At 39.8% G+C, this 57,671-nt stretch carries 50 protein-coding genes (2 of these 50 cut by a window edge); 20 read left to right on the forward strand and 30 right to left on the reverse strand.

Annotation, left to right across the window (positions count from 1 at the left end; genetic code table 11):
• The 3 genes from B3139_RS00905 to holA form a co-directional block, all read right to left on the reverse strand.
• A protein-coding gene (locus B3139_RS00905) for a TolC family protein (RefSeq protein ID WP_293879318.1) crosses the window boundary here: on the reverse strand, window positions 1-1,140 show its 5' portion. It extends 171 nt beyond the left edge of the window; the window shows 1,140 of its 1,311 coding nt (coding positions 1-1,140); it begins with the start codon at window positions 1,138-1,140; its stop codon lies beyond the left edge, outside the window.
• The gene (locus B3139_RS00910; RefSeq protein ID WP_209574476.1) at window positions 1,130-1,747 is read right to left on the reverse strand and encodes a TetR/AcrR family transcriptional regulator; all 618 of its coding nucleotides are present in this window, start codon (window positions 1,745-1,747) and stop codon (window positions 1,130-1,132) included. The genes B3139_RS00905 and B3139_RS00910 overlap by 11 nt, the downstream gene beginning before the upstream one ends.
• A gap of 203 nt (window positions 1,748-1,950) precedes the next feature.
• The gene (gene holA, locus B3139_RS00915; RefSeq protein WP_293879321.1) at window positions 1,951-2,958 is read right to left on the reverse strand and encodes a DNA polymerase III subunit delta; all 1,008 of its coding nucleotides are present in this window, start codon (window positions 2,956-2,958) and stop codon (window positions 1,951-1,953) included.
• Window positions 2,959-3,355: 397 nt separating this feature from the next.
• On the opposite strand from holA, the gene B3139_RS00920 reads away from it, so the two are divergent.
• From B3139_RS00920 to B3139_RS00955, 8 genes are all read left to right on the forward strand, one after another.
• Window positions 3,356-3,817: a type I restriction enzyme HsdR N-terminal domain-containing protein gene (locus tag B3139_RS00920; RefSeq protein WP_293879323.1), complete on the forward strand. Its 462-nt coding sequence runs from the start codon at window positions 3,356-3,358 to the stop codon at window positions 3,815-3,817.
• A gap of 169 nt (window positions 3,818-3,986) precedes the next feature.
• Complete coding sequence (gene clpP / locus B3139_RS00925; protein ID WP_293879324.1) at window positions 3,987-4,688, forward strand: ATP-dependent Clp endopeptidase proteolytic subunit ClpP; 702 nt, start codon at window positions 3,987-3,989, stop codon at window positions 4,686-4,688.
• 2 nt (window positions 4,689-4,690) lie between these two features.
• On the forward strand, window positions 4,691-5,941 hold the full coding sequence (clpX, locus tag B3139_RS00930) for an ATP-dependent Clp protease ATP-binding subunit ClpX (RefSeq protein ID WP_209574484.1): 1,251 nt from the start codon (window positions 4,691-4,693) through the stop codon (window positions 5,939-5,941).
• A gap of 121 nt (window positions 5,942-6,062) precedes the next feature.
• On the forward strand, window positions 6,063-6,896 hold the full coding sequence (locus B3139_RS00935; RefSeq protein ID WP_293879326.1) for an AMP nucleosidase: 834 nt from the start codon (window positions 6,063-6,065) through the stop codon (window positions 6,894-6,896).
• A gap of 243 nt (window positions 6,897-7,139) precedes the next feature.
• Window positions 7,140-8,303 carry an efflux RND transporter periplasmic adaptor subunit gene (locus B3139_RS00940; RefSeq protein WP_293879328.1) on the forward strand — a complete coding sequence of 388 codons (1,164 nt, stop codon included), beginning with the start codon at window positions 7,140-7,142 and terminating at the stop codon, window positions 8,301-8,303.
• 76 nt (window positions 8,304-8,379) lie between these two features.
• On the forward strand, window positions 8,380-11,532 hold the full coding sequence (locus B3139_RS00945; RefSeq protein ID WP_293879330.1) for an efflux RND transporter permease subunit: 3,153 nt from the start codon (window positions 8,380-8,382) through the stop codon (window positions 11,530-11,532).
• Complete coding sequence (locus tag B3139_RS00950) at window positions 11,532-12,998, forward strand: efflux transporter outer membrane subunit (protein WP_293879332.1); 1,467 nt, start codon at window positions 11,532-11,534, stop codon at window positions 12,996-12,998. The genes B3139_RS00945 and B3139_RS00950 overlap by 1 nt, the downstream gene beginning before the upstream one ends.
• A gap of 25 nt (window positions 12,999-13,023) precedes the next feature.
• Entirely contained in the window at window positions 13,024-13,236 is a 213-nt protein-coding gene (locus tag B3139_RS00955; protein WP_293879334.1) for a DUF6965 family protein, read from the forward strand.
• Between the two features lie 36 nt (window positions 13,237-13,272).
• Here the strand turns inward: B3139_RS00955 and B3139_RS00960 are convergent, their stop codons facing one another.
• From B3139_RS00960 to dinB, 7 genes are all read right to left on the reverse strand, one after another.
• Window positions 13,273-13,644, reverse strand: coding sequence for a response regulator (locus tag B3139_RS00960; protein ID WP_209574494.1), 372 nt, complete (start codon window positions 13,642-13,644; stop codon window positions 13,273-13,275).
• Window positions 13,645-13,893: 249 nt separating this feature from the next.
• Window positions 13,894-14,097 carry a YwbE family protein gene (locus B3139_RS00965; protein WP_293879337.1) on the reverse strand — a complete coding sequence of 68 codons (204 nt, stop codon included), beginning with the start codon at window positions 14,095-14,097 and terminating at the stop codon, window positions 13,894-13,896.
• A 253-nt stretch (window positions 14,098-14,350) separates the two neighbouring features.
• Entirely contained in the window at window positions 14,351-15,676 is a 1,326-nt protein-coding gene (gene rseP, locus B3139_RS00970; protein ID WP_293879339.1) for an RIP metalloprotease RseP, read from the reverse strand.
• Between the two features lie 15 nt (window positions 15,677-15,691).
• Complete coding sequence (locus B3139_RS00975) at window positions 15,692-16,849, reverse strand: 1-deoxy-D-xylulose-5-phosphate reductoisomerase (protein WP_293879341.1); 1,158 nt, start codon at window positions 16,847-16,849, stop codon at window positions 15,692-15,694.
• A gap of 15 nt (window positions 16,850-16,864) precedes the next feature.
• Complete coding sequence (locus B3139_RS00980; protein ID WP_209574502.1) at window positions 16,865-17,671, reverse strand: beta-carotene 15,15'-monooxygenase; 807 nt, start codon at window positions 17,669-17,671, stop codon at window positions 16,865-16,867.
• A gap of 209 nt (window positions 17,672-17,880) precedes the next feature.
• Complete coding sequence (locus B3139_RS00985) at window positions 17,881-20,007, reverse strand: S9 family peptidase (protein WP_293879344.1); 2,127 nt, start codon at window positions 20,005-20,007, stop codon at window positions 17,881-17,883.
• A 142-nt stretch (window positions 20,008-20,149) separates the two neighbouring features.
• Window positions 20,150-21,247 carry a DNA polymerase IV gene (gene dinB / locus B3139_RS00990; RefSeq protein ID WP_293879346.1) on the reverse strand — a complete coding sequence of 366 codons (1,098 nt, stop codon included), beginning with the start codon at window positions 21,245-21,247 and terminating at the stop codon, window positions 20,150-20,152.
• A gap of 224 nt (window positions 21,248-21,471) precedes the next feature.
• On the opposite strand from dinB, the gene B3139_RS00995 reads away from it, so the two are divergent.
• The gene (locus B3139_RS00995) at window positions 21,472-21,876 is read left to right on the forward strand and encodes a hypothetical protein (protein WP_209574508.1); all 405 of its coding nucleotides are present in this window, start codon (window positions 21,472-21,474) and stop codon (window positions 21,874-21,876) included.
• A 143-nt stretch (window positions 21,877-22,019) separates the two neighbouring features.
• Here B3139_RS00995 and B3139_RS01000 read toward each other — a convergent pair whose 3' ends face one another.
• The 7 genes from B3139_RS01000 to B3139_RS01030 form a co-directional block, all read right to left on the reverse strand.
• Complete coding sequence (locus B3139_RS01000; protein ID WP_293879348.1) at window positions 22,020-22,979, reverse strand: exonuclease; 960 nt, start codon at window positions 22,977-22,979, stop codon at window positions 22,020-22,022.
• Between the two features lie 4 nt (window positions 22,980-22,983).
• Entirely contained in the window at window positions 22,984-23,559 is a 576-nt protein-coding gene (gene coaE, locus B3139_RS01005) for a dephospho-CoA kinase (RefSeq protein ID WP_293879350.1), read from the reverse strand.
• A 10-nt stretch (window positions 23,560-23,569) separates the two neighbouring features.
• The gene (locus tag B3139_RS01010; RefSeq protein ID WP_293879352.1) at window positions 23,570-24,520 is read right to left on the reverse strand and encodes a CdaR family protein; all 951 of its coding nucleotides are present in this window, start codon (window positions 24,518-24,520) and stop codon (window positions 23,570-23,572) included.
• A 194-nt stretch (window positions 24,521-24,714) separates the two neighbouring features.
• Window positions 24,715-25,032: a preprotein translocase subunit YajC gene (yajC, locus tag B3139_RS01015; RefSeq protein WP_209574516.1), complete on the reverse strand. Its 318-nt coding sequence runs from the start codon at window positions 25,030-25,032 to the stop codon at window positions 24,715-24,717.
• 26 nt (window positions 25,033-25,058) lie between these two features.
• Window positions 25,059-25,520, reverse strand: a complete 462-nt coding sequence (locus B3139_RS01020) for a DUF1573 domain-containing protein (RefSeq protein WP_293879355.1) — start codon at window positions 25,518-25,520, stop codon at window positions 25,059-25,061.
• Window positions 25,521-25,548: 28 nt separating this feature from the next.
• Window positions 25,549-26,496 carry a transcription antitermination factor NusB gene (gene nusB / locus B3139_RS01025; RefSeq protein WP_293879357.1) on the reverse strand — a complete coding sequence of 316 codons (948 nt, stop codon included), beginning with the start codon at window positions 26,494-26,496 and terminating at the stop codon, window positions 25,549-25,551.
• Window positions 26,497-26,558: 62 nt separating this feature from the next.
• On the reverse strand, window positions 26,559-27,638 hold the full coding sequence (locus tag B3139_RS01030) for a Glu/Leu/Phe/Val family dehydrogenase (RefSeq protein ID WP_209574521.1): 1,080 nt from the start codon (window positions 27,636-27,638) through the stop codon (window positions 26,559-26,561).
• 181 nt (window positions 27,639-27,819) lie between these two features.
• Between B3139_RS01030 and B3139_RS01035 the strand changes: the two genes are divergently transcribed.
• Window positions 27,820-29,601, forward strand: a complete 1,782-nt coding sequence (locus B3139_RS01035) for an ABC transporter ATP-binding protein (protein ID WP_293879359.1) — start codon at window positions 27,820-27,822, stop codon at window positions 29,599-29,601.
• 68 nt (window positions 29,602-29,669) lie between these two features.
• Here the strand turns inward: B3139_RS01035 and B3139_RS01040 are convergent, their stop codons facing one another.
• The 6 genes from B3139_RS01040 to B3139_RS01065 form a co-directional block, all read right to left on the reverse strand.
• Window positions 29,670-30,911, reverse strand: coding sequence for an MFS transporter (locus B3139_RS01040; protein ID WP_293879361.1), 1,242 nt, complete (start codon window positions 30,909-30,911; stop codon window positions 29,670-29,672).
• Window positions 30,912-31,088: 177 nt separating this feature from the next.
• Entirely contained in the window at window positions 31,089-32,183 is a 1,095-nt protein-coding gene (locus B3139_RS01045; RefSeq protein ID WP_293879363.1) for a dipeptidase, read from the reverse strand.
• Window position 32,184: 1 nt separating this feature from the next.
• Entirely contained in the window at window positions 32,185-33,291 is a 1,107-nt protein-coding gene (locus B3139_RS01050) for a D-TA family PLP-dependent enzyme (RefSeq protein WP_293879365.1), read from the reverse strand.
• 10 nt (window positions 33,292-33,301) lie between these two features.
• On the reverse strand, window positions 33,302-33,766 hold the full coding sequence (locus B3139_RS01055; protein WP_046674510.1) for a RidA family protein: 465 nt from the start codon (window positions 33,764-33,766) through the stop codon (window positions 33,302-33,304).
• Between the two features lie 30 nt (window positions 33,767-33,796).
• Entirely contained in the window at window positions 33,797-35,125 is a 1,329-nt protein-coding gene (locus B3139_RS01060) for a GntP family permease (RefSeq protein WP_293879373.1), read from the reverse strand.
• Between the two features lie 221 nt (window positions 35,126-35,346).
• Window positions 35,347-36,819 (reverse strand): aminoacyl-histidine dipeptidase, encoded by a 1,473-nt coding sequence (locus B3139_RS01065; RefSeq protein WP_293879375.1) that lies wholly within the window; start codon window positions 36,817-36,819, stop codon window positions 35,347-35,349.
• A 127-nt stretch (window positions 36,820-36,946) separates the two neighbouring features.
• On the opposite strand from B3139_RS01065, the gene B3139_RS01070 reads away from it, so the two are divergent.
• Window positions 36,947-38,431, forward strand: coding sequence for a glycoside hydrolase family 130 protein (locus B3139_RS01070; protein WP_293879377.1), 1,485 nt, complete (start codon window positions 36,947-36,949; stop codon window positions 38,429-38,431).
• On the opposite strand, the gene B3139_RS01075 is transcribed toward B3139_RS01070, so the two are convergent.
• Complete coding sequence (locus B3139_RS01075) at window positions 38,403-40,616, reverse strand: glycosyltransferase family 4 protein (protein WP_293879379.1); 2,214 nt, start codon at window positions 40,614-40,616, stop codon at window positions 38,403-38,405. The genes B3139_RS01070 and B3139_RS01075 overlap by 29 nt on opposite strands.
• A 216-nt stretch (window positions 40,617-40,832) precedes the next feature.
• Between B3139_RS01075 and B3139_RS01080 the strand changes: the two genes are divergently transcribed.
• Window positions 40,833-41,420, forward strand: coding sequence for a sugar O-acetyltransferase (locus B3139_RS01080; RefSeq protein WP_293879381.1), 588 nt, complete (start codon window positions 40,833-40,835; stop codon window positions 41,418-41,420).
• 68 nt (window positions 41,421-41,488) lie between these two features.
• Here the strand turns inward: B3139_RS01080 and B3139_RS01085 are convergent, their stop codons facing one another.
• The 3 genes from B3139_RS01085 to B3139_RS01095 all read right to left on the reverse strand — a co-directional run bounded on the left by B3139_RS01085 (window position 41,489) and on the right by B3139_RS01095 (window position 46,952).
• Complete coding sequence (locus B3139_RS01085) at window positions 41,489-41,890, reverse strand: GNAT family N-acetyltransferase (RefSeq protein WP_293879383.1); 402 nt, start codon at window positions 41,888-41,890, stop codon at window positions 41,489-41,491.
• Window positions 41,871-43,394 carry an NAD(P)H-hydrate dehydratase gene (locus tag B3139_RS01090; protein WP_293879385.1) on the reverse strand — a complete coding sequence of 508 codons (1,524 nt, stop codon included), beginning with the start codon at window positions 43,392-43,394 and terminating at the stop codon, window positions 41,871-41,873. Before B3139_RS01090 ends, B3139_RS01085 begins: the two co-directional genes overlap by 20 nt.
• A gap of 135 nt (window positions 43,395-43,529) precedes the next feature.
• Window positions 43,530-46,952 (reverse strand): glycosyltransferase, encoded by a 3,423-nt coding sequence (locus B3139_RS01095; protein ID WP_293879387.1) that lies wholly within the window; start codon window positions 46,950-46,952, stop codon window positions 43,530-43,532.
• Window positions 46,953-47,110: 158 nt separating this feature from the next.
• Here B3139_RS01095 and B3139_RS01100 point away from each other — a divergent pair, with 158 nt between their 5' ends.
• From B3139_RS01100 to B3139_RS01110, 3 genes are all read left to right on the forward strand, one after another.
• Window positions 47,111-47,950: a DUF4846 domain-containing protein gene (locus tag B3139_RS01100; RefSeq protein WP_293879389.1), complete on the forward strand. Its 840-nt coding sequence runs from the start codon at window positions 47,111-47,113 to the stop codon at window positions 47,948-47,950.
• A 224-nt stretch (window positions 47,951-48,174) separates the two neighbouring features.
• A complete protein-coding gene (locus B3139_RS01105; protein ID WP_293879391.1) occupies window positions 48,175-48,375 on the forward strand; it encodes a globin domain-containing protein in 201 nt (66 codons plus the stop codon).
• 1,830 nt (window positions 48,376-50,205) lie between these two features.
• Window positions 50,206-50,826 carry a hypothetical protein gene (locus B3139_RS01110; RefSeq protein WP_293879393.1) on the forward strand — a complete coding sequence of 207 codons (621 nt, stop codon included), beginning with the start codon at window positions 50,206-50,208 and terminating at the stop codon, window positions 50,824-50,826.
• Between the two features lie 130 nt (window positions 50,827-50,956).
• Here B3139_RS01110 and B3139_RS01115 read toward each other — a convergent pair whose 3' ends face one another.
• Window positions 50,957-51,436, reverse strand: coding sequence for an SRPBCC family protein (locus tag B3139_RS01115; RefSeq protein ID WP_293879395.1), 480 nt, complete (start codon window positions 51,434-51,436; stop codon window positions 50,957-50,959).
• Between the two features lie 119 nt (window positions 51,437-51,555).
• Here B3139_RS01115 and B3139_RS01120 point away from each other — a divergent pair, with 119 nt between their 5' ends.
• Window positions 51,556-52,062, forward strand: coding sequence for a GNAT family N-acetyltransferase (locus B3139_RS01120; RefSeq protein ID WP_293879397.1), 507 nt, complete (start codon window positions 51,556-51,558; stop codon window positions 52,060-52,062).
• Window positions 52,063-52,251: 189 nt separating this feature from the next.
• Here B3139_RS01120 and B3139_RS01125 read toward each other — a convergent pair whose 3' ends face one another.
• Window positions 52,252-52,677: a cold-shock protein gene (locus B3139_RS01125; RefSeq protein ID WP_209574556.1), complete on the reverse strand. Its 426-nt coding sequence runs from the start codon at window positions 52,675-52,677 to the stop codon at window positions 52,252-52,254.
• 294 nt (window positions 52,678-52,971) lie between these two features.
• On the opposite strand from B3139_RS01125, the gene B3139_RS01130 reads away from it, so the two are divergent.
• On the forward strand, window positions 52,972-53,253 hold the full coding sequence (locus tag B3139_RS01130) for a GNAT family N-acetyltransferase (RefSeq protein ID WP_209574557.1): 282 nt from the start codon (window positions 52,972-52,974) through the stop codon (window positions 53,251-53,253).
• A gap of 54 nt (window positions 53,254-53,307) precedes the next feature.
• Here the strand turns inward: B3139_RS01130 and leuS are convergent, their stop codons facing one another.
• Window positions 53,308-56,091, reverse strand: coding sequence for a leucine--tRNA ligase (gene leuS / locus B3139_RS01135; protein ID WP_293879402.1), 2,784 nt, complete (start codon window positions 56,089-56,091; stop codon window positions 53,308-53,310).
• A gap of 217 nt (window positions 56,092-56,308) precedes the next feature.
• Between leuS and B3139_RS01140 the strand changes: the two genes are divergently transcribed.
• The 3 genes in view from B3139_RS01140 to B3139_RS01150 are tightly spaced (at most 22 nt apart) and all read left to right on the forward strand, a layout consistent with a single transcriptional unit that may run on beyond the window.
• Window positions 56,309-57,187, forward strand: a complete 879-nt coding sequence (locus tag B3139_RS01140) for a cell division protein FtsX (protein ID WP_209574560.1) — start codon at window positions 56,309-56,311, stop codon at window positions 57,185-57,187.
• A gap of 4 nt (window positions 57,188-57,191) precedes the next feature.
• Window positions 57,192-57,431 (forward strand): DUF3098 domain-containing protein, encoded by a 240-nt coding sequence (locus tag B3139_RS01145; protein ID WP_209574562.1) that lies wholly within the window; start codon window positions 57,192-57,194, stop codon window positions 57,429-57,431.
• 22 nt (window positions 57,432-57,453) lie between these two features.
• Window positions 57,454-57,671, forward strand: the beginning of a protein-coding gene (locus B3139_RS01150) for an undecaprenyl-diphosphate phosphatase (protein WP_209574564.1). The gene runs 577 nt beyond the window's last position; 218 of the gene's 795 nt are visible here — the first part of the coding sequence; it begins with the start codon at window positions 57,454-57,456; the stop codon falls past the right edge of the window.

A 57,671-nucleotide genomic window follows, 5' to 3' on the forward strand; every position in this document is an offset into this window, starting at 1 on the left:
ATTTTCAACTGCCTGATCCAGCGCCTGATGATACACTACATCCTGCTTTTGTGCCAACATGTAGTTTTCGTTCGCCTGCTGTACCTGAACTTTCACCTTGTCGTTTAATAGTTCAATATGTTCATCGATTTCTTTAATGCGATTTTTGGCGACATTAACCTCCCTTTTGTTCTTATAGAGCGAACCTATATCATACGATACCCCCACGCCTATCATCGCTGCATTAGTTACAGTAACCACCTTTTGAAGGCCAAAAGCATTGTAACCTGCCGTTGCAGAGACAGTTGGCATGGCAGCAGCTTTGGTTACTTTCAACTGATCTTCAGCAACCAGACGTTGTGATTCCATGGACTTCACATCCGAACGGGTGCTTCTCGCAGCATCAAATGATGCTTTTAAGCCCAAATCAACACCCCTCACATCCGCTAGATTAATCTGATCCAATTGTGTATCTTCATCAATCTTCAGGAAATTAGCCAATTGATAATTCAGTACCTTGATATTTTTCTGCGCTTCCTGAAGCGATACCTGATAGTTAGATAACTGCAACTCAGCTTTCAATAAGTCATTACGAGCGATCAATCCATTGTCTAACATCGCTTTAAAATCCGAAACCCGCTGCTCAGACTGCTTAATATTTTCTGCAATCAACAAATTGGTTTGCTGAGCCTTATAAAGGCTTAGATAAAGATTCACTGCGCGTATAGCCAATTGTTCCTTACTCGCTACAGCGTTGTATTCATCGGCTTTCAATATATCTTTTGCAATGTCAATACCTCCCTTAATCCTTCCGCCGGTATAGATTGGCAGGCTTACCGAAGCCTGTCCTAACCACAATTGATTCGCGGCAATATCCGGCGCAGCCCCTCCCTCACCCAATGCCAACTTTAAATTCACATTTGGAGTAGTCATGGCCATGTATTGTCCCCCCAATTTTGCGTCTGGAAGTTGCTTTGATTTGGCGGTTTCGACTTCGAGCTGCCTTCCAAATATCTTGGTATCAGCAGACTTCGCTTCCACGCTTTGATTTGCGGCCAAGTGAATTATCTCTTCCAAAGTCATGTGTTTATTGTCTTGTGCGAATAAACCTATAGGACTTAAAAGCAATAAAGCACTTAAATTGGCCAACTTATTTTTCATATGTCAATAAAGCTTTAATTGTTTTCTGTATAAATTCTGTCAACGTTGTTTCTATATAATGTGCATAGTCTTTATCATTATCGATATGCAACTGATCCTGTAAAAAGCTATGGTTCATCTGGAAATTCATAAAAGTTCCCATCATCATCGAATGAATCAAGATCGGATCATACCCCGCCTTAAATACCCCCTGTGCAACCCCATCATTGATGACGGCAGAGATCACTTCTAAATTGTGTAATTTGAGCTTCCTAAAAGCCTCCGATATAAGCATCCGCTGCTTTAGTGAACTTTCGATGGTAATAATGTGATATAGCTTTCGGTGTGAGTTCATCGATTTAATTGATCGATCCACCATCGCATCAATTTTATCCAACGCATGATCAATACCTGCAAGTTCATCCACGTTGATCATGAAATCAGGAACACGCCATTCAAAGAAAGTATCCAATAGCTTGTCTTTAGAACCAAAATAATAGTTGATCATCGCCACATTGACATTAGCTTCATTAGCGATATCACGTACGGAAGTTCCATCAAACCCTTTTGTTGCAAAAAGACGCTCTGCTGCAAGGAGAATATCAATCTGTTTTTCGTTAAATTCCATTATAAACACCTATCTTTTTAAAGATACATTCGCATCTTAAGCAACGAAACCAAACTCATTGTTATTAAATGCGGGACAAAGTTAAACAAACGTTTAATTTAAACAAATGTTTAATTATTAAATTTATGTAAAAAAAAGACACCTTGTGGGGTGTCTTATAGCTGAGCAAGTTTGTCTGTTTGTTTAAAACTCCGTTTGGCTAGTTAATTGAGTATCCGATAGATCATCTCTTTGAGAATCTCTGCGCTATTAAAATTACTGGGAACATGAACACCTTTCGATTTTAAATCAGTCTCTTTTAGAACATTGAGCACGTCGAAAGTTTTTCTACGATTGTAATTTCTCGCCGCAAGTTCATATTCTTTCAAAAAGAATGGATGTACACCTAATTCTTTTGCAGCAGCGGTCTTATCAATAAGATAATGATATTTTAGAATTTTAGTAAAGTAAGTCGCCACTTGACCAATGACCATAACCAAAGGATTATTTTTGGGATTTGCCACAAAATAGTCGACAATCTGATACGCTTTTAAGACATTCCGTTTTGCTAATGCAGTATTTAATTCAAATACATTATAATCTTTGGAAATACCAATATTACGTTCGACGTCATCCATACTTACTTCCTGATTTTTGGGAACATTGAGCATAAGCTTATCCAGTTCATTGGATATTTTGGACAAATCATTACCGAGATAATCAGCAATCAATACACTAGCCTGGGGATGAATACGCCAACCTGCCTCTTTCATGTAGAATCCGATCCACGGCGCTACCTTATCATCATACAGTTTAGCAGCATCAATCACTAATCCTGCTTTCTCGAACACTTTGTAAATTTTTTTACGCTTATCAAATTTGCCATGTTTATAGCAAAAAACAAGAATAGTCGTTGGTGTAAGATGCTCAAGGTACTTGGTCAACAACTCTTCGGTATCGGACTTCCATTTTAACTCTTGAGCCTCTTTAATAATGATAACCTGATTATCGCTCATCATTGGATATCGTTTAGCCGAATTGACTATTGTAGACATATCAACATCCTTTCCATAAAAAATGGATTGGTCAAACCCCTTTTGTGCGTCGGTCAATACCGTCGCTTCAAGCGCATCAGCAATGGTATCGATAAAATAGCTTTCCTCCCCCTGCAATAGATATACGGGTTTAAAAACTCTGTTTTTGATATCGGATAAGATCGGATGTATGTTCATATGTAAAAACTATCGATATTTTTTGTTTTCTTCGGCCCCAATAAACACTTTTCGTACTGCCCCATGCAAATTTGAGATATATTTTCGACAACTCTTAACGTGCGCTTATGCATCTTCAATAAAGTCTTCAAAATATTCAACCACGGGCATATATGAGAAGCAAAATTACAATTTTAATGGCAAATCAACCCGGAACTTCAAAAAGTTATGCTTTTATATCGTTGTTCACTCCTTAGCGTAGCGGTAAACGACTGGTTTAAAACCGGGAAGATGCAGCGACCGAACTATCGTGGTACATTTATTTCTTTCCCCTAGAGACAGCAAGTTCATAAAGAAAACAGCATATTTCCGACCGAGGCAATTTATAAGTATTGCCGAAATTTTAGTATATTTGTTCATGTTTTCACCTACTCCACTGAACTTGCCTCCGTTTAAAGCTAAAATATCCAAAAAGAACAATGCGATTTATATCTTTGATGAGCTCAGAAAAAAGGATCTGGTGTTAACTCCCGAAGAGTGGGTTAGACAGCATTGGATAAACTATTTGTCCATCAGTAAAAATTACCCAAAATCACTGATGAATATCGAAGGCGGATTAAAACTAAATAACCTTCAGAAACGAAGTGATCTGTTAATATACAACAGCAATGGACATAAGGTCGTTTTGGCGGAATTTAAGGCACCACACATAAAAATTACCCAACAAGTATTTGAGCAAATCGCAAATTATAACACCGTTCATCGCATCCCCTACTTAGTAGTGAGCAATGGCATAAATCATTACTATTGTAAAATTAATTTTAAGACTGAGTCCTATGAATTTTTAGAAGACCTCCCCAGCTACAATGAAATTGGCTAAGGAGCTATGCATGAAACACATAAAAAATAAGCTAGTCTTTACCTTATCGCCTGGCGGTGAGTGGAGCTAATAAAAAAAATGTAAAGTAGATGTAAAACATCTTTTCAATTTATTTGATTTATAAAATATAGTTTTATATTAGTCCTACAGAACAGAAAAAAATAAAAAGATGAATATAGATAAAAACGAATTCAGAAAATATGCAGTAAAGCATCACCGCATTGGAAGTCAGTACGTTGACAGCTTCATTGCTCGCACAGAGACAAGCATTCCTACAAATCTTACACCTTACATTGTTGAAGAACGTCAATTGAACGTTGCACAGATGGATGTATTCTCACGTTTGATGATGGATCGCATCATATTTTTAGGTAGCGGTATTGATGATCAGGTTGCCAACATTATTCAGGCACAACTTTTGTTTTTACAGTCTACCGATGCACAACGTGATATCCAAATCTACATTAATTCTCCAGGTGGGAGTGTATATGCTGGATTAGGGATTTATGATACTATGCAATATATTACTCCAGATGTAGCAACAATCTGTACAGGTATTGCTGCTTCTATGGGAGCTGTGCTTTTGGTTGCTGGTGCGAAAGGGAAACGTGCAGCGTTACGTCATTCACGCGTAATGATTCATCAACCATCTGGTGGTGCTCAGGGCGTCGCAGCGGATATGGAAATCAACTTACGTGAAATGATGAAATTGAAAGAAGAATTATACACCATTATTTCAGATCATTCTGGACAAACTTACGAATGGGTAGAAAAATCTTCTGACCGCGATTACTGGATGAAAGCCAATGAGGCGAAAGAATTCGGTATGATTGATGAGATTTTACTTCCTAAGAAGGAGAATATTAAATAACAATGGCAAAGAATAACGATAGAGACATTCATTGTTCGTTTTGTGGGATAAGCAAAAATGAGGCTCAGATGCTCATTGCGGGCAACGGTGCACATATCTGTGATAGATGCATCCAGCAGGCGGGCGAAATCTTAGCAGAAGAATTAAAACAACGAAAAAGCAAAACATTACAGACTGCTTTAAAGTTGATCCGACCTTTTGAGATCAAAACTCACTTGGATCAATATGTGATCGGTCAGGATGATGCAAAAAAAGTAATTTCGGTAGCAGTTTATAATCACTATAAACGGTTAAATCAGAAAGTGGATAAAGACGAAATTGAGATCGAAAAATCGAATCTAATTATCGTGGGAGAAACAGGTACTGGTAAGACATTGTTAGCAAAGACAGTTGCGAAGATATTAAACGTACCATTCTGTATTGTAGATGCGACTGTACTGACAGAGGCAGGTTATGTTGGCGAGGATGTAGAAAGTATTTTGACACGCTTACTTCAAGCAGCAGATTATGATGTAGCTTCGGCAGAGCGCGGAATCATCTATATCGATGAAATAGATAAAATTGCACGTAAAAGTGATAATCCTTCGATTACGAGAGATGTATCAGGTGAAGGTGTTCAACAGGCTTTGTTGAAGATTCTCGAAGGTACAGTGGTTAACGTTCCACCTCAGGGCGGCCGTAAGCACCCTGATCAAAAAATGATCGCGGTAAATACTAGTAATATACTCTTTATCTGTGGCGGTGCATTTGATGGTATTCAAAAGAAAATTGCAAACCGTTTACGTACACAGACTGTAGGTTATAAAATGAATGAAGACGAAGAGGAAATCGATTTGAATAACTTATACAAATATATTACTCCTCAAGACTTAAAGAACTTTGGTTTGATTCCAGAGCTAATAGGGCGTCTGCCAGTATTGACTTATCTAAATCCGTTGGATAAAGAAACTTTACTGAGTATCTTGACTGAACCTAAAAATGCATTGGTCAAACAATATAAGAAGTTGTTTGAATATGAAGGTATCGAACTAAAATTTGATCCTGATGTTTATACCTTTATTGTCGATAAAGCGGATGAATTCAAACTCGGAGCTAGGGGTTTACGCAGTATCTGTGAAGCCATTATGTTGGACGCGATGTTTGAGATTCCATCAACAAAAGAGCAGACGGGACAGAAAGCTTTGGAAATCACCCTGGACTACGCGAAGAAAAAATTCGAGAAGTCCGATTTGAAAAAGCTTAAAGTCGCTTAAAAAAATCCCGTTCAGCTGAACGGGATTTTTTTTTAAACAATTAAAAATCTTATATTACAATAACAACATACCCATAATGGAATGTTTATAGGAATATAAGAGATTCGAGAAACTAAATTTAATGACTATGACAAAAAAGAAAAGTGCCAAAAGTACCGTAAATAGTCCGATAACACCAGGTTTAAAAAGTAAAGAAGAAATTGTAAACAATTGGCTTCCCAGGTATACAGGAAGACCTTTAGAAGAGTTTGGAGAATACATCCTTTTGACAAACTTTTCAAAATATATACAGCTGTTTTCTGAAATGCATGATAATGCACCCATCTATGGCGAAGATAAACCAATGCAGTCGGTCACCGCTGGCGGAATTACCATCATCAACTTCGGTATGGGAAGCCCTATGGCCGCAACCATTATGGATCTATTATCAGCCATTGCGCCAAAAGCAGTACTATTTCTGGGTAAAACCGGTGGGATCAAGAAAAAGATTCCTGTGGGTGAATTGATTTTACCCATTGCTGCTATCCGTGGCGAAGGAACATCGAATGATTATTTTCCACCCGAAGTGCCCTCCCTACCTGCCTTCGCTATGCAAAAGGCTATATCAACTACAATAAGGGATCATCAACGGGATTACTGGACAGGAACGGTATACACCACCAATCGAAGAGTTTGGGAACATGATAAAGCCTTTAAAAAATATTTGAAATCAATCCGTGCTATGTGCGTTGATATGGAAACAGCAACGATATTCAGTGTCGGTTTTGCCAACAAAATTCCTACCGGTGCTTTACTGCTCGTTTCGGATCAACCAATGGTTCCGGAAGGAGTCAAAACATCTGTCAGTGACGTAACCGTTACGGCGAAATATGTAGAAGCGCATATTAGCATAGGAATTGATGCCTTAAAACAACTTATTAATAACGGGCTGACCGTAAAGCACCTTAAATTTTAGGTTTCCATCTCAATAACATCATATTTTCCTACGGGGGAAAATATGATGTATTCCTTCCCCTAAAAAATTCATTATCAAGTACCTGAAACTATTAATCATTAATATTGATTAATAATTGAACAATTATTAACTCCAATTTGAGATGTTAACAAATGTTAATCTTCACAATAATTAAACTATTTGACGTTTATATTGTAATATTCATATTACACACACATATATCATAAAAATTAATCAATCATTGTGAAGAAAAAAACATTATCTATTTTCAACGTATCTCTATTGATTTGTTCAGCCTTAGCCACTCAGGTAAGTTGTTCTTCAAGTTCTTCAAAAGAAAATAAAAGCAAAGAAAAAAGCGTCGCCTTACCAGTTTATACCGTAAAGAAATCAGATGCAATTACCATCAAGGATTATTTGGGGACAATCGAAGGTAAGGTTAATGTAGAAGTTCGCCCCCAGGTAGAGGGATTACTTCAGGAAATTTATGTTGATGAAGGTTCTTTTGTACAAAAAGGTCAAAAGCTATTTAAAGTTGATCCTTCCACCTATCAGGAAAACCTGAATAACATGATCGCTACAGAACAGGTCGCTAAAGCCAAACTTAAAAATGCACAACTTGAAGTAGACCGATTGAAACCGCTTGTTCAAAATGATGTTATTTCCGACGTCAGACTTTCTTCTGCCAAGTCAGATTATCAAGTTGCCAAGGCAACACTCGACCAAGCTATCGCGGCCGTGCGCTCGGCTCAGATCAGTAAGGATTTTACCGTTATCACAGCACCGGTAAGCGGTTACATTGGCCGGATCCCAAAGCGTATTGGGAATTTGGTATCGAAGGGAGATAAAGAACCCCTCACCTATCTTTCCGATATTCAGGAAGTGTATGTTTATTTTTCCATGAATGAATCTGATTTTCTGTATTTTTCAAAAGCTCAGGCAAAAAAAGATAGCTTAGAAGGTAAGAAATACAACCAGAATCAAAAACTTGTATTTCCCGAGGTGACTTTAGTTCTCGCAGATGGTGAAGAATATGCGAAAAAGGGTATAGTTGATGCGGTCAATGGCCAAATCAACCGTACCACGGGAGCAATCTCCTTACGCGCTACCTTTCAAAATCATGATAACATTCTCCGATCTGGAAGCAGCGGTACGCTTAAAATCGCTGAGATTAAGAAAGGTGTTCTTCAAATCCCTCAGATTGCTGTAAACGAATTGCAAGATAAAACCTTTGTCTATATATTGGACCAAAACAATAAGGCACAGAAACGAAATATACAGCTTTCGGGCAAAAGTAAAAACAACTATATCGTCTATTCAGGTTTAAACGAAAACGACCGTGTTATTACTAGCGGCTTTGACAAATTGACCGACGGTTCACCTGTAACCCCAATTTTACAGAAATAATTATTGATCATTTTTGCATGCTACTTGTGCCAGTGATACTGCGCACTGAAAGTAGCATGTTTAAAATTCTATATATATGCTTAAAACATTTATAAATAGGCCCGTATTGGCCACGGTGGTTTCCATTATCTTGGTTATTTTAGGTCTAGTAGGCCTAAAATTGCTGCCTGTCTCGCGCTTTCCAGAAATCGCACCACCCAGTGTGCTTGTTTCACTCAGTTATCCTGGAGCGAATGCTGAAACAGTGGCAAAAAGTGTTTTATTACCTATCGAAGAAGCCATCAATGGTGTAGAGGATATGACTTACATCAAATCCTCTGCTTCCAACTCAGGGTCTGGGAGTGTTTCTGTTTATTTCAAGACAGGTACCAATCCAGACATTGCCTCCGTTAACGTACAGACTCGGATTTCCAAAGCCATTAGCTCCATTCCCGCGGAAGTAAATGAAGCGGGTATCACCGTCATGCCAAGGCAAACCGGTGTCATTATGACCATCAACTTATACTCCGATCATCAAGACAGCGCCTATGACGAAACTTTTCTACAGGCCTTTGCACAGATTAACCTGATGCGGCCGTTACTGCGTGTAGATGGGGTAGCTCAAGTGTCCCGCTTAGGGGCTAGGGATTATGCCATGAGACTCTGGTTAAACCCCGAAAAGCTCGCCCTTTACAACTTGGTTCCACAGGATGTCACTGACGCGATAAAAGATCAGAACTTTGAGATCGCCCCTGGTAAATTTGGAGAGACTTCAGACGAAGCTTTTGAGACTGTGATCCGCCATAAGGGGCGCTTCACCACACCGGAGGAATTCCAAAATATTGTGATTAAAACCAACGAAGATGGATCAGTGCTCTATCTAAAGGATGTCGCAAGAATAGAATTTGGAGCGACCAATCTAAGTAGCGATAATAAGGTAAATGGACATCCGGGCCTAACCCTCAATCTAACACAGACCAGTGGTTCTAACGCTCATGATATTGATATTGCCGTTAGAAAAGTACTCGAAGAACAATCAAAAACATTTCCAAAAGGCATACACTACGAAGTGACGTACTCGGTAAGGGACCAGATCGACGAATCGATCAACCAAGTCGAACACACACTTTTCGAAGCCTTTATCCTCGTATTTGTTATTGTATTTATTTTCTTACAAGATTTTAGGTCTACCTTAATTCCAGCCATTGCAATCCCGGTATCGCTGGTAGGAACGTTCTTTTTCCTGCAACTTTTTGGATTTTCACTGAATGTCCTAACCATGTTTGCCTTGGTATTAGCCATTGGAATTGTGGTGGATGATGCGATCGTTGTCGTTGAGGCGATCCACGAGAAAATGCACAGTACAGGATTAAAAGCCCGAGCGGCGACATTGTCGACGATGTCCGAAATTACAGGCGCCATTCTGTCAATAACTATGGTCATGGCCGCCGTATTTTTGCCCGTTGGATTTATGGAAGGGCCGGCTGGAATCTTTTATCGACAGTTTGCTTACACACTGGCAACGGCAATTCTGATTTCAGCACTCAATGCATTGACTTTAAGCCCTGCACTATGTGCACTCTTACTTAAAACGCCACAACATCACAACGATCAAAAAACCAGCAAGATAAATCAGTTTAAAAACCGGTTCTTCAAGGCGTTCAACACCTCTTTTGATCGACTTACTCTACGATATGTTGCCGTAGTAACAGTTCTCATCAAGAACAAGAAAATAGCCTGGACAGGTTTAATTTTGATTACGGCACTCGGCGCATTTTTTATGATCAAAACCCCTAAAAGTTTTATTCCGACCGAGGACGATGGTTTTATCACGTACAATATTGCCCTCCCTCCTGGTGCGTCATTGAGCCGGACAACGGAAGTACTTCATCGTGCCGATAGTATTTTAAAGAAAAGAGAGGATATCAATGGAATGACGACAGTTTCAGGTTTTAATGCCCTAGATGGCAGTTCAAGTCCGGCATTTGCCGCTGGTTACATTACCCTAAAACCCCACGCTAAGCGTGAGCATATCCAGAATATCAATGCCTTTATGGATACCATCAGAAAAGATCTATCCCAAATTAATGAAGCCACGTTTACGGTATTCCCTCGCCCTACTGTGCAGGGTTTTGGAGACTTTGCCGGAATTGAAATGGTTCTTCAGGATCGGATGGGTGGCGATATCAGAGACTTTAATACTATCGCCGACACATTTATAAACCAGCTCAATACTTTACCAGAGATACGAAGCGCCTACACAAGCTTCAAATCCAACTTCCCGCAGTATGAAGTCAATATTGATGCTGTGAAAGCAAAATCCCTAGGGGTCGATATCAAAGATCTAATGTCCACCATCAGATCTTACTTTGCACGCGTACAAGCGAGTGATTTCAATCGATTTGGCCGCCAGTATCGCGTTTATGTCCAATCGGATTTTGATTTCCGTAAAGATCCCGAATCCTTCAATTCAATTTTTGTACGGAATAGCAAAGGTGAAATGGTTCCTATAAATACACTCCTGACCTTAGAAAAGACAGTAGGACCCGAAACAATAACCCGTTATAATCTGTACAACGCTATCGCTGTGAATATCACTACTGCCGACGGTTACAGTACAGATGACGCTATGCAGGCTATCCAAAAAATGGCCGATAGCAACCTTCCTGGGAATTATGGATTTGAATGGACGGGCATGAGCTACGAGGAGAGCCAATCTGGCTCACAGACCGCGCTGATTTTTGCACTTAGTATTCTTTTTGTATACTTCCTGCTTTCGGCTCAATATGAAAGCTATATCCTTCCGTGGGCAGTACTATTGTCAATACCAGTGGGACTGATCGGCGTCTTCGCTGTCATCAACCTGGTGGGACTCCAAAACAACATTTATGTTCAGGTAGGGCTCATCATGCTTATTGGTCTTTTGGCCAAAAACGCAATTCTGATTGTAGAATTCGCCGTCCAGGAGCGTAAAAATGGTAAGAGTATCGTCGAAGCAGCCATCAATGGATCCAAGCTTAGATTAAGGCCTATCTTGATGACCAGTTTGGCATTTGTAGCCGGTCTAGTACCACTAATGTGGACGGTAGGGCCATCAGCTATCGGCAATCACTCCATCAGTTTCAGCGCCGCCGGCGGTATGCTCTTTGGCGTAGCGTTTGGTATCTTCATCATCCCGGTATTATTTGTCGTATTTAAAAGCTTGGATGAAAAACTACATGATAAACTAGCTAAACAAGAGGAAGAATAATGAAAAACATAAAAAAATATATTTCGGGAATCGGTATAATCATAGGCCTATTAGGAATGATGAACGCCTGTAAAGTAGGAAAAGATTATGTGCAGCCCAAAGTAAAACTTCCTGAAAATTTTCGTGGCGACACACTAGACCTCTTCGGAGACACCTCCAGTATGGGACTAATTCATTGGAAATCTTTCTTCCACGATCCGACGTTGAAGTTATTAATTGATTCTGCATTATCAAACAATTTTGAGATGAGGACAGCCTTGCTCAACCTGCAGATTTCAAACCGGCTATTAGCGCAAAATAAGGCTAATTACTTACCGAGTGTAAATGCAACCATTGCCAATGGAAACCGGACTTGGCGATCGCAGGATTTTGGCAGCGGCCCACTGACCAAATACTATGATCAAAAAGGTGAAAAAGCACCTCAAAATATGTTCGTCTATCAGTCAATGTTTGGCTCAGACATTAACTTTAGCTGGGAAATAGATATCTGGAAGAAGATAGGAAGCAAACAAGAGCAACTATTGGCCGAATATTTGGATACCGAGGAAGCAAAAAACGCTGTACAGACCTCCATTATAACTTCGGTAGCAAAAGGCTATTTCAATCTTCTGATGCTTGATGCTAAAATAGAAGTCGCTAAACGTAACGTCCAATTAAACGATAGTACGCTCCGCATGATCAGGTTACAATATGAAGCTGGTGAAATCACCGCTTTGGCGATCCAACAAACACAATCGCAGCGTCTCTTGGCTGCGTCCCTTGTACCTGAACTGGAAAAGGAAATTGTCATTCAGGAAAATGCCCTTCAGACACTAACCGGAAAATTGCCCGACAATATCAATAGAGGCACCTCTTACGAGCACCTCTTCGCCGAGAGCAAAGATATCTCCCTCGGTTCTCCATTAGAGATTCTTCGCAATAGACCTGACATCCGATCATCTGAGCTCCAATTGATGGCTGCCAATGCCAACGTTAATATCCAACAGGCCATGCGTTATCCATCCTTAACTATCGGTGGCGTATTAGGGGTTAATAGCATGCTTCCAAAAAATTGGTTCAATATTCCTGGAGCATTACTCGGCGGAATAACTGGAAATCTAACCACTCCTATTTTCAAAAACAGAACATTAAAAACACAATATGAAGTAGCCAAATTGGAACGAGATAAGGCTGAAATTCAGTTGCAGCAAAAGGTTGTGGAGGCAGTAGCCGAAGTCTCTAATGCAGTTGTTACAGTAGACAAACAACGTGAACAATTATCTCTGGTAAAAGAAAGAGTGGATAATGCGCAACTTGCGGTAAAAAATGCGAATCTACTCTTCAAAAGCGGATATGCCACTTATTTAGAGGTCATTACTGCGCAAAGCAATGCATTAAACAGTGACCTTGACCTTGTGGAGTTAAGACAGCAGCATTTAGATGCATTTGTAGATCTTTACCGCGCACTTGGCGGAGGTTGGAGATAAAGATTTAAAACTTTACTTTTGTCGTATGACTCCAGAGGAATTACAACAATATTTTAAATCCAAAGACCTTCCTGATAAGCTGGAAATACAGCAGGACATGCAAGTCTTCGACGTGAAACGCTTCTTAAGCACAAGCTTCATCCATGTAAGCTTATGGAAAAAAGACTTAAGTAAATGTCCGTCCTGGATTAGACTGCTAAAATTCAAGGATGCTTTAGAAACCAAAGAAAAAGCCTAACAGATGTTAGGCTTTTTTTTTTGTAGCTTTTTATATTCAAGAAGCAAGTTGTTTCATTAATAAAGGCATCTGCTCCTTTGAAAAAATCTCTTCTGCCCCAGCGTCCCGCATTTTCATCCGTTCATTTTCATCACTGCTCGATGTCAGACCGAATATTCTGACGGAGGGAAACTTTTCTTTCATTATTTTTGCCGTTTCTATTCCGTTTAGCACGGGCATATGTAGATCCAGTATACATATCTGAGGAAGTTCATGTCCGTTGTCATGGAGGTAGTCAATTAAGTCCATCCCATTAGAAGCACAATAAACCAAATTCAATAAATGAGATTGAGTCATTGCGCGCATCAGTATATGATGAATCAATGCATCATCAGCATAGACAATCGTACATTTACTTTTGATATCCATTTGAAAAAACCGTCATTTAGTAATTATAAAAACAATATTATATAAATATGTAATAAAATAAAAAATACAGAAAAATTTAGTAATAATAATGTCATTATGCAGTTTTATGTCAAAATATCTACTATTAGTAATTCAACAATCTTTACATGTGATTTATTCAAAAAGAACACCATAGGTAGCAGATCTTTCCGTATAAATAGTATGAGGAAAGATTAAATAAAAAAGAGCGGAAGATCAGTAGAACACCTGCTAAAAGTCATCTTCAATAATTTTGGCCACTCTTCCTATTTGGCCGTCCGTCAATCTCACTTTAATTCCTCTCGAATGATAAGAGGATGAGGTCAACAAGTCCTTCACAATCCCCTCTGTAAGATTTCCAGTACGTTGATCTTTTTTTAAGATGATATTCACCAACATACCAGGCTTTACATCTGCTCTATTTCTTCCATCCATGACCAAACTTAGAAAAATTGTTTTTCAAATGCAATATAAATAGAGAATTTATTGTTGTAAAAATCTTCATCCTAAAGGCTGTAATACAATCAATGAAAACATATGAGGGGCTAATGCAGCTAGCGGATAATTATACAACGCGAAGCCTTTTCCTGTAAGCGTACCGATATCATAAAGTAAAGGGGACTTTGAATTTAGCCCCCCTTTACTTTATGATATACATGCCGTCAGCATCGGCTGGCGATCGATTGAGTTATTTAAAGAGCTTAAAAATATCATTTCCGAATATAAAGACCATTAAAGCCAAAAGAATAAAGAAACCAACCATCTGCGCTTTTTCCAGGAATTTCTCGCTCAATGGCTTACCTTGTATCATTTCAATCAATAAGAATAATACGTGCCCACCATCCAGCGCTGGAATAGGCAATAGGTTCATAAATGCCAATGCCATCGATAACATACCTACCAAAGACCAAAAACGGATCCAATCTACCTCCGTACCAAACAAAGTTGCGATACCAATGGGACCCGATAAGGCTTTATCAGCACGCACTTCACCTTTGAAAATTTTGCCAAATCCTTTGGCATTATCGGTAATCACTGTAAAAGCCTTCTTTGCACCAATTGGGAATGCCTCTGTCAAAGTATATTGTGTTGTAAAAGACTTGATGGAATAATCACGGTTAATGCCTATTCCCAGCATAGCATCAGCAGGAACATTTCCTTGCAGTGAAACTTCCTCTCCATTACGCAGTACTTTAATAGCAACAGTTTTATTTATATTCGCTTTTATTTGTGTCTTAAATTGGTCAAAGAAGGGAACCTGCGTACCATTTACAGCGATAATGCTGTCGCCTTTCACAAACCCCATTTTACTAGCCACCGATCCTGGAGCAACTTCAGCAACACTTGTTGTTCTAACACGTGGTTCAATAAACTTCTCTCCTTTTTTGTCAGAAAGTGTATTTAATAAATCGGCTGGAACTTTGACATCTTCAGTCACACCACCACGTTCGACGGCGAGTGTAACTCCGCCCATCAAGACTTTGGAACTGATCAATTCCGAGTAGTTCTCTACGCGGTGACCATCAATTGCGACCACCTTATCACCGGCTTTCAAACCAATAGATTCACCAATAGAGCCCGGCACAATACCGTTTACAAGCTGGTTCATTTTGATATCCGTATTGCCCATTTTAAAAGTCAGCATCCAAAAAACAACAACACCGACCACAATATTGACAATAATACCGCCCAACATAACAATCAAACGTTGCCAAGCTGGTTTTGATCGAAATTCCCAAGGCTGTGGTTCACCCTTCAATTGCTCTGTATCCATCGACTCATCGATCATCCCAGCAATTTTGACATAACCGCCTAATGGTAACCAGCCAATACCATATTCACATCCTTTATAATTGAATTTAAACAATTTCACTCCCCAAGCATCAAAGAACAAATAAAACTTTTCTACCTTGATACCAAATGCACGCGCTGCTAAAAAATGTCCTAACTCATGTAGAACAATTAAAATTGACAAGCCTAGAATCACTTGTCCGACCATAATTAAAACACCCATGTATGCTTTTTAAATTTAATCTTTGATTATTTCCTTTGTTATTAATCTTGCTACACGATCGGTTTCCAGATAATCATCCAACGTCGGTGTAGCAATAAATTGTACTTGATCCAATGTCTGTTCAATAACATCACTCATCTCCAGAAAACCAACTCGATCTTTCAAGAACGCATCTACAACGACTTCATTGGCGGCATTCAATACGCAGCTTCTATTGCCACCGGCCCGCAAACTTTCATAAGCAAGAGCCAGATTTCTGAAGGTTTCCATATCTGCTTTTTCGAAACTGAGCGTTGGATAGTCCATGAAATTAAAACGCTCAAAATTATTTTCGAAACGTCCTGGATATGTCAACGCATATTGGATCGGCAATTTCATATCAGGTACCCCCATTTGCGCTTTCATAGAACCGTCTTGAAACTGAACCAGGGAATGCACAATGGATTGAGGATGTACAATGACATCAACTTGATCTATCGACAGATTGAAAAGCCATTTTGCTTCAATGACTTCTAAGCCTTTATTCATCAAAGAAGCGGAATCAATCGTGATTTTGGCTCCCATAGACCAATTGGGATGCTTCAATGCTTGAGCCTTGGTAACACATTGAAGCTCTGCTCTACTTTTACCTCTAAAAGGCCCGCCAGAAGCGGTAATGTAGATTTTCTCTATCGGATTATGCTCCTCTCCGGTCAAACACTGAAAAATTGCCGAATGCTCTGAATCCACAGGCAGCATTCGAACGCCATATTCATGCACCAAAGCCATAATCAGCTCGCCAGCGACAACCAGTGTTTCCTTGTTAGCCAAAGCGATATCCTTTTTGGATTGAATCGCTTTCACAGTAGGCTTTAATCCGGCAGACCCAACAATCGCATTCAAGACAACATCAACATCTTCATATTGAACCACTTCAACCAACCCCAATTCACCTAAAAGAACAGCGATATTATGCCCTTTTAGGGCGTCCTGAACATAACTATATTGAAGGGAATCCGTTACAACAACTGCTTTAGGCTTAAACTCCAAAGCCTGCTGAATTAACAATGATGCGTTGCTACCACATGTCAAAACGACTGCTTCAAATTGATTAGGAAAGGCTCTTATAACATCCAAGGCTTGTGTGCCTATACTTCCCGTTGCCCCTAAAATGGCAATTCCTTTTTTACTCAAAACCTTTGCTATTAATTAAAATATATTTTTTAAAATCTTTGGATCCTCTCCACCATGATAATCTGCCATCATTGAACGATAAGCTACCGAAACGACAATGCAAGCTAAAGGTACAACCAAAAAAGAACTCACGAGGTTCAAAATAATAAAAATTATGTAATATTCTAAAAAATTAAAATACATCTGTAGCAACTGAAAGAAAGCAAACACAGCCAAAATCAACAACAGTTTAAACACGTTACCCTTTGTCAGTGCAAAACTAAAACGCAAAGATTTGAAAGTACCCGCGTGTTTATCAATAATAAAGAATGGATAAAATGCCACTCTTATAATCAGGAGAAAGGTCAATATGGCTGCCACAAAAACGACAAACATCGTAAAATTGCTCATCAGCTCCACACGATTTTCACCGTTTTCAAACAAATAAAGAAAGGGTAAAGAAACTGCCCCCAACAGCAGTAAGAGCATTATTGAAAGCACCATGATACTGAGCATAGCTCCGAAAAAGTAAACGAGTTCCTTTGAACTTGGGATACATTGAATCAGTTTCTTATCATGATTTCCATCTATCAGACTCAAAATATACTTAAACAAAGTCATATTCAATCCGAAATACATTACCATGAAAAAAAACGCCATAAAACCACTCAACACTACATTGAAATCACTAATCGATGTTGCAAGATAATTGGAGAGTCCAGAAGTCACAAATAACAGAAAACAAAGCCCAGCAACCGAAAAATAATGCTTTTTCAGCAACTCCAATGACTTATTAAAAACCTCATTAACGGCAAAAGTACTTTCCTTTAGGAATTGAATCATTTTATCTTTGAATAAACTTCTACAAAGATGCCATATTTTTTAATTTTCAACAATTTACACACACAGAAAAATCACTTTTTTTCTCATATTTAACATAAAGAAGAACCCGATGGAGAATATTTGGCAGCGTGAATAAATGAAAATACTCCGTAAAATAAAAATCCCCTATCGAAGTGACAGGGGAAGCTATATTTTCACCTTAGTTAGGCTTATTTAAACTCTTTTGGAAGCGGCTTTTCCAGTAAATATTGATAGTAAAAACGCGCACGTTCGTTAAAATCATATTTGCTTTTCGATCGGTCAAATCCATGCCGGCTTCCAGGATAAATCATCAATTCGAAAGGAACATTTCGATCAGTCAATTTATCGACGAGCTGGATTGTATTCTGCAGATGTACATTGTCGTCCATATCGCCATGCATAATACGCAACACACCTTTATAATGATTAGCATAAGTCAATACAGATCCGGCCTTATATCCATCCGGATTGTCCTGCGGTGTATCCATCCATCGTTCTGTGTAATGACTATCATAGAGATCCCATGACGTTACAGGCGCACCTGCAATACCGAAATCAAATACATCAGCGGCTTTTGTCATCGCTAAACAGGTCATGTATCCACCATAGCTATGGCCTGTGATAAGCACCTTGTTTTTAGCCACCCATGGTTGTGATTTCAACCATTTAACGATGGTTGAATAATCAATAATCTCCCAATGACCAAGATTACGGTGCATATAGGCAACACCTTTTTTGCCAAAATGCCCCGAAGCACGGTGATCTGCGGAGACTTGAATAACTCCTTCATTAGCCCAATACTGGTTGTTTGTCCCTTTCCAGGTATCTTTTACTGTCCCAGCATCCGGTCCACCGTAGATACTGAAAACAACCGGATAAACTTTCGATTGATCAAAATCTGTCGGATAAGTTATTGTCAGGGGAAGATTGAACAATCCGTCATCCGATTTAATATGTAAATATTCGGTTTTACCGTACGTATAGGAAGCAAAATCTGCTGCTTTGCTATCCGCCAATTGCCTAACGACCTTACCCCGATTATCCAACAGTGCAAATCTATCTGGTGTACTTACATTAGAATATTTAGTAATAAAATACTGGCCATTGGGCGATACATTAACATCGTGTGAGTACTCACCAAAAGTCAGACGTTTGAGATTTTTACCCGAATAATCCACACGGTAAAGATCAAACCGCGCTGAGTTTTCTTTACGTGCAGTAAAATAGATCACCTTGTTTTTTTCATCGATCCGCTTCAATTCGGTCACCTGCCATTCACCAGAGGTAATGGGATTTACCAAAGTACCGTCCAATTTATAGAGGTAATAGTGGGCCCAACCTGACTTGTCCGATTTTAAGATATAATATTTATTATCAGCAAGATAAGTTATACGCTCATCGTGATCCAAATTGATCCATGAAGACTGACGCTCATCATAGATTTCTTTTTTTAAACCAGAGTTCGGATCGACCTGATAAAACTTTAAATTGTTCTGATCCCGGTTCATCCACTGTACCATTAGATTTTTACTATCAAAGGCCCAATAAGGCTGACCGAAATACTGATCGTCTTTTTCGTTAAAATCAGCCCATGTAACTTTGCCCCCAGCAAGATGAACTATACCGACTTTGACTTCTGGATTCGGGTCACCCGCTTTAGGGTATCTTGTTTCCTCGAGATAACCATGCTGACCCTTCGACGAATAAATAGGAAACATCGGAACCTTTGTATCATCGAATCGCATAAATGCTATCTTACGACTATCTGGAGACCACCAAAAAGCTTTGTACTTTGTCGGACGCCCAAGAATCTCCTCGTAATACACCCAAGATGACCAACCATTGTAAATGACGTCAGTACCATCATGTGTATATTGCATCTCTTCTCCGGATACCACATCCACGCTGTATAAATTACTTTTGCGCGTGAAAGCCACATATTTACCATCTGGTGACAACGTGGGGTTTTGTTCGGCAATGTCAGGCGAATTGGTAAGCTTCTTTACGGCTCCATCACTGCTTTTTAGGAAGATATCGTTGTTATCGATGTAGACAACCGTTCCTTCTTTAGCAGGAATTGTATAAATACTTCTGTTGCCTGATTTAACGTCGACCTGATACAAACGACCATCGTTTACATCATTCTCCAGGTAAGCTGTTCCCTCTGCCCAGCCAGTATACTGATTGGTGCGGACCGTCAAAGATTGCTTTTGCCCCCAGGACTGCGCAAAATCCAATTTCTTCTGCGCAACACCAGTCTCGTGCACAAAAAAAACGATAGACGCACCTAAGAGTACTCTTGATACCGTATTCATTACTTTTTGGATATGTTTATTATTATTTGGGCTAAGATAAAGAATTGTGACAAATAACGATGATTTTGCCTGTAACAAGCTTAATTCACATGCTGTTTATTCTTTAACTTATCAAAAGTCGAACAATAGTGCGGATTATTGACTAAGGATGATGGTCAAAAAGGTTTAGCTGTATACCTTCCTTTGGAAAATCAGTTTCTTCTACAAAGTTGGATATTGAAACCCCCAATAGACGCACCTTGTTTAGCAGCTCAACCTTGTTTAGCAAACGATGCGCTGTGGCGTAAATTTTGTCTTCGGAGTCGAAACTACTTTCTATGGTTGTGCTACGTGTCAGCTGCACAAAATCCGCATACTTAACTTTCAAGGTTAACGTTCGTCCAGAAACTTCCTTTTTCCCAATACGTAACCACAACTGTTTACAGAGTCGATGCAAAATGCTGTTTAATTCTTCAAATGCTTCTACATCCACCTCAAAAGTATCCTCAATACCAATCGATTTACTGCTGCGATTAGGAACAACTGGACGGTCATCGATACCTCTGACAATACGGTAAAAAAAATGACCTGTCTTTCCAAACCAACGGACCAGATCATCTTCACGCTGTTTTTTTAAATCGAGCCCATTAAACAGCCCCAGTTCGTGCATTTTCTTTGCAGTGACTTTCCCTACGCCAAAAAATTTATCTACGGGCAATGACTCCATAAACTTGACAATTTTAGAAGGACCAATAAATGTCAAACCATTGGGTTTATCCATATCTGAAGCAATTTTCGCTACAAATTTATTGACAGACACACCAGCGGACACCGTTAAGTTCAGTTCGTCCTTTATAGCTCCTTTAATCGCCTTTGCAATATCGATTGCCGAACCGATTCCCTGTTTATCCACTGTAACATCTAAATATGCTTCATCCAGGGAAAGTGGTTCAATTAAGTCCGTATACCGTAGAAAAATCTCCCTGATCTGATACGAAACCTGGCGATAAACATCAAAACGGGGATAAGTGAAGATAATATGAGGGCACAGTTGAAGAGCCTTTCTTGAGCTCATAGCAGATTTGACACCAAATTTTCTTGCTTCATAGCTTGCTGTCGCAACCACCCCTCTCCCATCTGGTGATCCGCCGACAGCGATTGCCTTCCCCCGATATTCGGGGAAGTCGCGCTGATCTACAGATGCATAGAATGCGTCCATATCCAAATGAATAATCTTGCGATATACCCGTGCTGAGTCCATTAGACAAATTTACAAAAATTAGCATAACAGCACACACCAAGGAGAAAATAACTAATAGAATTAGCATCCACCAAAATACCTTTTTCATTGACTTTAAATAAAAACCACTAGCATTTATGCCGTTCATTATTTATCTTTAGATGAAATTACACAATAGGGTATCGAAAGAATACATTTCTAATTGTTTTACAAACTGTTTCAAACCATTTTAATTCAAATACATAATGGAAAATTTACCTGAACAACAAAAGAAGAAATCCGGATTAAAAAAATTTTTGCTCATCCTGATCCTCTTTATCCTCGTCGGGGGTGGCTCATATGCCTACTGGAAATATTATTATGTATTCGGTGAGGGTGTCAAGTCGGGTTATCTTAATTATGCTGTAAGGAAGGGTAATATTTTTAAGACATATGAGGGCAAGCTCATCCAAGAAGGATTTGGAAGCATCAAAACTGGAGGAATAGCCAGCAATCAATTTGAATTTTCTATTGAAGACGATTCAGTTTTTCAACAATTGGAGCTAAACAGTGGCAAATATTTCGATCTACGTTACAAAGAATATCATGGAGTGCTTCCTTGGCGCGGAAATACTGTCTATGTTGTTGACAAGATTGTTAATATGAAATAGAAACTTCGCTGGTGATACAGCGAAGTTTTCAAATGATGGATCGAAATCAGTTGTATGGCGCTGTTATAGTGACGCCAAGATATAAGTTGCTCCACTTTCTTGGCATGGGTGTACCCTGCAGAAGATCTTCGACACTGACAGACTTATGCTTGTGCCAGAAAGACGTCGCGGACGATCATTTTATCATTGAAATAACTTCTCAGAACCGTTCCATCACCGTGGAGTGTCCATACTTCCCGAGGATCAACCATTTTGATATACTGGAGAATGTCGTTCCAGTCCACGTGATCGGAAATATAGAGTTCGATATCATTCTGTGCCTGCAGGCGCTTCCAGCCCGAAGCGAACGCCCGCAATACTTTGGTCGCTCTGAAGTAACTATTAAATGTCATTGGGGGAACCAGATAAACTTTATTTTGTTCGCCCTGTTTCATTTCCTTCCTGTTATAAGGCTCGTAGTTTAATTTCTTCAGTCCATATGCATCATACAGTCTATGGTACGGTAATATTCCACTATGCACAAGTACTTTTCTATCCGGACAGTATCTATTGATCAAATCAGTAACTCGCTGCGCCTTCCCCAGTACATAAGTACCCAATAAGATATTGCTGGCGTGACCATCCAATTTTTTGATTTCCTCGGCCGGGTCAGGATGGATAACAGCTGGATTTGCAAAGGTACTTTCGGTAATCAATACATCAGCATGATGCATTTCGATGGGTTCACAGGTATCATCGGGCTGTAATTTATAATCGCCTGTATACAAATATCGCACGCCCATATATTCCATTAGAATCTGTGCCGACCCGAGGATATGTCCTGCCGGTATTAACGTAATCTCGACGGCACCGAGTTTAAAAGGGCTGTTATATAATTTAACCTGATAGGAGTCTTTGCGATTTTGTTTATAACGGTGGCTCATAAACAAAGTTGTCGCATGGGTAGCATACACATAGTCGTGCCCTGAGCTCGCATGATCGCCATGGGCATGAGATACGACATTATGCATAACTGGATTGCTGGCATCGATAAAAAAATCACCGTAACGGCAGTAATAACCTTCTGGCTTTCTGACAAAGAAGTCAGGCAATATTATAGACATACTATTATTTTAAAAATTTTTGATGTAGATTCCACACTTGTGGCAATAATGGTGTGGTGCCATCATTAACGATGACAAAGTCGGCCAACTTTAACTTTTCTTCGTCAGAGAGTTGCTTATTAATTCGCTCCATGACCTGTCCTTCCGTAACCTTATCGCGCTCCATTACACGTTGAACACGTACGGATAAAGGCGCGGTAACCAGAATAGTATAATCAAGATCCTTATAAGAGCCGCTTTCAAAGAGTAAGGCGGCCTCCTTGAGTGTATAACGGGATTTTTGTTGTTCTGCCCATTCCTTCGCCTCCTGAATAACGATAGGGTGTATAATTCCGTTCACAAGTTCGAGCTTCGTTCTGTCCGAAAATATCCGTTGGGCTAAGAAAGCCCGATCCAACTTCCCGTCCGGATAAGTCTCCGCTCCAAATTCCGCGATTAAGCGTTCTTTAATCCGAATATCGGTATTCATCAGTTTTTTAGCTTCCTCATCCGCGTTATAAACAGGTACTGCCATGGCTTTAAATAGCTTGCAGATAAATGTTTTACCTGATCCAATTCCGCCTGTTATTCCAATCTTCATGAAAATATCGTTATTTACGTACAAAAAAGTCTACATTTTGGGGCACAATGCTTATTATCTGACAATATTCAGGAACTTTGGTCAATAAAATGGGTAAGTACTGTACCTGATTCTTCTCCCAATCTGAAAGGTCTACCACCGCCTCAAAATCGCGCGAAGTATACTTATTGTAATCTTTTACGGACATCAATACCGTGACAACAACTTTACTTGGACTAAGCCTGACCGAACTATACCGTTGTCCATTTTCCACCTTAACAGGTAATTCGATTACTTTCTCGGTCAATTCACCTACTGGCATCAGCACCTCAACAGACGTTGGATAAACATTGATATTCCCTTTTTGGTTTCTCGCCAGATTTGCAACAGTTCGTACATCGGTCTCCACGTCTTTCCCGCGGACGGTATCGGTTTCCCAGTATTCAATTGCCGAAACATCCTCATAAGGCCCGGTGATGGTCACATAAGCTGGTGTAACTTTGGTTTCAGCGATAAATCCGTATCCCCGTTTAAATGCAATATTAGCAAGGGGATTTACAGGCACTTTACGTTGTGTCTGTTTCGAAAAATCAAAAAACAAGGTATCGGGACTGACAGAGACGACCCGCTGTTCATGTGGAAATTGCCGATTAATAAATCCCAGCTGATTAGAAAAAACGATCCAATCTTTGGTTTTTAATGAGCTTAGGTCGACCTGAACTTTAGGTGTTTCCAAAGCAGCTTTTGAAAATAAAAATTGCCATCCCGTCATTTCCAACTTAACTTTTACAGTATCAGACTGCTGCGGGTGGAACGCCCGCTTCTCGGGCAGATTAACGTATTCAATCGCCGCCTTGACGGATACAGTATATTGGTTGGAGATCGAAAATAATAGCCAAGCTAACAACGAAATTCCAACACAACGTATGAAGATATTTATCTTACGCCGTTGGATCTTATTTATTCGAACTGTATTCGCCATGATACAAACTTAATCAATTTGCATAAAAATCAGCGTTCTAATCTTCACTTCACTTTTAAAAACGACAAAATTTATATCGTATTTTTCTCTTATTCAGCGGGGGCTTTAACAAAAATGGACATTCCGTTGATAAACCAAAATAAAAAAAGCCAGTTTTCTTAGAAAACTGGCCTTCATTTCTCTCTCGAAAAAGCTTATGAAGCGCTCTTCTCTGTGTTGTTAGCAGCTTTAGAAGCATCTAACGCGATTGCTGATTTGTCAAAACGAATTCTAACGCCCGAACCTACATCAACCAAGAATGTAGTATCTGATACTTCTACAATACGGCCGTGAATACCAGCTGTCGTTACTACTTTAGAGTTTACACCAAGTTCTTCAATATATTTTTTGTGATCTTTTTGCTTCTTCATTTGCGGTCTGATCATGAAGAAATAAAATACCACGATAATCAAAACCATTGGTAGAAAACTCATCAAATTGCCACCCGCTGCTTGTAATAATACTGTGTTCATTTGTAATTATATCGTTTAATAATGTGTTATTTTGCTAATACTTCGCCTTTTAGCTGCACGGTTGTCAAACCGTTTGAAGCATTCGATTGAATCGTAATGATCTTCTGTTGTTTGCCAACTTGTCCTTCACTGTTGAAAGTTACATGGATCTCAGATGTTCCCCCCGGCAAAATAGGGCTTTTTGAAAATTCAGGCTGCGTACATCCACATGAAGCTGTCACTTTCGAGATAATAACAGGTGCATCACCTGTATTTTTAAGCACAAAGGTATGTTTTACCTGCGCACCTTCCTTTACCTGACCGAAATCAAATGCAGATTCTTCAAATTCTACTTTCCCCAATTGTGCTGCAGCTTTAGAAAGGCTATCTGCAGCGGCGGTGTCAGTTGCTATCCTCGCTCCTTCTTCTTTTCCCTTGTTTGCATTTCCACAAGAAAAGAAAAACATTGCTAGCAAAGCCAAAACCGAATATTTGCCAAAGTTTTTCATTCGTATAAATTATTTATCAGAATTTATGTTAATCTCTTAAACCACGACCTGCCTTTTGGATTCTTCCCTGCTGGTTCAGATCGTTCAATATTTTATCTAAGATACCATTAATAAATGTATTACTTTTCAATGTACTGAATACCTTAGAAATTTCAATATACTCATTTATTGTTACTTTCACGGGAATTGATGGAAAATTAATCAATTCGCATATCGCCATACGCATCAATAAGGTATCCATCAAAGCAATCCGATCTGACTCCCAATTCTTTGTTTTATCAGAGATAAGCTTTTGATACTCATTTGTATTGCGAATCGTTTTACCCAATAATGCAATGATATAATCGCTATCGTCATTCCAATTTTGTGTAATTTCTGCAAGTTTATTTCTACGCGGATCTTCCGAACTGAAATTCTTAAATGTCTTCGCAATAAGTGCTTGCAACACTTCTTTATCCACCTGCCAGTTGATGAATTTTTCTTCAAAAACCTGCTCAATAACCGGCGATTTCAAGATGATTTTTTTAAAGATATGTTTGATAATATCTTTTTCCGTACCGATCGAGCGATCTTCTTGTTGTAAGTATTCTAAATAAGCCTCAGAATCCTTTAATTGCAAAAACACGGTACGCACGATCTCCGGATCAAAATTCCATGAAATCTTATACTTTTTGACACCTTCTCCATATTGTGGATTTTGTCTCAATGACTCAATAAAAGTGTTTGTACTTAACTTGGTCGTTAAAGACAAGTCTTTTTCAGTTGGTAAGAATTTATTGGCCCTACCCTCTGCATCTATTAAGACGTAATCTGACACTTCATCTAATAGATTCAGTGTCCACATATACATCTCATAGACCTCATCCACATTTTTTAATAGCGCTTTTTCAAATGTTTTGATGTCTTTGTCTTCCGAAAGACTGTACGCATAAAGCGTTTGCACTACTTTTACCCTCAGGTGTCTCCTGTTTAACATAGTAATTTAAAGAACGATTTTTTTTATAAAATAATAAGTAAGAACGATTTTGGGAATGAAGACTATCGCTTGATTTTTTTAATATCTTGGATACGCTTCTCCGCGATGCGATTGGCCGCTTCAAAAGTTGAGATATTTTCTTCTTTTGATTTTTTCAATACGTCTCTTGTCGCATTATAAATATTTTTAATCACAAATTCAGTGTGGTCTACACCATAGTTTTGAATTTCTGAATAACAGCCAATTAATGCCCCTGCGTTAATCAAATAGTCTGGAGCATATAATATACCTCTCTCATGCAGAATTGAACTGGTGATCAATTCATCTTTCAATTGATTATTTGCCGAACCAGCAATAATTTTGCATTGCATTTTTTGCGCTGATTCTGGATTTACTGTACCGCCCAATGCACAAGGAGCATATACATCAAAATCGTGATCAAATACTTCACCGTAGGGAATTGGCTCGGCTTTGTACTTAGCCGCTACTTTCAACATTTTCTCCTCTGTAATATCACTGACATACACGCGTGCATTCTCTTCACGCAACATCGCAATCAAACGCTCACCGACTCCACCTACGCCATGGACGATGACCTTTTTGCCCGCTACACTCTCCGACCCATAGAGTTCTTTCAAACAAGCTTTGATCCCAAAATAAACACCTTGTGCAGCAAAGATCGAAGGATCGCCAACGCCACTACCGTGAATTGCTTTTGGCAAACCAGCCACGTGGTCGGTCTCCGTATAAATATGTTCTAGATCGCGTTGGGTAGTGCCTACGTCCAAAGAAGCAATGAAATTACCATTCAATCCTTCAATAAACTGGCCCAAACGGCGCAATAAAACCTCAGATTTGTCCAAACGGCTATTACCGATTATCACAGCACTTCCCCCACCGAGATTCAATCCGGTGATGGCAGACTTATAGGTAATGGCCTTGGATAAACGTAAAGCATCCTCAATAGCTTCTTCTGTACTTTCGTATGGTAACATACGAACCCCTCCTATCGCAGGCCCCAATGTGGTATCATGGATCGCAACGATAGCTTTTAAGCCCACTAATTCATCATTACAGAAAAATAAGTTTTGATGACCAGACTGGCTCATCAATTCAAAAATAGAATTTTGAGATGTTGACATAAAATGTACTACTCTAATTTGTTTTAATTTTTTAAGGTACTTGATGCAAAAGTAGGAAAATTATTCGTTGTGCCTAACAACTTTTTTTATCCAAGACTTAACATTTGATTTCCGAATGACAGTAAATTCACTTAAATCGTAAAACATTTTGACGAATTAGTTCTACTTTTGTATCCATAATATGAAGGATCTCGCCTACTTAAATAAGTACTTTTATAAATACCGCTGGAAACTGATTCCAGGGGTTATTTTTGTTATCATCTCCAACTATTTCGGGGTATTGCCCGCAAAGGTAATCCGCGAAGCATTTGATTTGGTACAGGAAAATATCTATCTGTACCGTCTATTTGATGGTTTCGACAGACAGGAACTCATCTACCAAGTATTTGGCACCAGTCTCCTGTTTTTTGGTTTCGTCGTGCTCCTTCTTTCGCTTTTACGGGGTATTTTCTTATTCTTTATGCGGCAAACGATCATCTTAACGTCACGTTATATTGAATACGATCTCAAAAATGAGATCTATAACCACTATCAGGATTTAAACTTTGGTTTCTTTAGAAAGAATAATACAGGGGATCTGATGAGCCGTGCCACCGAAGATGTCAATCAGGTACGTAACTACCTGGGACCTGCAATCATGTATGCGATTAACACTGTTGTCCTTTCTATCATGGTTATTTATGCAATGTACAGCGTAAATGGCCGGTTGGCAACCTATGCATTGGCTCCAATACCAGTATTGTCGGTCATTATTCTGTTTGTCAACAAAATTATTAATAAGCGTAGCTTAAAAATACAGAAACAATTGGCCAACCTTTCTTCTTTCGTGCAGGAAACATTTGCCGGTATCCGCGTCATCAAGACCTATACCAGAGAACAAAATAAAATGCAGGAATTTGAGAAGGAAAGTACCATCTATCGTAATACGGCTCTCGACCTCGTCAAAGTGCAGGCTGTTTTCTTTCCGCTTATTCTTTTGCTTATTGGGCTCAGTACGGTAATTACCATCTACATTGGTGGGATTGAAGTTGCCAAAGGCACTGTAACGGCTGGAAATATAGCGGAGTTTATTATCTATGTCAATCAATTAACTTTCCCTGCGATGTCCTTGGCTTGGGTAACTTCACTGGTGCAGCGTGCCGCAGCCTCGCAAAAACGCATCAATGAATTTCTTCAGACGGAATCTCCAATTGTAAATGGAAAAGGCACCAAAGAATTAGCTGGTGCAATCCGGGTTGAGGAGATTTCCTTTACTTATCCGGAAACAGGCATTCAAGCCATTAAAAATATATCCTTTCAAATTCCGATCGGGAAAACACTCGCCATTATAGGAAAAACAGGGTCCGGAAAATCAACCCTAGCCAACTTACTTCTCCGGATGTATGACACCGATAAGGGAAAAATAAATTACGACAATCTGGAGATCAAAGCTTTTGATTTCAAAAGCTTGCGCCAACAAATTGGATTTGTCCCACAAGATGTTTTCTTATTTTCGGATACCATTGCCAATAACATAGGCTTTGGCCTGGATCAATTTACACAGGAACAAGTGGAGCAGGCCGCTAAGGATGCTGCTGTATACGACAATATTATCGCCTTTGAAGATGGTTTTGAAACTGCTGTTGGCGAACGTGGTATCACCCTCTCTGGAGGACAAAAACAACGGGTGTCTATCGCTCGCGCCCTGATTAAAGAACCCAAAGTATTGATATTTGACGACTGTCTTTCAGCCGTGGACACAAAAACAGAGGAAACAATTCTCCGTTCACTCAGCCGCATTATGAAAGGCAAGACTTGTATTTTTATCGCGCACCGCATCTCAACGATCAAGAATGCAGATCATATTCTTGTGATGGATCAAGGCGAAATTGTTGAACAAGGTACGCACACTGAACTGATGGAGAAAAGAGGTGAATATTTTGAACTCCATGAAAAACAGTTACTGGAAAGTATTGTCGAATAGTTTAAATATCCCTGAATTTAGCTAAAGGATGCGGACTAGTATGGTCTTGATCGGACAGAACGCATCCTTTAGCTGACTACCCGATCCACTATTGCTTTATCTTCTTTAAAAAAAACGGCAAATAACACAAGACAAAACCCAGAAATACCGGCAGGAATAAACCAAAGGTATTCCCAAAATTGCGACGAATAGGCCGCTTTGAGATAATCCGATACAGCACCAGCAACCCAAAAACCGATCAACATCCCTACACCATACATTGCAATGGTGATAAGTCCCTGTGCAGAAGCCTTATATTTTTCACCAGCAATTCTATCTGTATAGATCTGGCCGACAACAAACATAAAATCATAGCAGATTCCATGCAATAAAATACCGAATAAAAGTAAGAATGCTCTTTCTTGACCGTCACCGAATGCAAAAAACAAGTATCGAAGCGCCCAGGCGGAGATTCCTAATAGAATCATATTTTTATACCCAAGTCTTCTAAAGAAAAATGGGATCAACAACAGACAAATTGCCTCAGAAAATTGGCCCATGGCCATCTTTGCAGTCGGATTGGGAATGCCAACATTTACCAAAAAAGGATTAGCATTTTGGTAATAAAACGAAATCGGAATACAGATGACAATGGCTGTTACAAAAAAAATTAGAAAACTCCGCTGCTTTAAAAGCTTTAGCGCATCTAAACCAATCGCCTTTCCAAAATCAAATTTTTCCCCCTTAATGTTGGCTTGTGGCGGCGTATTTGGTAATGCAAGACTAAAGACTGCCAATAGCAGTGAACAAATCGCCCCCATAATAAAAGTATTGTGAAGGGCACCTTCAGCTATCGATTCGGGTGCGTCCCAGCGAAACAAATAACTGATCACAAGCCCCGAACAGATCCAACCAATCGTTCCCCAAACACGCAATCCCGGAAAATCTTTCTTCGCATCTTCAATATGACGGAATGCTATTCCATTAGATAAAGACAGCGACGACATATATGCCATAAAGTAAATAAATACATAGGGATAAAAATGCGTCGCATCTGGTGCCTGTGACATTCCATAGAGCAGCACCGCTCCAATCAGGTGTAAAACCGAAAGTACGCGTTCGGCATTAAAGTATCTGTCAGAGACAAAACCGACAAAGAAAGGAGCAAATACGGCTCCAAGCGACTGCGTCGCAAAAATATTTGCTACCTCCATACCGGAAGCATTGAGCGAATTAATAAGGTATGTTCCCAAAGTTACAAACCAAGCCCCTTTGACAAAATAGGTCAAAAACATCATCAGGGACAATTGCACACGTAATACTGGATTCATCTGTTCATTAGTATTGGAAGAAGTTGATTTTTCTACTAAACACAACAACGAGTCCAGCAACAATAAGGTCTTCTAAGTGATGTCGCTCGTAAAGGCGTAACTAAAAACTTAAAACATCTTAAATACCTGACATAGTCATTGATTTCATCAGTGCCCAATGCTGCCACACCGCTATCTTTAAGACTGTGGCAGCACATTTCGCATAAAATTAAGCCAATTCTTACTGGCGATTTTTTCAAGATCGGTTTTTCTATATCCTCGTTTTCCGAGAATACTAAAGACTTTCTGGATATCGGCAATCGTCTCTAGATCATAAGGGCATTGCTCCCGGCCAAAGGCTCCATCAAGATCACTTCCCACCCCCACGTGGTTCACATTTCCCGCCAATTGACAAATATGGTCAATATTGTTGGCCACGATTTCCAAGGAGCAATTGCTTGTTTTAGGGTCCGATATACCTCGGATCCAGTTAGGCACCATCATCCAGGCATCTAGCGCCACACCAATGACGGCTTGCTTCTCAACGAGGGCTCTAATCATTTCATCACTAAACTGCCTATTGTGGTCCACAAATTTGCGGCAATTATTATGGCTGGCCCAGATCGCGCCATGATAACGTTCGACAGCGTCCCAAAAAGCATCATCATTCAGGTGGGTCGCATCCAATATCATCCCTAGACGCTCCATCTCGCGTAACAGCATGATGCCTTGCTCATTAAGCTTGCCAGATGCATCTGTCCCATTAGCATACCGACCTGGCCCATAATGTGCTGGCCCAATAGCTCGCAAACCATAGTTATATGCCGTTTCCAGATTACTGATATCCACTATGGAATCTGCACCTTCTAGACTCAACAGGTAACCAATCGGCTTATGCATATGATCAATACCATCCGACCATAGGACCATATGTTGGTCCAAATCGGCCTTTGTACGAATCATTTTTAGCTGACCGTCAGCTTCCATTGCCCTATACCACGCGAGCTGCCCCTGGGTCTGCGCCCAAGCCTGTTCTGCGGAATACCAACCGGGCAAGGAACTTTCAGGTGTCACGAAACGGGCAATTTGAGTCGCAACGACCAAACCAATATGACCACGACGCAATTCATCAAAAGTAACTGTTGCCCTACCACGATCTGGCTTGTCTTTCATCCCTCCTTCCCGACGATTAAGTTCGGTAATCGGAAGTCGAAGATCCCGGTTCCACTCCATGGCATTCATGCTTAAATCCAAATGAGCGTCTACCAAGAATGGCATTTCAAATTCATACATATCAATAATTTATCTTTTTATCTCGCGCGTAAACAGTCCAAACCTGATCTGCCTGCCCCTTGTGAACAACTTGCAGGTCACCATAACAAGCTACGGTAGGACAGATATGCCGTGGTACGGCATAAAGAGCATCGCCAATGTTAAATTCGGAAGCTTTTGCAACTTCGACCACCAAGTGCTCTTCACTTTGCATCTTTATTTGTACAACACGGGGATCGAAAAATTTGACACGGGGTTGCGGCAACTCACATGCAACTGATTTATACCCCAAGTCCAGACAGAGGTGATTGTGATCAACAATCGAAACTACACGCGTCAAAAGCACTGCTGCGAGTATAAAATCCTGCTCGACATAATTTTCGGCATAGCCAAAATCCCAAAACACAAACGTTCCGGGACTGCATTCTACGTCGGTGCGCTCGGCGTGAAAAGGGAAACTTGGTGAACCACCAATAACTTTAGCTAAAGGTTTCGAAGTAGACACCTGTGCCATAAGGTAGGCGGTTTCGAGTATGCTATAAGAACGTTCACTTTGTTTTTGGCGAGACTTATAGTCTTTATCATGAATATGACCATCATAACCATGCAAGCCGATAAGCTTAATTCCTTCCAAGAGATGGATATCCATAACCAGCCGTTCAATTCTCTCTAACGAAACGCCAGTTCGTCCCATGCCCACATTGACGTCTAGATAAACATCGCTGCATAATTCTTTCGAAAGACTCCGCTTTGAAATATCCTGCGCAGCATCGACATGATCCACAAGACAGGCAAAATGAGTATCGGGGAACGCTGCTATTAAATTGAGAAAACGATCGATTTTAGGCCCTACAGGCTGGTACGCCAGCAAAACATCTTTGGCTCCGATCGCACCTAACAGCTCTGCTTCTGCAATTGTTGCACACTTAAATTTCGTAATCCCTTTATCTACCATAAGCTGGCATACCTCCCGGCACTTGTTTGTTTTAATATGCGGCCGCAACCGGTCAGCCTGCCCATGCACCCTATGTAAAGCGCTTTCGATGTTCTTTACAATACGGTCGGGGTAAACAAGCAAAGCTGGCGAATCGACCCGATCAAGATTATCTATATGACACCAAGTTTCCATATGAAGCGGGTTAGTATAATTCAAATAAGGCTTCTATTTCGACTGGAATATTATCGGGCAAAGAGCCAAAACCAACAGCACTACGTGTTCCAATACCATTCTCTTCTCCCCAAACTGCAGCAAATAGTTCACTACAGCCATTAATGACCCCGGGATGATAGAGAAAATCGGAGGTGCAATTGACCATACCCAATACTTTGATAACCCGTTTAATTTTGTTCAATGATCCCAGATTAGTTTTTATGGTCGACAACATTGTTAGACCAACTTGTCTTGCGGCAAGTTTGCCCTCCTCTGGACTGATGTCACTTCCAATTCGACCGATAATCAACGTGGCGTCATCTTGCACCGGACCATGACCAGAAAGATACAGGTATTTACCATCGATAACATATGGTTTATAAACGCCTTTTGGTGCAGGCGCCGGAGGTAAAGTCAAACCTAATTTTTCGAATTGTTCATCTGCGTTATACATCTTTAACGATTTTAAAATTTAAAATAATAGCTAATATAAAATTAATTGTACTAGTAAAAGGGCTAAAAGCCCAACGATGGAAACAATCGCCTCCATCACCGACCACGAGTATAGCGTATCTTTGAGGCTTAGGCCAAAGTATTCTTTAAATAACCAGAAGCCAGCATCATTGACATGTGAAAACATCAGACTTCCGGCTCCTATAGCCAATACCATAAGATTCGGATCCGCTTTTCCTGCAGTAACAATAGGCAGTAAAACACCTGCGGCCGTTAATGCCGCAACAGTAGCTGATCCAACACAGCCCCGGATGACGGCCGTAATGAGCCAGGCCAGCAGTAATGGCGAAATAGGAAGCTGCTGCAATGTGTTTGCCAACAACAGGCTTACCCCACTGTCCTCCATCACCTGTTTAAAGATTCCAGATCCCGCAATAATCAATAAAATCATGGCAACATCTTTCACGGCAGACTCATAGACTGTCATCACACTGGCCATTGATCGCCTCAGTTTTAATCCTAATAAATAAGTGGCCACACCGATAGCGATCAACATAACAACGGTAGGGTTACCGAAAAACTTTAATGCCTGCCCCAATGTCTCGTCGCTTATGTGATAGCAATAAGGAAGCAATGTAAATAGAACAATAAGTAATACCGGCAGCAAAGCGACAGTCAAACTTACGCCTACAGTCGGACGGAGGTATTCTGCAGTATTTGAGCGATCTTTTTCGCGGAAAATTGATTCTCGAATTGGTCGTATGTTTTTCAGACTTCTCCCAAATACAGGTCCGCCCAAAACGATTGCCGGTATAGCAATTAAGAGACCATAAATAAGCGTCAATCCCATATCTGCATGAAACAAGGCTACGAGAGCCACTGGTGAAGGATGTGGGGGAATAAATCCATGGGTGACCGACAAGGCTGCCAGCATCGGCAACCCAATATATACTGCAGGCAATTTATACCGGTAAGAAATCGAAAATATCAGGGGGACTAACAGGACAAATCCAATCCCATAAAATAGCGGTATTCCAACAACAAAGCCTGTCAACATCAGTCCCCACTGGAGGTGCCGTGCCCCCATCAGTCGTACCATTTTTTCTGCAATAATCTCAGCAGCACCACTCTCAGCGATAATTTTCCCTAGCATAGCCCCCAGGACAAGAATTAAAGTCAGGCTACCCATCACTCCGGCTATTCCCTTTTCGACAGTGCCCACTAGCTTTGCGGGTGGAATACCCAAACAAAATCCACTGAATAACGAAACAATCAAAAAAGCGAGAAAGGCATTGATCTTAAAATAAGTGATGCAGACGATGAGCAAACAAATGCTGATTACAATGAGGATTATAGTCATTATATCATAATTAGGATTCTCTCGAATGGAGAGTTTACATATTATTTTGGTCTAGTAAATCGTTTTTTCAGTTTCAAAGTAAGGATATTTTTTCATTTTTTCTATAAAAAAGATAAATTAGTATAAAGCAGAAAGGTATGGTTTATCACCATACCTTTCTTTTTTCATGATCTACTGCCGTATTATATCGACTATCTGTCGAGGACTAAAGATGCTGTTATTTAAATTTGTTTTTCAGGAATCTCTTTAAGAATTTCGAGAATAAACCTCCAAAACTTCTGCACGGAAGAAATGGAGACGCGTTCTGCTGGCGAATGTGCGCCTAAGATTGTAGGGCCAAAAGAAATCATATCCATTCCAGGGTAGTTTGTGCCCAAAATACCGCACTCGAGTCCAGCGTGACAAGCCACGACTTCTGGCGCTTCACCGTGTTGTACCGTGTAAATGGATTTTAGAACTTCCAAAATTTCAGAATTCGGATTAGGGGCCCATCCGGGGTAATTACCCGAAAAATCCACCTTAAAACCACCTAGTTCGAATGCAGCCTGCAAAGATTGGGCTAAATCAAATTTAGATGTTTCGACCGAAGATCTCGTTAAACATTTGATGGAAACCTTTTCGCCACCGACTTCAACTTTAGCAATATTATTGGAGGTTTCTACCAGGTTCTCAAAATCGGCACTCACACGGTATACTCCATTCAGGGCCGCATAAACACTGTTGATTAGATTTTCCTGGACCTCTACCGGAACTACGGTTGCGTAAGCAGCATCAGTCTGCCTCACCACTATTTCCATAGCCGGTTCCGTTGTGGCAAATTCCAATTTAATATCCTGCGCCAATTGAGTCAGATTCTGAACAAAGCTGCTTGCCTTATCCTTAACGACAACCACCTTGGCAACGCTTTCTCTCGGAATGGCATTGCGCAGGCTTCCGCCCAACAGCGACGCAATACGAAGCCCATACTGTTGATAAGCTTTATATAGCAAGCGGTTCATCACCTTATTTGCATTCGCGAAACCTTTATGAATATCCATTCCCGAGTGTCCTCCATGCAGTCCTTTCACCGTAAGTTCGAACGATAGCATGTCAAAAGGACAAGGTTCTGCGCTATACGACTGTGTTGCTGTTACATCGATCCCTCCTGCACAGCCAATATCAATCTCGGTGTCATTCTCGGTATCCAGATTCAACAGGATTTCGCCCGAGAGCACGCCACCTTTTAATCCTAACGCTCCAGTCATTCCGGTCTCTTCATCAACGGTAAATAAGGCTTCAATAGCTGGGTGCACAATAGCAGATGACTCCAAAATTGACATGATTGTCGCGACGCCAAGACCATTATCCGCACCTAAAGTGGTGCCTTCTGCTCTTACCCAATCACCATCCACATACATCTTTATACCTTCGGTATCGAAGTCAAAAATAGTATCGTTGTTTTTTTGGTGCACCATATCTAAATGCGACTGCAGTACAATCGTTTTACGATCTTCCATTCCCACAGTAGCGGGCTTTTTAATAAGCACATTTCCAATCTCATCTACGCTTGTCGCTAACCCCAGTGATTTTCCAAAGTCTACCATAAAAGCAATCACGCGTGCTTCTTTTTTTGAAGCTCTTGGCACCCCATTTAGAGCAGCGAAATTCCTCCAAATTGCTTTCGGCTCTAACATATCTAAACTATTTTCAATCATATCTTAAAATTTTCCTGAGCCAAAGTTACTCGATTTTTATCAGATATCCTTTGATTATTGACTGGGAATAAAAACAAAAGACAGGCGCGATTCGTTCTAATAAGGATGTAAACATGAACATAATATTATGCATAAACCAGTACAAGTTGAACGAAAAGATATTTACTTTAAGCCAGATAAAAAAAGAGTACTAGCACGTTTCTTTTTTCTAGGAGATGATCGCACAATCAAAGTCATCAAACGCATCTTATCCCTTAACGAATCGCAGCGGAAAGAAGTCTTTGGGCAGGTCCTGCGAAGCTATACCAAGAGACATCGGAGCATTGTTCATATCTTTGAACGAAATTTTGATCGGGTAAGCCACTTATTGGCAAAGATTCCTTTTTCAAAAGAGAAACTAAGTCATATTGACAAGTTACTGATTGGCTCTTACTTTACCATGGAGTATTCGATAGAGTCGGCGGCCTTATTTAATCCGTCCATCATAGAACATCCGGACCAGACAGAATTATTTAAAGGGGAAAAACGTATTATTTTAAGTTTCAGGGCCACTGGTGAAGGCCATGTTTCTTCTATCGTTTTTCGCTCGGGCACATTGGATGTTAACAATAATATTCATATTGACTATGTCGGTAGTTTATTGGATAAACCTATTCAAGTCAAAAATCATCGTTATCATAAGGAATCTTTCTTAAAGAAGATGAATGAGCTACATGCCGAGCCCACTGAAGTGAAGTCTAAACTGGAGGCAAAACTAACAGATACCTTTACTTACGAGGAACTGAAGCGGTATATTGATGAAGTGCGCCAGGATAGCGAGGAAAACCTTGAAAATGTAACATTTTTACAGCAGGCGCTCTGGCTCGCTTCCTCGCATTATGAAATGACGTTCTCATGGGACACCTCCATTTCAGAACGCGTAATCTTTCCACTCGCTGACACCGAAAAGAGAGGCATTGAAGATGCCCGGTTTGTCCAGTTCAAAGATGAGAAAGGTGAGAGCGTCTATTATGCAACCTACACCGCCTATGATGGATTTAGCATTCTCCCTAAATTATTGACCACAAAAGATTTTTACCATTTTAAAGTGAAGCCTATTTATGGTGAAATCGCCAATAAGGGTGCAGCATTATTTCCAAGAAAAATAAACGGACGCTATGCCATGCTCTGCCGCATTGACGGCGAGAACAATTATATTGCTTACTCTAACAATATTAATATATGGCAGGAAACGGCTATCCGAATTCAAGAGCCCGAGTATCCATACGAATTTGTGCAGATTGGTAATTGTGGGTCACCAATAGAAACGCAGTATGGTTGGCTGATCCTTACCCATGCCGTAGGGCCAATGCGTGAGTATGTTTTGGGGGCCTCCCTTTTGGACCTGGATAACCCCCATGTTGAAATTGGTCGCCTACATAGCCCCTTGATGACCCCCAATGATGAAGAAAGGGAAGGATATGTACCTAACGTCATTTATTCTTGCGGAGCGATTGTGCACAATGATCACCTCATTTTACCCTATGCGATGTCTGATTATGAGTCCACTTACGCAACAATCAAACTCGAAGATTTACTACTCGCTATCTTAAACCCTGATCGCTATATTTAAAAGCACGATATACCTCAACATAAGCTAAATAGAAACAAAGGGTGCTTTCAGCACCTTGGTTTCTATTGATGCCATAGGATTCCAAACCATCGCAGCAACCCTTGGTTTCCTCATCATAAAGTCCAAGACGAAGATCATTCTCTCCCAAAAACCAGCGAAACGAGGCAATCATTCGATTGAAATAGATTTTCTTATTCGTCAGTTTAAATGCTTCGCGATACATAAATACCATAGCCGTTACATCAAGAGGCTGCTGGCCAAATTTACTGATATGCTTGCCTTGCTTGGCCCATTCCTGATTTCCAACCAATGAAAGGGCGCCGTTTTGTATGGTTATGCTTTCGAGAAATTTGAGTGTAGATAGTCCCAACTGTTTTATTTTATCATCGTTTAAAAATGAACTAGCAGCCAATAACGCATAGGGCAATATCGCATTGTCATAAGTCAATACAGGCTCAAACCATTGCCAATGTTCATCAGAACTGGCGTCATATTCCCACACCAACTTACCAATAAGCGTCCGCATCAACTCTATCATTACTTCATCGTTGGATTGGTCCTTCAAATATTCTGCAATTCCCAATACAGTATATGCTATCGCACGGATGGAGCGCAACTGACTGAAATTTGGCACAGCTCTAAAAAATAATTCGCGTCCCAATTGGTAGTAGCTTGTCAATTCAGTTTTACGAAGAAGTATGCCCAAGGCCCATATTGTCCGCCCAAAGGAATCTTCCGAACCGACGTCATCGAGAAAATTATGCTGGAAATCCATAAAATTATGAAATAGTCCATCTTCGCGCTGATGATAATAGATATAACTGAGGTAAGTGGAGATACGACGATCTAACTTCTTATCTGCAAAATCATCTTGAGCCAATAAGGTGAGTAGAAGTGCTCTGGCATTATCGTCGATGCAGTAGCCTTCTTTGTAGTTTGGCAGGGAATACGTTGCATGCTGTAAGATACCGACTTGATTAGTAAGTCGATCAATATGCTTCCAGCTGAATTTGGGCATTTCATCTTTTGTAAAGGCTACATTTTCTTTGAGGCCGTCGGAGGTTGGAATGATTTTTTCCAAAACCCGCGTGTACCGAAGGCCTATATTTTTCCAGGTTAACTCTTTTCCAAACGCACCCGCGTTGTCTCGTAATGTGGTGCGATAATCTAAATTTGAGAACAGATTTTTAAGGACTTCAGCCATTCTGGCGGAATTTTTAAATTCAACCAGTACCCCCCTTCCATCGGCAAGCAATTCCTTTGCATGCCAATAAGGAGTGGACACTACCGCTGCTCCCGCTCCGATGGCATACGATAAGGTCCCACTGGTAATCTGCGCCTCGTTAATATAAGGAGTGACATAGACGTCGCAAGCGCATAAATACTCGACAAGATCGGTCTGACTGACGAAGGAATTAATAAATCGAACATGTTCCTCCAAATGGTAGGCTTCCACTAGACTGCCGAGATACTCCCGATATTCCTCCCCCGAATGCGCCAATACATTCGGGTGTGTTTTACCAACGATGAGGTATACGAGGTCAGGTTCATCTTTGACAACTTCGGGTAGGGATTCAATCACCATTTCAATGCCCTTATTTCGTCCTAAAAAACCAAAGGTCAACAGAACCTTCTTCCCCGAAAGGCCTTTTTTAAACTTTGCAAGTTCATGATCCAAGGTAAATTCCGGCACTCCGTGGTGTATTAATACAACTTTTGTCGTATTGACCCTATAAATATTTTTGAGTAATGTTATCGCATAATTGCTCATGACAGTAACAATAGAAGCCCGCTTAACGATTTCAATAAGGATAGCTTTTTCATCGACATTCGGCTTTTCAAGGATGGTGTGAAAATTAACCAGTAATGGAATATGCAGCGCATTAATCAAGGATAAGATATACATCCCGCTATTACCACCGAAGATGCCGTACTCGTGCTCCAATAGCACACAATCGTAACCGTTTTCATTAATATAGTTGGCCGCTTCAATATACGACAACTGAGCATGTTGGTCTATTTTAAAAACAACTTCACTGGGATAAACATAATCCCTGTCCGCAACAGCAAAAACATGTTGTGTCAATTCCTGATTATGCAGCGCAATAGCCTGCAACAAATCTGACGTAAAGGTGGCAATACCACATTCTTTGGGTAAATAGGTACTTATATAAGCGATCTTCATTGAAATAATAATTATTGGATAAAGCCCAGAACTAGGCCGTAGCATACGTGTGCTACACTATCTAAATGCTTTTCAGATGAAAATTGTTTTGTCACATCGGTAGGAATTCAAAGAAAACGTGAATGGGGAGTGAATCCCATCAATGAACGGTTGTCAGATTAGTATTGTATTTAATCATCAATTTATCTATGTTTACCACCTAAAAGAAAGTACTGAATGAAATCACCAAAAGAGAAAATGATTGCCGGCCTTCCCTACCTTGATTCGGATGGGCAGTTATTTAAAGATAGGCAATACGCCAAAGAAGAGCTTAAGCGATTTAACGATTCGGAACCTAAACAAATTAAATTTAGAAAACAGATTATTCAGAAACTATTTAACGCAACAGGACACCGTTTTTTTCTCGAGCCACCCTTTCGTTGTGACTACGGCTATAATATTACTATTGGTGAAAACTTTTACAGCAATTATAATTGCACTATTTTAGACTGTGCTCCAGTTATTATCGGCGATAACGTACTATTTGGACCTAATGTAAGCCTATTCACTGCTGGTCACCCCATTCATTTTGAAGCAAGAAATCAAGGCTGGGAATTTGCGCTGCCAATCGTTATCGAAGATAATGTATGGATAGGTGGGCATGTTGTTGTCAATCCCGGCGTACGGATCGGAAGAAATTCGGTGATTGGCTCTGGATCAGTCGTTACTAAAGATATTCCATCAGACGTCATAGCGGCTGGTAACCCTTGCCGGATCCTTCGTCCGATAACTGAATCTGATCGAATCAACTACGACGAAAGTTAGTAAAGTCACACATGCTGGATGGATCGGGACCACCCTATTATTGTATTTACCCATCTTGGCGAATAAAATTAATTTAGCGCTAATGAATAGGTAACGGTGGTATCATTTTGCTTTCCCACAACAAAACCGTTCTTTTTCCAAAAGTGCTGTTGATCAAGGAGGGCTTCGGCTAGGATAACTTTACCATTAAATGTTCTTATAAATCGTCTAGCATAGCCCAATAATGCCGTGCCTATCCCCTTCATTCTAAGATGTGGGGCAACGGCAAGAAAATGGATCATGTAGTTATCGCCGAAAGAGATCAGGCTGAGAACACCAACGACATCATTTCCATCGTAGGCTGCAAAATGCGTGGCTTCAAAATCGCCATCTAGCATTACTTCACCGAGCTGCCCCCCGGGAGAAAAGACTTCTTTTCGCAGTTTCCAAGTTCGGGCAGCAAAAACTTGTTCAATGTACCAATCCATCATACTCCTGTTCTATCGCAATCAGTGCATTGGAAAGATGATTGATCGTGTCGGAAGGTAACAAAGAATAGACTCCAATCTTTTCTACCGCAATATCTGCTGCACGCCCATGGATATATACTCCCATAATTAAAGCTTGTTTGGAAGAATACCCCTGTCCAAGCAACGCTGTGATAATACCTGTCAGTATATCGCCACTGCCACCTGTCGCCATTCCTACATTGCCTGTACTGTTGAAATAGAGCGCCCCATCGGGCATAACCATCATGCTATTGGCCCCTTTAACCAGTATATAAAATTGGTGTTTGAAGGCGAACTCTTTTACTTTTTCCATCTTTTCGAAATCATCCTTCCAAGGACCCAATATTCGACTAAGCTCTTTTGGATGTGGAGTCAATATACTGTCTGCCGGTACAAATGCCCAAAGATCAGGTTCGCAAGCAAGAATATTCAATGCATCGGCATCTAATACCAACGGGGTATTACTTTCGTTAGAAATAAATACCTTTAAGGCATCACTAGTATATTGCGTTGTACCCATACCGATACCGATGCCAATGGACTGATAACTCGTGATGCTGGGGATTTGGCTAATAAAATCCTGTTCAGGATCTGTCAATACCATTGCTTCGGGTACAGCAGTCTGTAAGACGGTATTGCCAGAGGCGGGCACATATGCTGTGGCTAAACCGCATCCAGCGCGAAGGGCTGCTCGTAGTGCAAGCTGCACAGCTCCCATTTTACCCTTACTCCCGCCAATGATCAACGTATGACCAAATGTCCCTTTATGATCAAATTTCCGTCGCTTTCGATAAAAAGAGGCGACAAGGAGCTGGTCAACATAAAAGAAATTAGTTTCTGTTTCGTCAATGGCCCGCCGACTGAGATTGATATCCAACACCTTAAAATCTTTGACATACCATTGGTTTTCTGGCAGTAGCAGGGCAAGCTTGGGCGCCTGAAAAGTAAACACAAAGTCTGCCCTGACAACTAGAGCTTCAAGCGGGGTACTTTTATCCGCGAGAAGCCCAGAAGGCATATCCACTGCGTAGATTTTTGCACCGCATCCATTTATACTAGAAATAATACCGTTCCATTCTGCTGTGAGTACTGTATTTAACCCGTAACCAAACAGGCAATCCAGTACGATTGCATTAGAAGGAATATCCACCTGCTCTTCGGGATTGATCTTTTGGATTAACTGGTTGAACAAACGCTTTTGATTAGCAAGATTGTCAGCGGAATACTCCTCCACATCGATGAGATAGACCTTTACCAATGCCTGCTCTTGATTCAATAAGCGAGCAATCACCAGACCATCACCACCATTGTTCCCTTTGCCGCAAAAAATGTAAAAGGTTTCACAATCCATCCGGGGATGAAGTCTTTTAACTTCCTCAAAAACAACGGTTGCGGCACGCTCCATAAGATCCAGGCTGTTGACACCTTGATCCTTTAAAGTTTCGCCATCAATGCTCCTCATTTGCTGAGCGGATAGTATCTTCATCGTTCTTCTTATTTTTATTGAAAGTAACTAATCCTAAGATCAAATAAAAATATCAGTATACTTTTTGGCAAAGGATAGTGATGCTCATGCAGTATGTCATGCCGATCCAATGCTTTCGTTGTCAATGAGTGCTTTCTATTCACTTGCTGTGACCTGCTTCACTCCTCCGGTTCGTTTCAAGGTACCCCATGTATTTAATTCTCCTTTAATGGCTTTTCTGACCGACTTAAATAAAACGAAGTACATCAGTTGGCGCCAGAAAAAACGTTGTGGAAACAAATAAATTAAATTGACGAGCTTTTCTCCTTCCAACTTAAACGCAATAGCCGCAAAAAAAATATCGACGACAACAAAAAGGAAGTAATAGAACATCACCTGACCAAACCCCGTATGCAATGAAAACAGTCCTGCAATTCCTGTCCAGCTGATACCATTTACCTCGCTTAGGGAGAAAAGACCGCTCACCAAGGAGAACAACATAAATATGTCGGCCAAAGGCGCAAATAGCGGAAGTATGATCTGAAAGATCAGAATATTGGGCATTCCAACCATACCAAAATAGCCGTATCTAGGATTTAATAAGGTCTGCTTATTCTTCCAAAAACTTTGCAATACACCAAAACTCCAGCGGAATCTTTGCTTAAAGAGCATGCCAACCGTATCTGGCGCTTCAGTATACGCGATTGCTTCTGATGCATTACGAACGATATAACCGGCTTTTAATATACGCATGGTTAAATCACAATCTTCCGCCAGGGTGTCGGTTGTAAATCCACCCACCTCCAAAACAGCGGATTTACGAAAGGCGCCAATTGCTCCGGGCACTACCGATATCATATTGAGCAGATCAAAGGCTCGTCGATCCATATTCTGTGACGTGATGTACTCGATCGATTGCCAATGTGTCAAAATATTATGTACATTACCGACCTTCACACTTCCGGCAACAGCTGCAACCTGGTCCTTATTGAAATACTTCATCAATTGTTTTAATGCATCTGTCTTTAGTTGCGTATCGGCATCGATGCAGAGTACAAACTGCGCTTGGGATTGTTGGATACCATAGTTAAGCGCAGAAGCTTTGCCCCCATTTTGTTTTGTAAACAGCCGCACTTTAGGGTGGTCGCCATACACCTTACTAACCAGCTCAAACGTTTTGTCGTTCGACCCGTCATCCACAAAAACCAATTCATAATCTGGATAATCCAAATTCAAAAGACTTTGTATAGTAGCCAGTACGGTTATTTCTTCATTATAGGCAGGAATAATAACGCTCACCTTCTCCTGAGGATCAACTATCAATTGGGATCGTTCCTTTTTACTCCTTCGCTTTTGTCGGATTGCCAAATAAGCAATCATTACTGTTCTAAAAATTGCCAACACAATGGCAATGGAAAAGACCAGATTAAGAAAAATGTTACCATAAAACAAGGTTCCTAAAAACAAACGGTTGGAAGATCCGCTGAAACCTGAATCAGACGCATTTTTTACTGGAGGCATCAGTTCATCACGCTTTTTGCCCATTAAATCTCCAATCGTTGCAAATTTATAACCATGAGATTTGAAATAATGAATAATCCGTGGCAAGGCTGCAATAGTCGCTTCTCGATTGCCTCCGGCATCGTGCAATAGGATAATGTTTCCGTTATCGCGCTGTTTGACCACTTCATTATAGATCTCATCTGCGGTACGGCCGGGCAACCAGTCGTTCGGATCGATATATTCTCCAATATTGATGTAGTTTTCCTTCCTGCTCTGAGCTACCGGTAGAATTTCGGCAACGGTCTGTGGTTCGGCATCTGCATTAAAAGGTGCGCGAAAAAGTATTGTACTGTGACCGGTTATGCATTCAATGATTTTTCGGGTTGCATTTAGTTCAAACTTGACCCTATTAGGCCCGATGGTGGACATATCAGGATGAAAAAAGGTATGATTCCCAATTTCATGTCCTTCCTGATATTCCCTACGAACCAAATCCATATTTTTCTCAGCCATCACGCCAACAAGGAAAAAAGCACCAGGTACATGTTCCTTTTTTAAAATATCCAATACTTGCGGTGTATATGTTGGATCTGGACCATCATCAAATGTAAGAACCACCGTATTGTCTCTTTCTCCAAAGCGTTTGATCACATAGTTGCTTGGCGTCTTTACATACTTCTGGTCTTTTACCATCAGCGTCGACGGGTCATAAGTGAAATTTGCTTCCCCGGGGGCGGGACTATTCACCAAATCCAAAATCTCCCCATCGCCAATATATTGAATTCCTCCAACAAGGATGTGTTGTATCTTTCCAAAGTCAAATGGATCTTTCTTTAAGCTTTCTTGACTTAATGATCTTGAAATAAAAGACCATAATCGGGCATCTTCACTACCCAAACGCCAAAGAGCAATACCGGCTAATCCCCAGTCATCAGCTTTACGGATAAGATTAAAATAAGTTGCTGCGTCTGTGAAGTAAACATCGTGGTACATTCCTCCTCCGTCGGTATAATTAAAACTTAGATTTGCCGATTCGGGATCAAAAGCAATCTTGGCATTGTAATTATGCGCCAAAATGACTGCATTATCATAAGTCAATGTCTGTCCAACACTACCTTTAGGCCAATCATAGCCATAACATGCCAACGCCAAAATTACCTTGTCCGCATCGACCTTACTGCAGAGCTCATCGAGATTTTTTTCGACCCATGCCTGATGGGAGATAGCGCCTGCATTACTTTCAATAGAATGCTGATCATAGGCCATTAAGATAATGTAATCATTATATTTCTGCAAGGCAATCGGGTCGTAATCATCATTTTCGGGCGAAATATCCTGCGACACAAGCAGCCCCTCGGTATGAAACACGGTATAAATGTGTGCCATAAAATCATTTAATGGCTGGTGGTCATCCAACTGTAAATTCTCAAAGTCGATATTTATTCCTGCAAAACCATTGCGCTTCACTTTAAGAAGGATGTCGTCTATAAGACGTTGTTGTTTATCCGGATTACGCAAAATAGCCTTTACAGTCTTCCCATCAAAATCGTTACCACTGAAATTTGAAATCTGTGCGATAGCTTTACGCTTATACTGATGAATAACCTTAAGCGCGGCAGTATCCGCTTTATCTACCACCGTATCCTGATTGGGTACTGTAAAAAATGACTCCATGGCGACCATATCCAAATGACCGATGTTGCGCCGTAAATCAGATAGGGACTGCTCACGGACTTCGTTTGACCAGGAACTGACGTAAAATCCCATATTGATCCTACTTTTTGAGCCAATATGTTTTAGATGCTTGAGATCACGATCGTGTTTGATCTTCTCCAATTCGGATTTTAGAATGGTAAATTCCTTGAATTGCTTTGATTTCTTTAATCTGGCAGTAGACTTTTCAGTCAACGGCGTGTTGGTATTAATTGTTGGAAACGGAGGAATCTGGATCTTACCCAATGTATAAACGACACCGATAACACCAATGATCAAACCAATTACTAATACCCTGCTCATCCATGAAAAAGCGTACCAGCGCTTTTTGCTTGACGTCTGAAAAATCTGTTTTTCTGACATAACCGTATTCTTATTAACTTCGGCTAAGCTACGTCAGAAAATGATCCAAAGGGCCAATCAATAGCTTAAAAATTTCTTAATTTTAAAGCTCCACTCCTCCCTCCATTTCCGCTTAAAATTAAGTATATTCGCTAGATTGCAATACACTACGTAGAAATATGAGGCCACTAGCTATACTCATTCCCTTGTTCTCTTGTCAGGTTTTTCTTGGTTGTGGACAGCCCAATATCACTGCATCGAAAACACAAGCTATCGATTCAGCATCCAAGGAAACTATACGGACTGACGGAAACCAATTTATTGACCCCAATGGAATGACGGTCAAATCACGCTTTTTATTACCAGAAGGATTCAAAAGGTTGCAATACAAAGCTGATGCATTTGGGAATTTTCTTGAAAATCTTCCACTTTACCCTATCGATCAAGAGGTACATTATTACAATGGAAAGATTAAACGTAGACAAAATATCTACAATAGTGTTGTAAAACTGGACATAGGAAAACGAGATTTACATCAGTGTGCCGATGCAGTCATGCGGCTCAGGGCGGATTATTTATACGGACAAAAGCGCTATAAGGATATAAAATTCAACTTTCTCTCTGATGGCAAACCCCGAGCCTATACAAACTACGCAAAGGGAGACTACTCCTACCTAACCTATTGGAAGTACTTGGAGTACATCTTCGCCTACGCTAATACCGCTTCGCTACACGACGAACTTCATCATGTAAACACTACCCAAGAAGTTAAAATTGGAGACACTTTCATTCAAAAAGGATCGCCTATTGGCCATGCAGTTATTGTTGTTGATCTGGCCAAGGATAATAGTGGGAAAACAATTGTGCTGCTCGCCCAAAGCTACATGCCAGCTCAAGATATACAAATTTTAAACAATTGGAACAATAGCAAACTCAGTCCCTGGTATGATATAGATCAAGACGTGATAAAAACTCCTGAATGGACATTTTATCCGAAAAACCTAAAAACATGGGAATAGCCTAAAGCGATCCGAATCGAACTAAACTCTTTGACTGGTTGCTAGCTCAACATTCAAAATGAAATAAAAGATATTTTTATCTTTTATTATTAAATTTATATTTTTGTGCCGATAGTCATTTGCAAATGAATCATATCAAGGTTTTCAAAATCCCTCATAAACGAGGTTCGCTTTTATTTTTTTAATAAAAAATAAAAGATAAAAAGCTATTTAAATATTTTATCATGATTACTGAAGAACAAAAAGAATTAGTAAAGAGCACTGTTCCTGTTTTAAAAGAACATGGTGTAGCACTTACCAGTCATTTCTACAAACGTATGTTCACGCATAATCCTGAACTTAGACATATTTTCAATATGGGAAATCAAAAAAATGCGAGACAACAGACGGCGTTGGCTAACGCTGGGTCGATCTGGCTAAGATAGACGCCGCTCATCTTCCACAGAAAGCAAACTATTACCTTTGTGGCCCAGCTGGCTTTATTAAAAAACACGTTCAATATTTAACCACTCAAGGTGTTGATATTAACAACATACATTTCGAGGAATTTGGCCCGGCATCTTTGCAACTAAATTAACAGCTGTGCACCGTCCCTTAAATAGTCATCTCTAATTTTTAATCATTAGCGCATGGCTATTTTTGATTTTGTACATTTGCAAAAAAAGCAAGAAGATTATGGGCATTTTTTCTAAAACTTGTGAATATGGAATACGGGCAGTTTTTTTTATCGCTCAAAGCTCGCAAGAGAATAAGCGTGTGGGCATAAAAGAAATAGCTGAAAACATTCATTCTCCCGAAGCTTTTCTAGGGGGCTTGAATTTTGTTCCGAACAGTATCCTTGCCCCCTACACCACGAGTTCAAGACCATACGCAATAACCTTTCGGAAATGCTTCAAAAAACGACCGTTGGCCAATTCAATGATGAGCTTATTAACGGAAAAATTCTATTGACTAAAATGCATATCCATCCGAATAAAACTTAATAATCAGGCTAAAGATTAAGATTGCAAACATGTTCGCAGATTAATTGTCATGTCCAAATGTCCTTATTTTAAACACCAACCATCCATATACATAAACCACATAATAACACTGAAAATAACGCCTATATATAAAAAAAATAGATAAGAAAAATCGTATCTACAGCACCCAACTTCAATCGATACGATAGTTTTATATACCGATAAATTCCGTACAGCATAAGTAACAGTCATGATATCGAAATCGGTAGGACAATGAATTACTGTCCTAATATAACCGATTGAGAATAACACACATGATAGTTAAAAGTACTATAAACGAGGAAAATGATTACATTTTCTAAGAGCTTATAATGCTATGAGTATCCCTTCTTTCATCTTTCCTTTGGATTAAATGTTAAAAAAAGAAGACTATTTACTGACTATAAGGGCGATTTTGCACAATATAGCACATGGCCATACAAATACTACATATAATAATTATTAAAATCTGAAAAACAATACTTTGAAGACTTTAAATAAACAAAAAAATTAGCAATAAAAATGACTTTAAAGGCTTATTTAATACGGTGAAAAGGGTGGATAAAATTTTATCCACCCTTTTCACCGTATTAAATAGCATCGGTTTGGAGCGATCGCCTACCCCATGCCTCTCTAGACTTGTCCACACTGCATTGAAGTAAATCGACATAGGCCGAATGGATCATGGTAATGTATCAACTTTCAATTTAGCAGGTATTTGACGCGATCTAACTCATTAAATAGGAATTAAGGTAACTCTTGTATAGAAGGGTTAGAAAATAGCTACAAAGCCTCTAAATGGTGCCTTAAAGGAAACAAGATTTAAGTAATAGAAATCTTGCATATTTAGTGCATAGTCGATTCAACTACAAGCAGCGAAACCAATACTGCTCTAAGATATAGCCTATAAAGGTATTTTTAGTCGATTTAAAACACTTTCCTTCACATAGCAAGACCTACATGTCGTTTATAAAAAAGAGAGCACACGCGCGCTAAAAATAACTTAATCGCGTGATTACTGCCACAAGGAGAAAAATTTAAAAATAAGATGCTTCACATCAGTAAATAATAAGTCTAACAAAAAGAAAACAACAGAAAGGAGAATTAATTTAAACATAAAAGGATATAATACAATTAAATAAATAACAAAATATAAAGCTAAACATCATATAAAACCAGTTTTTAAATTGCTAAAATTCAACTTTCACGGAAGAACACAAACCCTTTTACTATATTTAAATTTTTCAAAACTTCATGAGCAACGAATCTTCAGCATTGAAATTTTTCTTAATAACAGAGCTTAAAAAGGTCAGAAAGACCCGCAATGTAATCGTCGGAATTTTCCTCACCATGTTCGCACTTTGCTACGGCTTTTTCCTGTCCGCCTTTTTTCAGCGTTGGTTAGGCAGTGAAGATCGGCTTACATTTTTCTATAAATCACTCCCTACCCTATCGTTTCTTTTCATTTATTTAGGTTTTGTATTTGGACTTTTAAGCTGGGTAGTTTATAGGAAGAACCAAAAATTTATTCGGGCATTACAACACCTAAACATCGATGACCTTGCTATCTACGAGCAATACACCAAACGAATGAACCGAATCTTTTCAGCGATAGCGCCTTATGTTTTTTTTAAAAATGAGCTGCTGTTCTTCCCGCTGATCGGAAATAAACGTATCGAAATTAATCAGATCCATCGCATTGAAACGAAAATCATACGCAATTACCGGGGCCCTAATAGCTATCGCGTCTATTTCTACAATGAATTCAACAAAATCCACCAAGTTACAATGAATCAAAAAGGGGCATTTGACTTCTTACAAGAGCAACTTCGTGAGAAAAATCCAAATCTGGTTGTCGTTGCACGGAATGATTAAATACAGGAAAGCTCAGGAATTGTTTCGGGAAAACAACAGGAAAGGTCAACGCTACCTTCGATAAAATTTTAGACCAATAGCAAAATGCGCTAACCGAAGGCGATCAATCTTTCGCCCACTAGTAAAAAAGCTAGTCTGGAATATAGGCTATATAACGACCTGATTCAGCAACTTCTTTGATTACCTGATTGCGCTCCTCAAGAAAGCGTCGCATATAACGTGTTAAAAAAAGACATTCTGCAAGTCTTCCCAAAACCCCAAACGGTGCCTCGAAATTAAAAATATCGCGCATAATTATTTTTCCATGTTCAACTTCTTCGAAGAAATGCTGATGCTCCATGAAACAAAAGATCCCGTGGATCATTTTATCTTCAAAAAAACAAGGCCTTTCCATAGCAGTTATTCGCACAGTTAAGGTTTGTCTGACCCCGAGATGTCTTGCACGCCACCGAACCTGCTGTCCCATCTCCATCAAGCCAGTCGTCACCCCTCCGATTGCCTCCTCTCCAGTTTTCTTTGCAGAATACTTATGCAGATCAATACTACGTGACAAGTCGAAAACGACAGATAAAGGAGCGTCTATCATGGTATTTAAAATAAGCTGCGGCATAATGTCTGGTAATAAATTATATATCAATTTCGTAAAATTAGGGGTTATTTTTGGAATCGGTTGCCAAAATTGTCTAAATTGGATCTGCGCTATCCGAATGGCTACAAAAAACAACAATTATGGTAACACTCCTTCACTTCGAAAAGTCAGATTTCCCACTATTTAAATCGTGGATTGGATCAGCAAGGGAACTATTGCAGCTTGCAGGGCCTTATTTTTCTTTTCCGCTTACCGACCAGCAACTTGAAAAATACATTACAGATCCAAAGCGACAAATCTTTAAAATAGCTGATACAGCAACTAAAGAAATTATTGGTCATTGTGAATTAAACTTCGAGCGGAATACCCCAAGACTTTGCCGTATTTTAATTGCAAAAAGCTCCGAACGGAATAGAGGCTATGGCAAAAGCACTGTAAATGCACTCCTTAGACTACTATTTATAGAGGGTAACTATGACACTGCTGATCTGAATGTCTATGAATGGAATTCCAATGCGATTCGATGCTACGAAGGAGTAGGTTTTCGAATCAACGAAAATATTAGTTCGGAAGTATCAATTGAGGGTGAAACCTGGAAAAGCCTCAATATGCAGATTAGGAAATCTGAATGGAAAACTAATCCGTAACATGAAAGCTGCGCAAAAAGTAAGTCATATAACCGTGCCATAAATCATATTAAGAGGATTGATCTGTTTCCTACGCACAGTATTTAAACATGCAAAAAAAAAACCTTTGTTTGACTTCAACAACTTTGACATCAAACAAAGGGCCTTACTATCATAAACACCTGAAATTTCCAGTGTTTTTTCTTCTTGCTAGTATTCGATCAAGACTTCAGTCACTTGCGCGCCTTGCTTAGCACTCTTAAATTTAAACTTCACTTTTTGATTCAAATTTAATTTCTGCCCGACCAGGCGGTCGTTGAAATAAACAGATTGCTGAGTTTCGTTGTCTCTGATGAATCCATAGTTGGAATCGTTGTTATAGTGGACAACTTTTCCAAAGGAATACTCATCATGATGATTGGAGACCATACTTGGACTCTCACCTTCTTTCAATTTTATTGCAGGCCTGTCTGAGATATTCCCGTGTTCATCAACATAAGCAAACAATTCTTCCAAAGATTTTCCCTTGTCATTGTTTGTTTTATTGAATTCCTTCTTCTCATTTTTTTGCTGTTTCTTGAGTAATTTCTTTTTTTCTCGTTCTTTTTTGTTAAATGTGATTTGGCTTTTGCTCATTCAATATGGATTAAAGTAAATGTTCCCGAGGAGGTTTCGGACCTTTAGAGCTTCGTTGAAAAGATAAAAATGCGATGTGTTCTAAGGAGATAATTGCAAATATACGAAAAATTCTTTAAAAAAATATATATTGACTATCCGTATTCGCTTTGCTGATCCTCGATACCAAGTGCGTCGCTTTAATCAAGGAAAAATGGGAAAGTAGTGCGAATCAGACAAACATAACAGTGAGCAAAAAATTAAAAATTACGTAAAACAAAACGCCCTTTAAGACGTTATTTTTTAAAAAAAATTATGGAAATAAGAAACATCGAGACAGACGACAGAGGCAATTTCGTTGCGGAGGTTGAAAATAGTGAAGCCGGAATTTTAGAATACACGTGGCAAAATGATCATGAATTTTCGATCGACCACACCGAAGTGTACGAAGAGTATAGAGGAATGAGTGTAGGCAAAAAATTAGTGCTGGAGGCAGTTGACTACGCACGAAAGAACGATGCGAAAATTGTTCCCAATTGCCCATATGCGAAAGCTATCTTTGAAAAGACAATAGCGTTTCAAGATGTATTAGCATAAAAAAGCCGTTTTATCGAAAGGATAAAACGGCTTTTTGTTAGGAAGTGAATCTGTTTAGACCACAATATTGATTATTTTCCCTTTAACAAAAATAATCTTTTTTATGGCTTTGCCATCTAAATGACGTTGTACATCGGCATGTGCTCTGATGATATCTTCGATCGCCTTTTGATCTAGATCGAGTGCTAACGATAGATTGAATTTCATCTTTCCATTGAAGGATACCGGATACGCAAATTCTGATTCGACTAAATATTCTGGTCTAAATATAGGGTAAGAAGCGGAAGAAAGTGTGCCAGCTTCATTTCCTAATAGCGTCCACAGCTCTTCCGTAATATGCGGTGCATACGGTTGGAGCGTGATAATTAACTGTTCCAGTATCTGTCGCTTATTGCATTTTAAATCTGTTAAGTCATTCACGCAGATCATGAAAGCTGAAACCGAAGTATTGAAAGAAAAACGCTCAATATCATCTTCTACCTTTTTAATAATTTTATGTAAGGCTTTAAATTCTGCTTTAGAAGGCTCTTCGTCGGAAACATTGAAATTGCCCTCGGCGTCATGAAACAGACGCCACACTTTACGTAAAAACTTATAAACGCCCTCTATACCGTTAGTATTCCAAGGCTTAGCTTGCTCCAAAGGCCCCAAAAACATTTCGTACAGACGCAGTGTGTCCGCTCCATATGATTCGATAATATCATCTGGATTGACTACATTGAATTTGGACTTCGACATTTTTTCCACTTCGCTACCGCAGATATATTTACCATTCTCCAATACAAATTCAGCATTTGAAAAATCAGGTCTGAAGTTTTTGAATTTTTCCAAATCCAACACATCATTTTGGACAATATTTACGTCAACATGTAACGGTATCGTTTTATATTCATCTCTCAACCCGTAAGACACAAATTGATTTGTACCTCTCCCGTCCTCATCTAGCACACGATATACAAAATTGGACCGCCCCTGAATCATTCCTTGATTAATCAATTTACGGAATGGCTCTTCTTCGTTCTGGTAGCCCAAATCTTTTAAGAATTTATTCCAAAAGCGCGAATACAGCAGGTGCCCGGTAGCATGCTCCGAACCACCGATATATAAATCTACGGCTTTCCAATAGTCTACCGCTTCTTTTGACACAAAGTCACCGTCGTTTTTCGGATCCATATATCTAAACCAATACCACGAAGAGCCTGCCCATCCGGGCATTGTACTCAATTCATACTCATATTCATCTTCATATTTCCAACCTTTTGCTCTTGCTAAAGGGGGTTCACCTGATTCCGTTGGCAAATATTTATCAACTTCGGGCAATAATAGGGGCAATTCTTCCTCTTTAATTAAATAAGGTAATCCATTTTTAAAGTATACAGGCACGGGTTCGCCCCAATAGCGCTGACGTCCAAAAATGGCATCGCGCATACGGAAGTTTATTTTCGCCTTACCCAATTTAGTCGCCTCCAACTTCGCAATTAAAGCAGGTACAGCTTCTTGGTAAGTCATACCATTGATAAAATCGGAATTAATATATCTTCCATCCTTATTAGGATCAGCTTCTTCTTCAATATTTTGGGTATCTGAAATAGGAATAATAGGAAGGTCGAAGTGTTTAGCGAATACATAATCCCTTTGATCGCCACTAGGTACAGCCATAACAGCACCCGTTCCATAACCAGCTAATACATAATCTGCGATCCAAATCTGTACATCTTGTCCCGAAAGTGGGTGCTTGGCATACGAACCTGTAAAAGCTCCTGAAACTGTTTTCGTATCAGCCATACGATCCAATTCAGATTTTTTGGAAGTTTTCTCGATATAGGTATTTACTTCCGATTGTTGCTGAGGGGTAGTCAATGCTGGTACCAATTCGTGCTCTGGAGCTAAAACGACAAATGAAACACCAAAAATTGTATCTACACGCGTCGTAAAAACTTCGATGACCGTATCTAATTGTGGTACGGGGAATTTCACGGAAGCACCCACCGATTTTCCGATCCAGTTACGTTGCATTTCTACCAAAGGTTCTGGCCAATCAACCGTATCCAATCCTCTTAGTAGGCGATCGGCATAAGCCGTAATACGCATAGACCATTGCATCATCTTCTTTTGCTCGACGGGAAATCCTCCACGCTCAGAAACCCCATTGATTACCTCGTCATTCGCTAATACTGTGCCCAGCGCAGCACACCAATTTACTGTACTTTCACGTAAATAAGCAATCCGGTACTTCAGCAATTCACGTTGTTGTCTTTCTTCATCAAAAGATTTCCAATCTTCAGCGCTAAATTCCAAAACGTCTTCATCAGCAACTGCTGCAATAGCAGCAGAGCCATTTTTAGCAAACCTTGCAATCAACGTTTCGATCGGTTCGGCTTTATCTGATTCTTTATTATACCAAGAATCAAACAATCTCATAAAAATCCACTGCGTCCATTTGTAATAGGAAGGATCTGAAGTACGTACTTCGCGGCTCCAATCATAAGAGAATCCAATGTTATCCATCTGTTCCCGATAACGGTTGATATTGACTTCGGTCGTTACGGCAGGATGCTGGCCAGTTTGAATCGCATATTGCTCCGCAGGAAGACCAAAAGAATCATAGCCCATTGGATGCAATACATTAAAACCTTTTAAACGTTTATATCTTGAAAAGATATCCGAAGCAATATAGCCCAGCGGATGACCAACGTGCAACCCCGCTCCGGAAGGATAAGGAAACATATCCAATACATAGTATTTTGGCTTTTGTTGCGTATCAGACGTTTTGTACGTTTGATGATCCGCCCAAAATTTTTGCCACTTTTTCTCTAATGATTTGTGATTATACTCCATTTTTATTCTTAAGGAATTTTTATGACTGGCGAAATTACGATTTAATACTGAAATGTGATAAAAGTTTTGTAGTTTGAACAATAAATTATAGTATTGAAAAGTTAATTAAACATAGATAGAAAACGAGGTTCGGATTGATTTTTATCAAAGTAATTACAAGATTAATTCGAAATCTTCCACTCAAATAGTTACTTTCGCAAATAAATTTTCGCTTATTATGTCAGAATACGAATTAAGCACACAAAAAAGAAAAACAAAATCTGTATATGTATCTACGGTTATCAGCATCGCTCTGGTGTTATTGGTAACAGGTATGTTGGGATTACTCTTGGTGCATGCTAAAAATCTTTCGAAATACGTTAAGGAAAATATTGTCTTAAATGTCATCGTGAACGATGGCACGAGCGAAGGTGATGTTCTTTCATTGCAAAAAGACCTCGAAAAAGATAACTATGTGCTCCGTACCGAATATATCAGTAAAGAGTTAGCGGCAAAAAATCTAAAGGAAGACCTTGGCGAAGATTTTGTACAGTATCTGGGGCATAACCCTCTTTTACCTTCTTTGGATGTTTATATGAAAGAGAATTATGCCAATACAGATAGTATTAAAACTTTTATTGAGAAGATCTCTAAAAATAATAAAATTAAAGAAGTGGTTTACCAGGAGTCTCTGATTGACATGGTGAACAAAAATGTTCGGATCATAGGGATGATTGTATTGGCATTTGCTGTTATCCTGCTAATTATCGCCGTAGCTTTAATTAACAACACGATACGTCTTGCTATATACTCGCAACGTTTCTTAATTAAAAGTATGCAGCTCATCGGAGCTACTAAAAACTTTATCCGTAAACCATTTATAACTTATGGTATTATTCATGGTTTACTCGGTTCCTTGATCGCGATTCTACTGCTTATTTTAACCTTGAAGTTTGCGCAACAGCAGATACCCGAACTGGTATTTTTACGCAATTGGTTTGAATTTGCTGTAATATTTTTAGGAGTAATCCTCATTGGGATTCTCATTTCGGGACTTAGCACTTATTTCGCTGTAACAAAGTACTTAAAGGCACAATCTAACGATTTATACAGATAAAAAAATGGCTCAAATAAAGAAATCTACCGAATCAGTCAATAAAGGTTCGTTTGTATTCTCCAAAATAAATTACCAACTGTTTATAGCTAGCGTATTGGTTGTAATCATTGGCTTTACATTGATGTCCGGTGAAACCGATATCTATAGCTTTACCAAGATTACTTTGGCACCGATTGTTGTTGTTCTCGGTTTTGCAATAGGTTTTGCAGCAATTTTATACCGTCCCAAAAACAAATCCAATTAAAGCATAATCTTAATTCTAACAGATGTCTATTATTGAAGCTATCATCCTTGCTATCATTGAAGGATTAACGGAGTTTTTGCCTGTGTCTTCGACAGGTCATATGATCATAGCCACTGCCTTAATGGGTATCCAACCCTCGGCATTTGTCAAGTTATTTACGATTGTCATCCAGATGGGAACGATATTGTCCGTTCTGGTATTATACTACAAACGTTTTTTTAAATCGCTCTCATTTTACTA

Origin of the sequence: Sphingobacterium sp. UBA1498 (assembly GCF_002325125.1) — a bacterium.
Classification (GTDB): Bacteria; Bacteroidota; Bacteroidia; order Sphingobacteriales; family Sphingobacteriaceae; genus Sphingobacterium.

Coding starts and splice junctions, on each gene's coding strand:
- B3139_RS01120 (WP_293879397.1), top strand. CDS start 51,556: ATGGTAACACTCCTTCACTTCGAAAAGTCAGATTTCCCACTATTTAAA.
- B3139_RS01095 (WP_293879387.1), bottom strand. CDS start 46,952: ATGTCAGAAAAACAGATTTTTCAGACGTCAAGCAAAAAGCGCTGGTAC.
- B3139_RS01065 (WP_293879375.1), bottom strand. CDS start 36,819: ATGATTGAAAATAGTTTAGATATGTTAGAGCCGAAAGCAATTTGGAGG.
- B3139_RS00950 (WP_293879332.1), top strand. CDS start 11,532: ATGAAAAACATAAAAAAATATATTTCGGGAATCGGTATAATCATAGGC.
- B3139_RS00965 (WP_293879337.1), bottom strand. CDS start 14,097: ATGGATGGAAGAAATAGAGCAGATGTAAAGCCTGGTATGTTGGTGAAT.
- dinB (WP_293879346.1), bottom strand. CDS start 21,247: ATGGACTCAGCACGGGTATATCGCAAGATTATTCATTTGGATATGGAC.
- rseP (WP_293879339.1), bottom strand. CDS start 15,676: ATGGGTGTTTTAATTATGGTCGGACAAGTGATTCTAGGCTTGTCAATT.
- clpX (WP_209574484.1), top strand. CDS start 4,691: ATGGCAAAGAATAACGATAGAGACATTCATTGTTCGTTTTGTGGGATA.
- B3139_RS00945 (WP_293879330.1), top strand. CDS start 8,380: ATGCTTAAAACATTTATAAATAGGCCCGTATTGGCCACGGTGGTTTCC.
- B3139_RS01140 (WP_209574560.1), top strand. CDS start 56,309: ATGTCAGAATACGAATTAAGCACACAAAAAAGAAAAACAAAATCTGTA.
- B3139_RS01085 (WP_293879383.1), bottom strand. CDS start 41,890: ATGATGGATTGGTACATTGAACAAGTTTTTGCTGCCCGAACTTGGAAA.
- coaE (WP_293879350.1), bottom strand. CDS start 23,559: ATGAAGATTGGAATAACAGGCGGAATTGGATCAGGTAAAACATTTATC.
- B3139_RS01145 (WP_209574562.1), top strand. CDS start 57,192: ATGGCTCAAATAAAGAAATCTACCGAATCAGTCAATAAAGGTTCGTTT.
- B3139_RS00980 (WP_209574502.1), bottom strand. CDS start 17,671: ATGATTCAATTCCTAAAGGAAAGTACTTTTGCCGTTAATGAGGTTTTT.
- B3139_RS01110 (WP_293879393.1), top strand. CDS start 50,206: ATGAGCAACGAATCTTCAGCATTGAAATTTTTCTTAATAACAGAGCTT.
- leuS (WP_293879402.1), bottom strand. CDS start 56,091: ATGGAGTATAATCACAAATCATTAGAGAAAAAGTGGCAAAAATTTTGG.
- B3139_RS01080 (WP_293879381.1), top strand. CDS start 40,833: ATGAAATCACCAAAAGAGAAAATGATTGCCGGCCTTCCCTACCTTGAT.
- B3139_RS01040 (WP_293879361.1), bottom strand. CDS start 30,911: ATGAATCCAGTATTACGTGTGCAATTGTCCCTGATGATGTTTTTGACC.
- yajC (WP_209574516.1), bottom strand. CDS start 25,032: ATGAACACAGTATTATTACAAGCAGCGGGTGGCAATTTGATGAGTTTT.
- B3139_RS01130 (WP_209574557.1), top strand. CDS start 52,972: ATGGAAATAAGAAACATCGAGACAGACGACAGAGGCAATTTCGTTGCG.
- B3139_RS01010 (WP_293879352.1), bottom strand. CDS start 24,520: ATGGCGAATACAGTTCGAATAAATAAGATCCAACGGCGTAAGATAAAT.
- B3139_RS01060 (WP_293879373.1), bottom strand. CDS start 35,125: ATGACTATAATCCTCATTGTAATCAGCATTTGTTTGCTCATCGTCTGC.
- clpP (WP_293879324.1), top strand. CDS start 3,987: ATGAATATAGATAAAAACGAATTCAGAAAATATGCAGTAAAGCATCAC.
- B3139_RS01075 (WP_293879379.1), bottom strand. CDS start 40,616: ATGAAGATCGCTTATATAAGTACCTATTTACCCAAAGAATGTGGTATT.
- B3139_RS01070 (WP_293879377.1), top strand. CDS start 36,947: ATGCATAAACCAGTACAAGTTGAACGAAAAGATATTTACTTTAAGCCA.
- B3139_RS00960 (WP_209574494.1), bottom strand. CDS start 13,644: ATGGATATCAAAAGTAAATGTACGATTGTCTATGCTGATGATGCATTG.
- B3139_RS01115 (WP_293879395.1), bottom strand. CDS start 51,436: ATGCCGCAGCTTATTTTAAATACCATGATAGACGCTCCTTTATCTGTC.
- B3139_RS00955 (WP_293879334.1), top strand. CDS start 13,024: ATGACTCCAGAGGAATTACAACAATATTTTAAATCCAAAGACCTTCCT.
- B3139_RS01035 (WP_293879359.1), top strand. CDS start 27,820: ATGAAGGATCTCGCCTACTTAAATAAGTACTTTTATAAATACCGCTGG.
- B3139_RS00910 (WP_209574476.1), bottom strand. CDS start 1,747: ATGGAATTTAACGAAAAACAGATTGATATTCTCCTTGCAGCAGAGCGT.
- B3139_RS01020 (WP_293879355.1), bottom strand. CDS start 25,520: ATGAAAAACTTTGGCAAATATTCGGTTTTGGCTTTGCTAGCAATGTTT.
- B3139_RS00985 (WP_293879344.1), bottom strand. CDS start 20,007: ATGAATACGGTATCAAGAGTACTCTTAGGTGCGTCTATCGTTTTTTTT.
- nusB (WP_293879357.1), bottom strand. CDS start 26,496: ATGTTAAACAGGAGACACCTGAGGGTAAAAGTAGTGCAAACGCTTTAT.
- B3139_RS01100 (WP_293879389.1), top strand. CDS start 47,111: ATGAGGCCACTAGCTATACTCATTCCCTTGTTCTCTTGTCAGGTTTTT.
- B3139_RS00995 (WP_209574508.1), top strand. CDS start 21,472: ATGGAAAATTTACCTGAACAACAAAAGAAGAAATCCGGATTAAAAAAA.
- holA (WP_293879321.1), bottom strand. CDS start 2,958: ATGAACATACATCCGATCTTATCCGATATCAAAAACAGAGTTTTTAAA.
- B3139_RS01105 (WP_293879391.1), top strand. CDS start 48,175: ATGATTACTGAAGAACAAAAAGAATTAGTAAAGAGCACTGTTCCTGTT.
- B3139_RS01090 (WP_293879385.1), bottom strand. CDS start 43,394: ATGAAGATACTATCCGCTCAGCAAATGAGGAGCATTGATGGCGAAACT.
- B3139_RS01045 (WP_293879363.1), bottom strand. CDS start 32,183: ATGTATGAATTTGAAATGCCATTCTTGGTAGACGCTCATTTGGATTTA.
- B3139_RS01055 (WP_046674510.1), bottom strand. CDS start 33,766: ATGTATAACGCAGATGAACAATTCGAAAAATTAGGTTTGACTTTACCT.
- B3139_RS00935 (WP_293879326.1), top strand. CDS start 6,063: ATGACTATGACAAAAAAGAAAAGTGCCAAAAGTACCGTAAATAGTCCG.
- B3139_RS01000 (WP_293879348.1), bottom strand. CDS start 22,979: ATGTCTATAATATTGCCTGACTTCTTTGTCAGAAAGCCAGAAGGTTAT.
- B3139_RS01050 (WP_293879365.1), bottom strand. CDS start 33,291: ATGGAAACTTGGTGTCATATAGATAATCTTGATCGGGTCGATTCGCCA.
- B3139_RS00920 (WP_293879323.1), top strand. CDS start 3,356: ATGTTTTCACCTACTCCACTGAACTTGCCTCCGTTTAAAGCTAAAATA.
- B3139_RS01125 (WP_209574556.1), bottom strand. CDS start 52,677: ATGAGCAAAAGCCAAATCACATTTAACAAAAAAGAACGAGAAAAAAAG.
- B3139_RS01030 (WP_209574521.1), bottom strand. CDS start 27,638: ATGTCAACATCTCAAAATTCTATTTTTGAATTGATGAGCCAGTCTGGT.